The sequence below is a fragment of the Streptacidiphilus sp. MAP12-16 genome (assembly GCF_041262165.1).
GTDB lineage: Bacteria > Actinomycetota > Actinomycetes > Streptomycetales > Streptomycetaceae > Streptacidiphilus.
In genome coordinates this window covers 1-57671 of the sequence record NZ_JBGCBY010000002.1, presented here as the reverse complement: position 1 = coordinate 57671, position 57671 = coordinate 1, and the positions used below count along the sequence as shown (strand labels likewise).

At 68.0% G+C, this 57671-nt stretch carries 46 protein-coding genes and 4 pseudogenes (1 of these 50 running past the window's edge); 24 read left to right on the top strand and 26 right to left on the bottom strand.

Annotation, left to right across the window (positions count from 1 at the left end; all coding sequences use genetic code 11):
* Together ABIA33_RS02325 and ABIA33_RS02320 are read right to left on the bottom strand one after the other, a co-directional pair.
* Positions 1 to 657 carry the 5' portion of a patatin-like phospholipase family protein gene (locus ABIA33_RS02325; protein ID WP_370076332.1) on the bottom strand. 186 nt of this gene lie to the left of the window's left edge, so the window shows 657 of its 843 coding nt (coding positions 1-657); its start codon is at positions 655 to 657; the stop codon falls past the left edge of the window.
* A 243-nt stretch (positions 658 to 900) separates the two neighbouring features.
* A complete protein-coding gene (locus tag ABIA33_RS02320) occupies positions 901 to 1653 on the bottom strand; it encodes an SDR family NAD(P)-dependent oxidoreductase (RefSeq protein ID WP_370076330.1) in 753 nt (250 codons plus the stop codon).
* Positions 1654 to 1798: 145 nt separating this feature from the next.
* On the opposite strand from ABIA33_RS02320, the gene ABIA33_RS02315 reads away from it, so the two are divergent.
* Positions 1799 to 2389, top strand: coding sequence for a TetR/AcrR family transcriptional regulator (locus tag ABIA33_RS02315; RefSeq protein ID WP_370076328.1), 591 nt, complete (start codon positions 1799 to 1801; stop codon positions 2387 to 2389).
* A gap of 504 nt (positions 2390 to 2893) precedes the next feature.
* Positions 2894 to 3169, top strand: coding sequence for a hypothetical protein (locus tag ABIA33_RS02310; RefSeq protein ID WP_370076326.1), 276 nt, complete (start codon positions 2894 to 2896; stop codon positions 3167 to 3169).
* 367 nt (positions 3170 to 3536) lie between these two features.
* Here ABIA33_RS02310 and ABIA33_RS02305 read toward each other — a convergent pair whose 3' ends face one another.
* The 6 genes from ABIA33_RS02305 to ABIA33_RS02280 form a co-directional block, all read right to left on the bottom strand.
* Positions 3537 to 3659 (bottom strand): hypothetical protein, encoded by a 123-nt coding sequence (locus ABIA33_RS02305; protein ID WP_370076324.1) that lies wholly within the window; start codon positions 3657 to 3659, stop codon positions 3537 to 3539.
* Positions 3660 to 3761: 102 nt separating this feature from the next.
* Positions 3762 to 4649, bottom strand: coding sequence for a DUF2690 domain-containing protein (locus ABIA33_RS02300; RefSeq protein WP_370076322.1), 888 nt, complete (start codon positions 4647 to 4649; stop codon positions 3762 to 3764).
* Positions 4646 to 5410 carry a peptidoglycan-binding protein gene (locus ABIA33_RS02295; RefSeq protein ID WP_370076320.1) on the bottom strand — a complete coding sequence of 255 codons (765 nt, stop codon included), beginning with the start codon at positions 5408 to 5410 and terminating at the stop codon, positions 4646 to 4648. The genes ABIA33_RS02300 and ABIA33_RS02295 overlap by 4 nt, the downstream gene beginning before the upstream one ends.
* Positions 5411 to 5658: 248 nt before the next feature.
* Positions 5659 to 7470, bottom strand: coding sequence for a CocE/NonD family hydrolase (locus tag ABIA33_RS02290; RefSeq protein WP_370076318.1), 1812 nt, complete (start codon positions 7468 to 7470; stop codon positions 5659 to 5661).
* Between the two features lie 36 nt (positions 7471 to 7506).
* On the bottom strand, positions 7507 to 10329 hold the full coding sequence (locus tag ABIA33_RS02285; RefSeq protein ID WP_370076316.1) for a hypothetical protein: 2823 nt from the start codon (positions 10327 to 10329) through the stop codon (positions 7507 to 7509).
* Between the two features lie 417 nt (positions 10330 to 10746).
* The gene (locus ABIA33_RS02280) at positions 10747 to 11775 is read right to left on the bottom strand and encodes a LacI family DNA-binding transcriptional regulator (RefSeq protein ID WP_370076314.1); all 1029 of its coding nucleotides are present in this window, start codon (positions 11773 to 11775) and stop codon (positions 10747 to 10749) included.
* A gap of 166 nt (positions 11776 to 11941) precedes the next feature.
* Here ABIA33_RS02280 and ABIA33_RS02275 point away from each other — a divergent pair, with 166 nt between their 5' ends.
* From ABIA33_RS02275 to ABIA33_RS02250, 6 genes are all read left to right on the top strand, one after another.
* Complete coding sequence (locus ABIA33_RS02275) at positions 11942 to 13219, top strand: ABC transporter substrate-binding protein (protein WP_370076312.1); 1278 nt, start codon at positions 11942 to 11944, stop codon at positions 13217 to 13219.
* A gap of 76 nt (positions 13220 to 13295) precedes the next feature.
* A complete protein-coding gene (locus ABIA33_RS02270) occupies positions 13296 to 14186 on the top strand; it encodes a carbohydrate ABC transporter permease (protein WP_370076310.1) in 891 nt (296 codons plus the stop codon).
* Positions 14183 to 15088: a carbohydrate ABC transporter permease gene (locus ABIA33_RS02265; protein WP_370076308.1), complete on the top strand. Its 906-nt coding sequence runs from the start codon at positions 14183 to 14185 to the stop codon at positions 15086 to 15088. Before ABIA33_RS02270 ends, ABIA33_RS02265 begins: the two co-directional genes overlap by 4 nt.
* The gene (locus ABIA33_RS02260; protein ID WP_370076306.1) at positions 15085 to 17751 is read left to right on the top strand and encodes a hypothetical protein; all 2667 of its coding nucleotides are present in this window, start codon (positions 15085 to 15087) and stop codon (positions 17749 to 17751) included. Before ABIA33_RS02265 ends, ABIA33_RS02260 begins: the two co-directional genes overlap by 4 nt.
* Before the next feature lie 133 nt (positions 17752 to 17884).
* A complete protein-coding gene (locus ABIA33_RS02255; protein WP_370076304.1) occupies positions 17885 to 19588 on the top strand; it encodes a class I mannose-6-phosphate isomerase in 1704 nt (567 codons plus the stop codon).
* Complete coding sequence (locus tag ABIA33_RS02250; protein WP_370076302.1) at positions 19585 to 20517, top strand: ROK family protein; 933 nt, start codon at positions 19585 to 19587, stop codon at positions 20515 to 20517. Before ABIA33_RS02255 ends, ABIA33_RS02250 begins: the two co-directional genes overlap by 4 nt.
* Before the next feature lie 461 nt (positions 20518 to 20978).
* Here ABIA33_RS02250 and ABIA33_RS02245 read toward each other — a convergent pair.
* Together ABIA33_RS02245 and ABIA33_RS02240 are read right to left on the bottom strand one after the other, a co-directional pair.
* Positions 20979 to 21371, bottom strand: a pseudogene (locus ABIA33_RS02245) (transposase); the annotation flags it as partial.
* Positions 21372 to 21705: 334 nt separating this feature from the next.
* Positions 21706 to 22692: a sigma-70 family RNA polymerase sigma factor gene (locus ABIA33_RS02240; RefSeq protein ID WP_370076300.1), complete on the bottom strand. Its 987-nt coding sequence runs from the start codon at positions 22690 to 22692 to the stop codon at positions 21706 to 21708.
* A gap of 145 nt (positions 22693 to 22837) precedes the next feature.
* On the opposite strand from ABIA33_RS02240, the gene ABIA33_RS02235 reads away from it, so the two are divergent.
* Positions 22838 to 24337 carry an MFS transporter gene (locus tag ABIA33_RS02235; RefSeq protein WP_370076298.1) on the top strand — a complete coding sequence of 500 codons (1500 nt, stop codon included), beginning with the start codon at positions 22838 to 22840 and terminating at the stop codon, positions 24335 to 24337.
* Between the two features lie 463 nt (positions 24338 to 24800).
* On the opposite strand, the gene ABIA33_RS02230 is transcribed toward ABIA33_RS02235, so the two are convergent.
* Positions 24801 to 25247, bottom strand: a complete 447-nt coding sequence (locus ABIA33_RS02230; protein ID WP_370076296.1) for an anthrone oxygenase family protein — start codon at positions 25245 to 25247, stop codon at positions 24801 to 24803.
* A gap of 91 nt (positions 25248 to 25338) precedes the next feature.
* Between ABIA33_RS02230 and ABIA33_RS02225 the strand changes: the two genes are divergently transcribed.
* Positions 25339 to 25917 carry a TetR/AcrR family transcriptional regulator gene (locus ABIA33_RS02225; protein ID WP_370076294.1) on the top strand — a complete coding sequence of 193 codons (579 nt, stop codon included), beginning with the start codon at positions 25339 to 25341 and terminating at the stop codon, positions 25915 to 25917.
* Positions 25918 to 26303: 386 nt separating this feature from the next.
* On the opposite strand, the gene ABIA33_RS02220 is transcribed toward ABIA33_RS02225, so the two are convergent.
* Positions 26304 to 27329: a GNAT family N-acetyltransferase gene (locus ABIA33_RS02220; protein WP_370076292.1), complete on the bottom strand. Its 1026-nt coding sequence runs from the start codon at positions 27327 to 27329 to the stop codon at positions 26304 to 26306.
* A 1443-nt stretch (positions 27330 to 28772) separates the two neighbouring features.
* Here ABIA33_RS02220 and ABIA33_RS02215 point away from each other — a divergent pair.
* Positions 28773 to 30014 carry a hypothetical protein gene (locus ABIA33_RS02215; protein ID WP_370076290.1) on the top strand — a complete coding sequence of 414 codons (1242 nt, stop codon included), beginning with the start codon at positions 28773 to 28775 and terminating at the stop codon, positions 30012 to 30014.
* Between the two features lie 305 nt (positions 30015 to 30319).
* Here the strand turns inward: ABIA33_RS02215 and ABIA33_RS02210 are convergent, their stop codons facing one another.
* On the bottom strand, positions 30320 to 32248 hold the full coding sequence (locus tag ABIA33_RS02210; RefSeq protein ID WP_370076288.1) for an FHA domain-containing protein: 1929 nt from the start codon (positions 32246 to 32248) through the stop codon (positions 30320 to 30322).
* Positions 32249 to 32520: 272 nt separating this feature from the next.
* On the opposite strand from ABIA33_RS02210, the gene ABIA33_RS02205 reads away from it, so the two are divergent.
* The 5 genes from ABIA33_RS02205 (at position 32521) to ABIA33_RS02185 (ending at position 38056) form a co-directional block, all read left to right on the top strand.
* Positions 32521 to 32775 (top strand): transposase, encoded by a 255-nt coding sequence (locus ABIA33_RS02205; RefSeq protein ID WP_370076286.1) that lies wholly within the window; start codon positions 32521 to 32523, stop codon positions 32773 to 32775.
* Positions 32776 to 33194: 419 nt separating this feature from the next.
* On the top strand, positions 33195 to 34079 hold the full coding sequence (locus ABIA33_RS02200) for an aminoglycoside phosphotransferase family protein (RefSeq protein WP_370076911.1): 885 nt from the start codon (positions 33195 to 33197) through the stop codon (positions 34077 to 34079).
* Positions 34080 to 34494: 415 nt separating this feature from the next.
* Positions 34495 to 35445: a hypothetical protein gene (locus ABIA33_RS02195; RefSeq protein ID WP_370076284.1), complete on the top strand. Its 951-nt coding sequence runs from the start codon at positions 34495 to 34497 to the stop codon at positions 35443 to 35445.
* A gap of 481 nt (positions 35446 to 35926) precedes the next feature.
* Positions 35927 to 36667, top strand: coding sequence for an alpha/beta hydrolase (locus tag ABIA33_RS02190; RefSeq protein ID WP_370076282.1), 741 nt, complete (start codon positions 35927 to 35929; stop codon positions 36665 to 36667).
* A gap of 303 nt (positions 36668 to 36970) precedes the next feature.
* Complete coding sequence (locus ABIA33_RS02185; RefSeq protein ID WP_370076280.1) at positions 36971 to 38056, top strand: integrase core domain-containing protein; 1086 nt, start codon at positions 36971 to 36973, stop codon at positions 38054 to 38056.
* A gap of 29 nt (positions 38057 to 38085) precedes the next feature.
* On the opposite strand, the pseudogene ABIA33_RS02180 reads toward ABIA33_RS02185, so the two are convergent.
* A pseudogene (locus ABIA33_RS02180) lies at positions 38086 to 38271 on the bottom strand (transposase); the annotation flags it as partial.
* Positions 38268 to 38516 carry a hypothetical protein gene (locus tag ABIA33_RS02175; protein WP_370076278.1) on the bottom strand — a complete coding sequence of 83 codons (249 nt, stop codon included), beginning with the start codon at positions 38514 to 38516 and terminating at the stop codon, positions 38268 to 38270. The pseudogene ABIA33_RS02180 and the gene ABIA33_RS02175, both read right to left, overlap by 4 nt.
* A 20-nt stretch (positions 38517 to 38536) precedes the next feature.
* Between ABIA33_RS02175 and ABIA33_RS02170 the strand changes: the two genes are divergently transcribed.
* Positions 38537 to 38944 (top strand): hypothetical protein, encoded by a 408-nt coding sequence (locus tag ABIA33_RS02170; RefSeq protein ID WP_370076276.1) that lies wholly within the window; start codon positions 38537 to 38539, stop codon positions 38942 to 38944.
* A gap of 110 nt (positions 38945 to 39054) precedes the next feature.
* Here ABIA33_RS02170 and ABIA33_RS02165 read toward each other — a convergent pair whose 3' ends face one another.
* Positions 39055 to 39348, bottom strand: coding sequence for a DUF1330 domain-containing protein (locus ABIA33_RS02165; protein ID WP_336203725.1), 294 nt, complete (start codon positions 39346 to 39348; stop codon positions 39055 to 39057).
* Positions 39349 to 39536: 188 nt separating this feature from the next.
* On the opposite strand from ABIA33_RS02165, the gene ABIA33_RS02160 reads away from it, so the two are divergent.
* Both ABIA33_RS02160 and ABIA33_RS02155 read left to right on the top strand, forming a co-directional pair.
* Positions 39537 to 40439, top strand: coding sequence for a LysR family transcriptional regulator (locus tag ABIA33_RS02160; protein WP_370076273.1), 903 nt, complete (start codon positions 39537 to 39539; stop codon positions 40437 to 40439).
* Positions 40440 to 40945: 506 nt separating this feature from the next.
* Complete coding sequence (locus ABIA33_RS02155) at positions 40946 to 41242, top strand: hypothetical protein (RefSeq protein ID WP_370076272.1); 297 nt, start codon at positions 40946 to 40948, stop codon at positions 41240 to 41242.
* On the opposite strand, the gene ABIA33_RS02150 is transcribed toward ABIA33_RS02155, so the two are convergent.
* Together ABIA33_RS02150 and ABIA33_RS02145 are read right to left on the bottom strand one after the other, a co-directional pair.
* On the bottom strand, positions 41176 to 42204 hold the full coding sequence (locus ABIA33_RS02150; protein ID WP_370076909.1) for an integrase core domain-containing protein: 1029 nt from the start codon (positions 42202 to 42204) through the stop codon (positions 41176 to 41178). The two genes, ABIA33_RS02155 and ABIA33_RS02150, sit on opposite strands and share 67 nt — an antisense overlap.
* Before the next feature lie 426 nt (positions 42205 to 42630).
* Positions 42631 to 42867: a hypothetical protein gene (locus ABIA33_RS02145; protein ID WP_370076270.1), complete on the bottom strand. Its 237-nt coding sequence runs from the start codon at positions 42865 to 42867 to the stop codon at positions 42631 to 42633.
* A 371-nt stretch (positions 42868 to 43238) separates the two neighbouring features.
* On the opposite strand from ABIA33_RS02145, the gene ABIA33_RS02140 reads away from it, so the two are divergent.
* The gene (locus ABIA33_RS02140) at positions 43239 to 43388 is read left to right on the top strand and encodes a hypothetical protein (protein WP_370076268.1); all 150 of its coding nucleotides are present in this window, start codon (positions 43239 to 43241) and stop codon (positions 43386 to 43388) included.
* Between the two features lie 7 nt (positions 43389 to 43395).
* Here the strand turns inward: ABIA33_RS02140 and ABIA33_RS02135 are convergent, their stop codons facing one another.
* The 5 genes from ABIA33_RS02135 to ABIA33_RS02115 all read right to left on the bottom strand — a co-directional run bounded on the left by ABIA33_RS02135 (position 43396) and on the right by ABIA33_RS02115 (position 48353).
* Positions 43396 to 44361, bottom strand: coding sequence for a sigma factor-like helix-turn-helix DNA-binding protein (locus ABIA33_RS02135; RefSeq protein WP_370076266.1), 966 nt, complete (start codon positions 44359 to 44361; stop codon positions 43396 to 43398).
* Positions 44362 to 44396: 35 nt separating this feature from the next.
* Positions 44397 to 45542 (bottom strand): hypothetical protein, encoded by a 1146-nt coding sequence (locus ABIA33_RS02130; RefSeq protein WP_370076264.1) that lies wholly within the window; start codon positions 45540 to 45542, stop codon positions 44397 to 44399.
* 173 nt (positions 45543 to 45715) lie between these two features.
* Complete coding sequence (locus ABIA33_RS02125) at positions 45716 to 46282, bottom strand: hypothetical protein (protein WP_370076262.1); 567 nt, start codon at positions 46280 to 46282, stop codon at positions 45716 to 45718.
* Positions 46283 to 46749: 467 nt separating this feature from the next.
* Positions 46750 to 47130 (bottom strand): hypothetical protein, encoded by a 381-nt coding sequence (locus tag ABIA33_RS02120; RefSeq protein WP_370076260.1) that lies wholly within the window; start codon positions 47128 to 47130, stop codon positions 46750 to 46752.
* 158 nt (positions 47131 to 47288) lie between these two features.
* Positions 47289 to 48353: an integrase core domain-containing protein gene (locus ABIA33_RS02115; protein ID WP_370076907.1), complete on the bottom strand. Its 1065-nt coding sequence runs from the start codon at positions 48351 to 48353 to the stop codon at positions 47289 to 47291.
* 444 nt (positions 48354 to 48797) lie between these two features.
* Here ABIA33_RS02115 and ABIA33_RS02110 point away from each other — a divergent pair.
* Positions 48798 to 49944, top strand: a pseudogene (locus ABIA33_RS02110) (integrase core domain-containing protein).
* 81 nt (positions 49945 to 50025) lie between these two features.
* On the opposite strand, the gene ABIA33_RS02105 reads toward ABIA33_RS02110, so the two are convergent.
* Both ABIA33_RS02105 and ABIA33_RS02100 read right to left on the bottom strand, forming a co-directional pair.
* The gene (locus ABIA33_RS02105; RefSeq protein ID WP_370076258.1) at positions 50026 to 51573 is read right to left on the bottom strand and encodes a serine/threonine-protein kinase; all 1548 of its coding nucleotides are present in this window, start codon (positions 51571 to 51573) and stop codon (positions 50026 to 50028) included.
* A 507-nt stretch (positions 51574 to 52080) separates the two neighbouring features.
* Positions 52081 to 52317, bottom strand: a complete 237-nt coding sequence (locus ABIA33_RS02100; RefSeq protein ID WP_370076256.1) for a hypothetical protein — start codon at positions 52315 to 52317, stop codon at positions 52081 to 52083.
* 826 nt (positions 52318 to 53143) lie between these two features.
* On the opposite strand from ABIA33_RS02100, the gene ABIA33_RS02095 reads away from it, so the two are divergent.
* A complete protein-coding gene (locus tag ABIA33_RS02095) occupies positions 53144 to 53944 on the top strand; it encodes a hypothetical protein (RefSeq protein WP_370076254.1) in 801 nt (266 codons plus the stop codon).
* Positions 53945 to 54472: 528 nt separating this feature from the next.
* Here the strand turns inward: ABIA33_RS02095 and ABIA33_RS02090 are convergent.
* Positions 54473 to 55536, bottom strand: a pseudogene (locus ABIA33_RS02090) (integrase core domain-containing protein).
* A 447-nt stretch (positions 55537 to 55983) separates the two neighbouring features.
* On the opposite strand from ABIA33_RS02090, the gene ABIA33_RS02085 reads away from it, so the two are divergent.
* Both ABIA33_RS02085 and ABIA33_RS02080 read left to right on the top strand, forming a co-directional pair.
* A complete protein-coding gene (locus tag ABIA33_RS02085; RefSeq protein WP_370076252.1) occupies positions 55984 to 56490 on the top strand; it encodes a hypothetical protein in 507 nt (168 codons plus the stop codon).
* Positions 56491 to 56740: 250 nt separating this feature from the next.
* Positions 56741 to 57466 carry a GntR family transcriptional regulator gene (locus ABIA33_RS02080; RefSeq protein WP_370076250.1) on the top strand — a complete coding sequence of 242 codons (726 nt, stop codon included), beginning with the start codon at positions 56741 to 56743 and terminating at the stop codon, positions 57464 to 57466.
* The last annotated feature ends 205 nt before the right edge of the window (positions 57467 to 57671 follow it).

Below are 57671 nucleotides of genomic sequence, written 5' to 3'. Positions count from 1 at the left end.
TTCCAGTGGCCCCCGAGGGAACAGGTGCGCCAGTGGTTCGAGAAGGACCAGCACGTCGGCGCCGGTGGCGACATCGGCGTTGGTTCCGGACCCGATGCCGCCGTCCATGTACCGCCGCCCGTTGACGGTGATCGGCGGGGAGACGCCCGGCAAGGCGCAGCTGGACGCCACCGCGGTTCGCAGTGGTGCGTCACCGGCGCGGTCCCAGACCTTCAGCTCGCCGGTCTCGACGTCGACTGCGGTGATGAGTAGTTGGCGATCCGGCCATTCCTGTGCGGTGATCAGCATGCTGATCCCAGCGATGTGCGCCTGCTCGGTGATGGTCTGGGCGGCGATAGCGACCTGGCCGACCTGGCGCCGGGCGTCCGCCGGTTCCAGGCTGGCGTCGGCGAGGATGGCAAACACCTCGGCCAGCCGACCGCGGTCCGCCTGGGGCGCTGAGTCGCCCCGGTTGCCGGGGGGCGCAGGGGTGTCGGAGTCGAAATCCTGGCCGGTGGCGAGCATCGTGCCGACGATCGACCCTGCCGAGGTACCTACGATCACGTCGGCCTCGGCAAGGTCTACCCCTGCACGACGCAGCCCGCTGACAAGCCCGGTCATCCACGCGGTGCCGACGACTCCTCCGCCGCCCGTCACCAGTGCCCGCGTTGTGTTCACTTTGCTCACTCCTTCGCATTCGAATGTTCTGTGCGGTGGGCGTCTCGACCGCGGGGCAGTCTGAGGCCTTTGGCGGGAGATCTCGTCCGTGGGTCCACCCCGGACCGCGGTGTCGGACTAATTCAGGTGCGCGGCTGCAGGTACTCGAAGGCGGAGCCGTCCCGGTGGCGGGCCAGGATCCGCGTGCCAGGTCCGCGGTGCCGCCCGCCACGGGCGGCGCGGGCGGCAGCTCCTGGCTACTGGTCAGACCTGGACCTGTCCGCCGTCGACGAAGTGCTCGGCGCCGGTGATGAAGGAGCTCTCCGGCCCAGCCAGGAAAGCGGCCAGTGCGGCGACCTCTTCGGGGCGGCCCATGCGCTGCAGTGGCAGTTGTGCGGACATCACGCCGTGGAGCTCTTCACTGCTCTTGCCGAGCCTGACGGCCACGCGGTCAATCGCGGGGGTGGCGATGGGGCCGGGCGTGATGACGTTGACGCGCACGCCGCGCGGCGCCAGCTCCGCGGCCCAGGTCCGTCCCAGGCTGCGCACGGCGGCCTTGGACGCGGCGTAGACGCCCATTCTGGCGGCGCCCTGGTGGATGGTGGAGGACGCCAGCAGGATCACCGACGCGGTGTCGGTCAGCAAGGGCAGGGACTTCTGCACAGTCAGCAGGCTGCCCTTGGTGTTGACACCGAAGACGTAGTCGAACTGCTCCTCGGTGACGTCCGAGAGAAGCGATCCGTCGCCCAGTCCGGCATTGGCAACCACGGCGTCCAGGCGCCGTCCGTCGCCGCGGATGACGTCCATGACGCGGTCGAGGTCGGCGGCCTGCGAGACGTCGCACGGCACCGCGACCGCGTTGGGGCCGATGTCCTTGGCCGCGGCTTCGAGTTCATCCTTGCGCCGGCCGGTCAGGTAGACGCGGGCACCGTCATCGGCGAAACGCTGGGCGATCGCCCGGCCGATACCGCTGGAGGCACCGGTGACCAGGGCTGTCTTACCGTTCATGGGGCTCATGGCACCCGTCCTTCTGAGATGACTGTGTCGCTCGCGCTGCTCATGGCCGCATCGGCGACGGGACAGACGGCCGATTTTCTTGACTGCCTCGTCCACAACGTAACCTATTCTGGACGAGACGGTCAAGAATCGGTATCGTAAGACCATGGGACGATCCCGAAGCTTTGATGAAGGCCAGGTCCTGGCCGCCGCCAAGGACCAGTTCTGGTCGACCGGTTACGCGGCAGCAAGGGTGGACGACATCGCGGCGGCCACCGGTCTGGGCAAGGGCAGCCTCTACGGCGCCTTCGGCGACAAGCACCAGTTGTTCCTGCGCATCTTCGACGACTATTGCGCCGGGCTGATCGAAGCTGTGCGCCGGGAGCTCGACGGCCCCGATGCAGGCGCGTACGACCGGCTGCGCGCGCATGTCCTGAAGGTGGCGAACGCCACCGCCTCGGACGTCTGCCTCCGTGGCTGCCTGCTCGCCAAGGGCACCGCCGAGCTGTCGGGGCAGGATGAGGCGGTCGCGGCAACGGCCCGCCGGACATTCGCAGCCATCGAGGAACTGATCTCCTCCTGCATCGCCGGAGCACAGCGGGCCGGCGACATCAAACAAGACGCCGACCCCGCCCGCCTTGCCGGACTCCTGCTGGCCGTGCTGCGCGGGATCGAAGCCCTCGGCAAGGGCGGAAGCAGCCCCGACTCACTGCGCGCGATCGCCGAAACAGCCCTGGCCCTCCTGCCCAGGCCCTAGAACAGCCACAGCCCGAGCCGGAAAACGGCCCTGCGGGTGAGCCGGGGTAATCGCCGAGGAACCGGCGAATACGGCGATCAAGGCTGCGCCTGCCGAGAATGTCATCCGTGCAGGTCAACACCCATTGCCAGGGCGCTATGACAGCACGGCATGATGGTCATCTGTGCCGCTCCACTTCGCCTGTCCGACCGCCACGAATGCCTTCGCCGCACTGCCGCTGCGACCGGGCTAGGCTCTTGCCTCTTGCTTGTCGGCGTTGTCGGCGTGGTCGACGATGTCGGAGATGGCATCGGCGGCCGCGAGCTTCAGCTCGTCGAGACGGCTTCGCCCGTCCAAAACCTCTAGCGGTAGGGCGTTTGTGATGCGAGGCCCTACTCGCCGTTGCCGAGGCCCTCGATGAGTGCAGACTGCGGAACCGGTTCGAACAGGGTGGGTGGCACGGGGGGCGTGGCGAGGAGGGCGCCGATCCTCGGGATCTGGTCCGCCACGCTCGCGCTGTGCTGTGTGAACGCCTCGATCGACCTCACGCCAGCCGTCGCGTTACTCGTTCTCGCCCTGGCCGGATGCTCCAGCAGCGGCGTCAAGTCCAACGGCAACCTGCCCGCGCCCGCCAGCACCGCCGCCTGCGATGCAGCCCTCGTCCAGCAACTCCGTACCGGCATGGAGTCCCCCGGCGCCACAAGCAGCAAGCCAGCAGCCTGCGTCGGGGTCGCCGACGCCGAGCTCCAGACCCTCGCCAACCAAGCCATGGCCCAGGTCTTTGCCACACCCAGCCCCTGAGTGGTCAAACCCCCGACACCGGCACGAACGTCCGGGAGGAGCCGGTCAGCGACGCCAACAACTCCAGCCACCCGCTTCTCGGCTACTACCACTACAGCGTCACCGTCTCCATCCCGGTCTGACGTCCGTCTGGCGGGCTGCTGCCCGTCTACTCAGACCAGACCGTCCCCGACCCGGAGAAGAGGGGCCGCGGCTGCCTGCCGCGGCCCCTCGGTGCAGGGCAGCTGACAGTCGTCAGCGTTCGAAGTCCCGCGCGACGTCGTTGCCGTGGATCCAGTACGGGTCGGTGGGCTGCTCCTGCGTGGTGGCCGGTGTGCGGCTGGTCGCATGGGTGCCGGGACCTGTGTGTCCTGCTTTTCGCGGCTGGTCAGAACGCGTCGGTCCAGCTGCTGTCCACGAAGTTGGGCGCGGTGCCCGTTCCGCAGACCTCGTAGGTGACCGCGAAGCGGTGTCGGAGTACGCGTAGGCGCGTGACGGGTTCATTGGGCAACCGCTGGACAGGCGGAGCCGGGCGGTGGCGGGATGGGATGGGATGGGGAAGTTCCAGGTCGCAGGGAGGGCGCCGTGGGCACAGCTTGCTACGGCCTCCTGATCACGGGGACGGGGACGGCAGTGAGTAGCAGGTGGCGGACCGGGGTGAGGGTGTGGTCAGGCACACCTTCAGGGATGTGCCGCTGCCGGTGAGGGCAACCAGCGGGGTGTAGGCGAACGCGTCGAGCCTGTGCGGGTCGTTCATGGTGACGTCCTGCGTCGGCGCGCCCGGCTCGGACAGCGTGAGCCTGTCACCGAGCTGCGTGTTCCAGGTCCGTGCCCAGGCCGCCCGGCACAGCGGGTTGTACCGCACCTCCATTCCGGCGCCGCTCGGGGTCGACTGGTGCAGTAGCGTCTCCGGTTCCACGCCGCAGAGCGTGGGCCCTGGGTCAAGGCCGTTGCAGGCGTCGCCGACGCAGCCGACGTGGAATCCGGATGCGCTGGACGCGCCGGACTGCGCGGGTGACGCACGGTCACCTGCGTTCTGGTCACGGGCTGCCGCGCCCCCGAGCGTGGCGGCAAGCAGCAGCGCAGCTGTGACAGCCCCGGTCCGGAGGCGTCCGAAGCCGCTGGGCTGTCCGGTGCCACCGGCAGGCTCCGCCGCCTGTGTGGGCGGATCGGGGACGGCCGCAGGGGCAGGTTCAGGCGCTGGAGCCGGTGCCGGAGCCGGGGCGGATGCCACGGCTCCGCGGCCACTCCATGCCCCCTCGGCAAGTTCCCACAGCGCACGGATCCGTGGCTCGGGCTCGCCTGCGAGGTGGCACAGCGCGCGTACGGCGAGCCAGGGCGGCAGTGCCGCCCCGCTCAGATAGCGCTGCCAGGAGGACCTGCTGTAGGCGGACTCCTCGGCCAGCGCCGCGATGGTGAGTCCGGAGCGCCCGCGAAGGAGCCGCAGTTCGGCCGCCAGGCGCGCGCACTGCCTCTGACTCTGGCTCTGGCTCCGGGTCATCCGCGCAGGGCAGCCCAGGTGTGCGGTCCCACCTGGCCGTCGATGTTCAGGTGGAACTTCTTCTGGGCCTGGATCACGGCGGATTCGGTCAGCGGCCCGAAATTCCCGTCGATCCCGCCGGGCGTGATCCCCACGCGCTGCAGCAGGCACTGGAGTTCGGCCACATCCGGTCCGGAAATGTCAACCACTAGCTGCTGTGTGTTGGTTGTGCTGTTGCCCGCGTACCACATCCCCGCCTTGCGGCTGTAGGTGCAGGTGAACACCGCCGGCTTGTGCACGGCTGCGGGCGTGCGCGCCGGTGCGCAGGCCACCGCGCCCTGACTGGGCTGGACGACCAGCAGCGTGATCACGGCGCCCAGGGCGGCGGCACCGCCGAGCGTCATGATCAGCGGCCACCCGGTGCGGGGCCGGGGCCGAGCGGAGCCGGCTCCAGACTCGGCTTCGGGCTGGGGTCCGGCGTCGGCGTCAGGCACGCACACCACTGCGGTCGTCCCCGCCTCCGGCGTGCCTACCGGCGCAGCGTCCGCAGTCTCGGCACTCGGGACGTCCTCCTGCTGGGACTGCCAGGCGTCTGCCGCCATCTCGAAGCGGGCCAAGAGTCGCACCGGCTCCCCGCCCGCGATCTTCGCGAGAGCCTCCACAGCGGCGCGAGGCGGCAACAACCGGCCGTTCAGATAGCGTTCCCATGAGGATGAGCTGTACCCAGTGTCGCCGGCGAGTTCCTGCAGGGTCCGCCCGCTGGCGTCCTTGAGCTCACGCAACTGAATGACAAATCGCGCAACTGCCGGATCAAGTCCGGCAGGCAGAGGCCGCCACCGTGCCATTTCGCCCCCAACCGAGCCACTTCAGGAGAACTCCCCTGGCTCTCCGGCAGTGATCCTAGGGGGCGCCAAATGTTCTAGCCGGACCTTTTGCCAAATTCTCGCCTAGGCCATGCCTGCGATGAGGCCGAGGTGCTGCCAAGGCTCGTCGGCGGCTGGTCAGGGCGTACGGGACCGCCTGAGAATCCTCACACATCTTCCCCGGGCTGCCCACTTCGTACGTGCCCTTCGGCGCTCGAAGGGCTGGGCCGACCGGGGACGGTCAGTTGCTGGACCACGGGAAGGACGAGCCGCGAGGGCCGGGCTGCGTCCTGGTACACGCTTCGGCGAGCAGCGGATGTCTGAACCCCCGGGGCCCCCGGGGCCGCCCGACCGTCGGGGCCCATGGGGCGGTCAGCAGGATTGCGATCCCAACGGGGGAAGCAGCTGGAGGTGATCTGGAGACGGATACGGTGTCCGGGCAGGAACACGTGTGCTGTGGACCACAGGTCGACCGTCAGTCCTTGTGCCCGGAGCCCTGTCCGCTCCGGATGTGCCTGTTCAGTCCTCAGGATGCCGTCGGTGATGTTCCATGACACCCCGTCGGTGTCGACGTCGCACAGTCGGGCCACCCAGTCAGCGGCAGGTGTGGACGAGTCCGCGACCAGGTGGACGCTGACTCTGCCGATGACCTCCAGCGGTGCATCGAGGGGTTCGCTGGTGTAGACGAGTACGTCATCGCGCTTCTCGATCTGCTGCTGGTCGAGGGGACCAGCAGGGAAACCGGGCGCCATGAGGATGGAGCCTCCGCAGGTGGGCACCGGGTCGTCCGGGTCGTGGTGCCACAGGTCCGGTGACGAGTGCGGTTCGGGCGGCTCGGGTGACAGCCGGCTGTCGGCGTGCAGATACCAGGGGGAGTCGATGGACTCCGGGGGCCAGGCCTGGAAGCGGCGCCACTGGTTGGCTCCCATGACGAAGAGCAGCACCGGCGGCTCGGGGGCAGGTGGAACGGGTGCAGGTGGATCGGGTGCCAAGGGCACGGGGGCGGCCCGCTGCTGCTTGAGGTAGCGGTCGAACCAGTCCAGTTCTCGCTCAAGCAGTGACCCTGCGTTCTCGATGCCTGCAGCGTCGGCGGTCGCGCCGAAATCACTCTCGCCGATGCGTCCGGTCTGGTTCTCGTGTGACCACGGTCCGACAATCAGAGCCGCCGGCGCCCCGGCGCGGTGTGACCTGACGTAGTTGTCGAGACTGCCTTGCAGGAAGCAGTCGAACCAGCCTGCGACGGTCAGCGTGGGAATGCCGGGATGGGCTGCGTGCTCGCCCGTCGTCAGTTGTGTCGGGGGGCCGGATGTCGGGGTCGGCAGGTCGAGTCGGCGCAGAGTGGGGGACGCGGGTGCGGGAAGCTCCCAGTACGTGTGCGTGGCCAGTTCGTTCAGGGCCGTGTTGAGCGCGGCAAGTTGTCGGCGTAGTTCCACGGGATCGCCAAAGTTCCGGCGCTCGAGCACGTTGACCCCCAGGGTCAGCGTCCAGTGGGTCACCAGTCCCAGCTCGACGGCGCCACCTCGAGAGAGCAACCCGTCATCCGGGTCCGACCAGGTCAGTTCGGGGGCAGCGACGTAGAGGTGGGGAGGCTGCGCCGAGATGGCAGCCCATTGGGTGTATCCGAGGTAGCTGGGACCGTACATGCCGACGCGCCCGTTTGCGTCGGGCAGGTGGGCAGCCCATTCGACCGCGTCGTGCCCGTCCGTGCTCTCGTGCGCGAGTGGTTGCCAGTGCCCTTGCGAGCGGAACCGCCCGCGGCAGTCCTGGATGACTACCAGGTAGCCGCGGCGGGCGGCGCCGAACGGATCGAGGCGGGCGAGCACGGCTGGGTCCTGCTTGCCGTAGGGGGTGCGGGCCAGCAGGACCGGCCACGGTCCGCTGCCGGTGGGCCGGTAGGCGTCGGCGCGCAGGACGGTGCCGTCGCGCATCGTGGCTTCGAGGTCGACGTGGAAGTCGATGTCTCGGTGCGGGTGATGCACGGCGGCGCCTTCCTGGTGTCGGTCGTCGGTGTGGGTTCAGCTGATGCTCAGGTCGTCGATGTAGCCGCGGTAGCCTCCGGTCGAGTTGGGGTTGTCGTAGCCGACCAGGATCCGGCTGATCTGCTTGTTGGCGTTGGTGGTGCCCAGGTTGACGGTGACGTGGTTCCAGGTGTCGAGGGTCAGGTGTCCGCACTGTTGGGCGGGGTGGATGCTCCTGCCGTTCTGGTCGACGGCGCCGGAGTCCCTGAGGGTGCTGCCGTCGCTGAAGACCATGTCGACAGCGACGCAGGAGCTGTTGTCGGACCCCGAGGACAGCCAGGTGCTGGTGGCGCTGCTCTGCGGGTAGATCCAGTAGCCCAGGGTCTTGCCGGTGCCGATCGCGAGCGGGCTGCCGCTGAGATCGTAGATCTTCATGTAGGCGTGCACGGCGCTGCCGCCCTGTCCGGACCCGGAGTACATCAGGGCGCTGCTGCCGGTGTGCGAAGTCTCTCCTGTGCGTACGGACGCTTCCGGGCCGGTCAGGCTGCAGCACAGTCCGGTCACCGACGCCACTGCGCCGCCGGTCGTGTCGACCGTGTCGGCCATCGGTGCTGGGTCGGTGGACTCGAAGCCGGAGTTGAAGCTGCTCGTGGTGGTGCTGGTGCCGGTCTGCAGGGACTGTGCCAGTTGGGCCTGGATGGTCGAGAGCGGGGTTCCCGCGGGGGCGAGGTAGAGGGTGTCGCCGACGGAGGTGGCGAGGGTGATCTTCGAGCCGGAGACGGTGCCGGTGTCGGTGCCGTTGCGGTAGACCTCGGCACTGCCCGGCCAGGGGTTGGTGAAGGTGAAGGAGCCGCCGCTCTGGCTGAGGACCCGCGCGTACTGGACCGCGTTGCTGTACATACTGCTGGAGATCAGGAAGTTGCCGTAGGCCAGGAGGTCGCCGAACTTCGCGTTCGTGTTCGTCGGCCAGTCCGGGAAGAACTTGATGTCGTTCTGGAAGGACTGCAGGAGCATCTCGTCCAGGCCCGAGGTGGTGACGTTGATGTTCTCGACGCCGCCGCCGTTGTGGTGGATGGCCATGTTGGGAAAGCTCTGGCTGGTGGCCTCGTCGTGCAGGTTGGTCAGGATGGTGCTCGGGTTGTAGCCGGCGCGGGCGGCGGCGGCGTAGAAGGTGGCTGGTGCGTTCCCTCCATGCCAGGCGTTGGTGAGCGCTCCGATGGTGTTCTGTGCGGTGGCCAGCAACGTCGGGGTGCTGTCCAGCCCGATGAGGCTGCCGGGGTAGACGGCCTGGGCGTCGATGTCGTTGCCGTCGTTGTAGAAGTCGCTGCCGACTTCGGTCTCGCGCAGGATGGTCTGGCCGTTCAGCGTCATGGTCGGCAGGGCGCTGAGGTGCGAGACGATGTTCTGCCAGGTCGCGCGGGTGCTGGTGTCCTGGTTGAGCTTGGTGCTCATGTCGATCAAGCCTTGGAAGAGCAGGTGGACCAGGCCCAGTGACAGGCCGGGGTTGGTCTGCGGGTAGGTCTGGTCCTCGTGCGGGGCGTCGTTGGTGATGACGTACCGATTGTTTGCGGAGTCCCAGGTCAGGTAGTTCTGCCAGAAGAGACCCACCTGCTTCAGCCAGGGATATACCTTGGTCGCGTAAGTGGTGTCACCGGTGTACTCGAAGCGCATCACCATATTGCTGGCCAGGTCGGCGGCGTCCGACTTCTGGTTGTGCAGGGCGGTGTCCGCGCTGGTGCCCTGCGGGGACAGCCCTACGGGGTAGAGGACGCCGGTGTAGCCGTTCGCTGTCGCCAGGGCCTGGCCGGCGGACTGATAGTCGAGGACCGGCTGGTCGTAGGCGTCCAGCTGGGCGATGTGATTGGTCGACAGGGCCGCGTAGAACGGGGCCTCGTAGTTGTAGTTGGTGTGGTAGTCGCCGTTCCAGTTCATCGCCCCGGTGATCCAGTTGCCCCAGAGGCCCGGGGCGGATTTGCCGGAACGCGAGATGCAGGCGAGCTGGTACAGCGAGCCGTACCAGCTCTTCTCCACGGCCTTGTCCGGGATCTCGACGAACGACTGCGACCAGTAGTTCTCCCACCAGGTGCGGTGGGAGGAGTTGTGGTTGCCGACATCGGTCTGCGTGAGGTTCTGGACCAGGGCGTCGGCACCGGACTGCCACGACGGGCTGTCGACGCTGGAGATGATCCCGGTGACCAGGGTGGCTGTACCGCCGGGCTGCAGGGTCATGCTGAGGGTGCTGCCGGATATCGACTGGGGCTGGCCGATGATCCGCGCGGCCATCCTGGCCTTCGGGTCACTGCCGGTCCCGGTGTCGGCGAAAACGTCCGCGTCGAGGTCGTTGCCCGTGGTGGTGACCGCGGGGGTGCCGCCGGAGCCGTTCTGCAGCGTGACGCCGATGCTCTGCGCGCTGCCGCCGGCGAGTTTGAACGAGGTGACGGTCAGGCCCCAGTTCGCGTCCACCCAGCTGGCCGTGGTCAGGGTCTGGCCTCCCAGCGTGTAGGTGCCGTCGACCTCGGCGTGGGCGATGTCCTGCACCACGTGGTACGACGAGCCGTTGAGCCCGGCGGCCTTGATGACGATCCGGCCCAGGGGCTTGATGGCATGGCTGGACGAGGAGAAGAAGTCGTTCTTCCCGACGTACATCGTCTGGTTGTCGATGGATCCGCCCACCGCGACGCCGATGTCGCCGTTACCCAGTAGCGGAGCATCGACGGTCTCGCCGCCGGTCAGCTGTGTGGGCGGGCTCGTCCACACTCCCGTGTACTGCTGTGCGATCCGCCATGCCTGGTTCCCAGTGACCGAGTCGGCCAGGGCGGGATGGGCGAGCGTGGTCGTGACCATGGTGCACGCCAGACCCATGACCGCAGCGATGCTCACGGCCTTTCTGGGCTGTAGGCGCAACTTCCCGAGGCGTACCTCGATCTTCATTGGTCGGGCCTCTCATCCAGCGATCGGTGGGGAGGTGAAAGTCGATTCCGGCCGTACTGAACCCCGCGAACGGCGCAGGCGTGCACTGTCGGCAAAGGAGCAGGGACCAGGCCGGCGGGGCGCGTCGGTGATCAGTCCCGTTGATCACCGACATCGCCCTGCGGTACCGCGCGAGACGAACGGGCGGCCCGGAGCTTGCACCGTCACCGTGACCGGCCGGATCCGAGATGAAAGCACGAGGCCCCGCCGGTCGCGTGGTCAGATTCAGCCGGACCGACCATATCGAAATAACGTTATCGCGAAAGATTGCGCGCAGCTCGGCGCTGTGTCAAGGGTTCTGACACGGAGCGGCAACCTTCCCGAAACTCAGGCCGAGATCTCCCCGGAGCCGCGGATCGTCAGCGTCAGGGGGACGATGACGCTCTGCACCGGGCGGGTCGGGTCGGCGATGCGCGCAAGCAGCAGTTCCACGGCGGTCTGGCCGATCTTTGCGGTCTGCTGGGCGACGACAGTGAGGGCCGGCTGGAGCAGGTCGGCATGCGGGACCTCGTCGAAGCCGACGATGGCCAGACGCGAGGCCGCCTTGGGCCCCAGGACCCGCAGCACGGTGAGCGTGGTGTCCATACTGCCCGTGACCAGCGCCGTCGCCGGATCCGGACCGTGCAGCGCGGTGTCCAGGGCCGCGGCCACGCGCTCGGGGGTGATCTCCCCGGGGTGGACCAGGCCGTCCGCCGACTGTCCGTGGGCCCCCAGCGCGGCACGGAAGGCCGATGCGCGCTCCCGGCCCGAGTAGACCTGCTCGCGGTCTCCCACGTAGGCGATGCGGCGGTGCCCGTACTGGGTCAGATGATGGAACGCAGTGCCGATGCCCGAGGCGTTGTCGGACATGACGCAGTCCACCGAGATGCCGCTCATCGGCCGGTCCATTGCCACCATGGGCATGCCGGCGTCGAGTTCCGGCTGCAGGTAGCTGTGGTTGTCGCCGAACGGCTCGACGATGATGCCGTCCAGCCGTTGCCGGCACATGGACACGAGGATGTCCCGCTCCCTGGCCTCCTCGAAGTTCGTGGACGCCGCCAGCAGGGTCAGCCCTGCCAGGCGGGCGGTCTGCTCGATGGCAGCCAGCTCCGGGTTGACCTCGGCAATGCGCCGGACCGCGGCACCTATCGCTCCGGTGATGCCCGAGCGCAGCTGGCGAGCCCGCTCGTCCGGCTGGTAGTTCAGGGCCGTGATCGCCGCCTGGACCTTGGCGGCGTACTCGGGGCCCACGGTCGGATCGTTGTTGACCACGCGCGAGACGGTCCGCAGCGCCACCCCGGCCTCCCTGGCCACATCGACCATGGTTGGCCGCTTCGGGCGTCCCCCGGTGCCGTTGCCATCCCGTGCTCCGCGCATCCAGTCACTCCTTGTATTCACCGTGCACCGTTATCAGATCGACTCTTGACACATTCCCGCAACGCGCGCGTACCCTCGCAATAACGTTATCTCGTAGGTGCTCCGGCGTCGATCCTTCCCGCGATCCGCCCCACCCACGGGTCACATCACCCTTCAGGAGACTTCCATGCGGCACAAGATTCTCACGTCGGCCTGTCTGGCCGCAGGGCTCGCGCTGGTGAGCGGATGTTCCGCAGCCACTCCGTCCGGCGGCACCCAGGGCGGCTCCTCGCTGACCTATCTGACCTTCGAGACTCCAAGCCTGACCGCGTCGTTCTGGGACAGCTCCATCGCCAACGCCGAGAAGAAGGTCCCCGGGCTGACGGTGAAGAAGCTGGTTGCTCCCAGCACGGACCGCGACGCCTACGCCAAGCAGCTGCAGGCCTCCGGACAGTTCCCCGACCTACTCCAGTCGATCACCCCGTCGACCTTCGCCACGGCCGGGCTGCTCAAGCCCTACGACCAGAGCTGGGTCAACGCGAACTTCCTGCTGCCGCTGGGCAACGCCTACAAGGGAAAGGTCTACATCCCGCCGACCAACTCCCAGATCATCCCCGAGGTGTTCTACAACAAGAAGCTGTTCGCCAAGGCAGGCCTCACCACAGCGCCCAAGACCTGGGGGGAGTTCATGGCCGACTGCACCAAGCTCAAGGCCGCCGGCATCACCCCGATCGAGCTGGGCGGCGGCGACCCCTTCTCCGCGTCGATGCCGCTGGTCGGCATCCTGTCCGCCGATGTCCTGGGCAAGGACCCCAACTGGCTGCAGGAGCGCTACGCCGGCAAGGTCCACTTCACCGACCCGGACGTCGAGACGGCTGTCGCCAAGTACCGGACGATGGTCAAGAACGGCTACTTCGAGGATGGCTCGCTCGGGGTCAAGTACGCCGACTCCATCACGAACTTCACCGCCGGCAAGACCGCGATGTACATGATGGGCAGTTGGTTCCTCGGCTCGGTGCCCAAGGCCACCGCCGACGACTTCGGCGCCTTCCTCACCCCCACCGACGACGGCTCGCTCGTCGTGCCCTTCGCGGTCGGCGGCTCCATGGCCGTCAGCGCCAAGACACCTGACCCCGCCAAGGCGACCGCCTTCGCCGAAGCCTGGTCGCTGGACCCGAACAACTACAAGGCCCTGATCGAGGGAGACGGCGCCTTCCCGATGCTCAAGGGCAAGACGCTGGCCGACTACAACGTCAACGTCACCCAGGTCTTCACGGACTCGTACGCCTACGTCACCGACAAGAACACTAAGGTCTCGTCCATCGGCTGGGCGACCAACGACGACTCCATGCCCTCCGGCCTCAATGACGCCTTCTACGCCGCCAGCCAGGCGCTGTTCACCTCCGACGGCGTCCACGCCCAGATGGCCAAGCTCGACGCCGCCTGGGACGCGGCGACCAAGTAGGCCTCTGTACCGGCGCCGGGCTGACCAGGCACGGCGCCGGTTGCACCGCCACCCGACTCCTCCAAGGGAACACGCCATGACCACCCGAGTCCGGCCGCGCCGCGGCGACCCAGCCCTCGGCGCCATCGCCATCCTGGCGATGGGACTGTACGCCCTGTTCATCCTTGTCCCAGTGGTCATGAGCGCCTGGAAGAGCCTGACCAACGAGAACCCACTGCAGGACCACGCCCAGTTCGTCGGTGCCGCCAACTACACCGGGATGCTCCACGACAGCGCCCTGGCCGCGAGTCTGACCTTCACCCTGGTCCTGGCCGCGGTGGTCACCATCGCCGCCAACGCCCTGGGCATCGGATTCGCGATGCTGCTGAACAAGACATCGCTGAGCTTCCGGGTCATGCGCACCGTGGCCTTCCTGCCACAGGTGCTGTCCGGCGTCATCGTCGGATTCGTCTGGCGCTACATCCTGGCCCAGGACGGCATCCTCAACAACATCCTGCTCTCGCTGGGGATCATCTCCCACCCCGTCACCTGGCTCGGCAGCCCGCACCTGGCCATGTTCTCCGTCGGTCTGGTAGCCACCTGGGTGCTCACCGGGTTCACCACCGTCGTACACCTGGCCGCGCTGCAGTCCATCCCGGTCGAGTTGTACCAAGCCGCCATGGTGGACGGGGCAGGCCGCTGGCAACGGTTCCGGCAGATCACCCTCCCCATGGTGGCCCCGGGCACCACCATCAGCGTCACCATCTCGCTGATCACCATGCTCAAGCTCTACGACATCATCACCGTGCTCACCTCCGGCGGCCCGGCCGACTCGACCCAGTCCACCGCCCTGTACATCATCAAACTCGCCTTCACGGACGACCGGTTCGGCTACGCCTCTGCTGTGGCCATGCTGCTCCTGGCCGTCTCCGCGGTCATCTCGCTGTTCGTGACCGGCCTGCTACGCCGCCGGGAGGTGGACCTGTGATCGCATCGACCTCGCAGCGACTGACAACAAGCAACCCAGTCGCCGAACCCCCTGTGGTCGCGCCGCGCGCGAACCGCCGCGTGTGGGCGTCCAAGGGCTACCTGATCGTGGCCGGGCTGCTGACGCTGGCGTTCGTCAGCCCGATCTACCTCACGATCGTCAACGCCTTCAAGTCCCAGGACCAGATCGTCAAGAACCCCGTGGCGCCGCCCGCACCGCCGACCCTGCACAACCTCACCGACGCCCTGTCGCGACCGGACCGGATCATCCAGATCGGTCTGACCAACTCGGCGGTCACCGTCATCGCCTCGGTGCTGCTGATCATCCCGCTGGGCGCCGCCTTCAGTTTCTGGCTCAGCCGCCGCCCGGCCCGCTTCCGCCGGATGGTCCTGGCCTGCTTCTCCGCCGGGCTCATGATCCCGCCAGCGGTGCTCCTACTGCCCACCATTCGGATCCTGACGATCCTCCACCTGGATCACACCTATATCGGACTGGTCCTGTCCAACATCGGCGGCGGCTACCTGTCCTTCGCGGTCTTCGTCTACTCCGGCTTCCTGCGCTCCATTCCCGCCGAGATCATCGAAGCGGCCACCGTGGACGGAGCGGGAACGCTGCGGATCTGGTGGACGATCATCATGCCGCTGCTGCGGCCGGCCACCGCGACCGTCACCATCTTCCTTTCCCTGTGGATCTGGAACGACTTCATGAATCCGCAGTTCATCCTCGGTCCCCTGCACGGGCAGACCATCACCACGGGCCTGTACCTGTCGGTCGGTCAGTACTCCACCAACTACGCCCAGCTGTTCGGCGTGATGTTCCTGGCCGCGGTGATCCCCGTGGTCGGATACCTCACCCTGCAGAAGCAGTTCATCGCCGGCCTGACCTCGGGAGCCACCAAGTGACCGTCACGACCGATGCCGGCCTCAGCGACACCGACATCGCGCCCGGTGTCCCCGACCTGGACGACGTCGCGGGCCACTGGGTGGGCGCGGAAGAGATCGCCCATCTGCCCTCCCTGCGTAACCAGCAGGGACAAGGGCACGTCAACTCCGACCTGACGTCCGCATCATGGCTCGTCGCACCGCCCTTCACCTTCGGCTACCACACCGGTGAACTGCGTCTGGACGGTCGCACCCCCGCCGCCCAGCGGTTCCTGTGGAAGCCCTGGGGAGTGGTGCGCGAGCACCGGGGCGACGGGCTACTACTGCGCACCGACACGCGCATGGCCCTGTCCCGCGACCTGCTCCTGTGGCGGATCGCGGTCACCAACGAGTGCCCCGAGGCCAGGACCGTCGAGCTGTCCCAGGACCTGTACGCGATGGTCGCCCACACCGAGGTCGGCTACGGCTGGCTGTACGACGTGCCCTGGAACAACGGCAACCATCACGATTTCATGGCCCTGGAGCGCATCCGAGCCACCACCGGTGGCCGCGCGGCGCCCTACCTGCTCTCACCGGCACCGCGGCGGCTGCGCTTGGGCAAGCCCCGCATCCCGGGCATCCAACGTGACGAAGACAACGGCCCCATGCTTCTGGACGATGCGCTGCCGTCGCACTTCAGCCACGACAAGGAGCCCGAGCCCCGGGCCGGCGTGGCCGCGGCCGTACGGACGCTTCGGGTCGAGTCCGGAGACGGCGGCCTGGTCCTGGGCATCGAAGAGCCGACGTCGCTGACCCCCGAAGGCGAGGCGGCCTTCGACGCCTTCGCGCTCACTCCCGGCATGGCGATCAGCTTCGACCTGCGACTGGACGCGACCGGGCAGACCGGCACCGTCCTCACTCACGGCAACCACCCCGACTCCCTGCAGATCGGCGTCCAGGACGGACGGCTGTGGCTCGGCATCACCGGCGAGCGCGAGCTCAGCTCCGCGGACCTGCCCGCTGGGATATGGCACCGGGTCAACACCCACGTGGAGGCCGATCAGGCAGTACTCATGCTCGACGGGGAGGTGATCGCGCGGACCCGGCACTGGAGCGCGTCGCGCCGCTGGAACTCCCGCGTCACCGACGGCCTCGACAGCGTGCTCACCGTCGAGGACACCGACTCGCCGGCACGAGCGGCCTACGCCTTCTCCGGTCCTCCGCCCGTCCTCACCTCCACCGGCGCAGGCGGCATTGCAACCTGGACCTGCCGGATCGAGCCCGGGCAGAGCCTGACCATCGAAGTCGCCTGCGCCTACGGGAGCGATGCAGACGAGGTCCGCGCTGAGGCCCGCACGGCGGTGGAAGACTTCGAGGCCACCTTGCGCGCCGGGGAGGACGGCTGGCGGCAGCACTGGACCAACATGTTCACCCCGGGCAACCCCGACTTCTCCGGGCACCTGCCGACCTTCACCACCCACGACGCCGGCCTGGCGAAGACGTACTACATGGGCGCCCTGCAGTTGCTCTACATGCGCAACATGCGCATCCGGCCCGGCGAGCCGGTCTTCCTCACCGGCGGGCCACGCCTGGGCCCGACCACCACGTACTTCTGGGACCACTGCGAGTGGAGCCGGATGTACGCCCTGCTGGAACCGGCCGGGCTGCGGTCCTGGCTGCTGCGCGTCCTGGCCGGACCCTACAAGGAATCGTTCGGTATCGACGCCCGCAGCGGCGGGCCGCTCGGCAACGCCTACAGCGCCAACGACTACGCCCTGTTCCGACTGATCGAGCACTACGTGTGCATCACCGGCGACACGGCCTTCCTCGACACGACCGCCGGCGGAACAACGGTCCTCGAACACCTGGAACGCCTCGGCTTCGGCTGGCGCGACAAGCGCACCCCTGCCACTGGAGGGGTCCTCGCCGACTTCGGCGAGGACCCCTGGCAACTGCTGGAATGCATCCCCGACTACACGGGCGTGGTCGCGTCCTTCAACGGCGCCTATGCCGGTTCCACCCACGCCCTGGCCGGCCTGTACCGGCAGCGCGGCCGCCACGAGGACGCCGATCGGACCGAGGGCGAGGCACGCGAACTGGCCAACGCGGTCCTGGACCTGTACGCCGGGGATGGCCGCTGGCACATACGCCGACCGGAGGCAACCGATACCATCGGCCACTGCCTGGACTTCGGTCTCGTCGCGGCGGCGCTGTACCGCGAGCTCGACCCGCGGGTGCGGCGCGAAATGGCCGACTTCGTCGAGAGCGACCTGCTGGTCGGCGGTTGGATGAGGGCCTTGAGCCCGAACGACCCGGCCGCCGCCACCTCCGACCGCCCCGACCACGGTGCGGGCGGAGCCTTCTGCGCCTGGCCCGGTGTCACCGCCCACGGCCTGGCCCGTCTCGGCTTCCGCGACCGGGCGGTCTCGTTGCTGCGCAACCTCTCGTCCGCCGCATCCGGCGGTCTGTGGGGCCAGGCCATGGAGATCGTCACCGGAGCGGACGGACAACTGCGCGCCCAGGTCGCGGAGCGGGGTGTCTCCAATCGGGAGACCATCGCCGGAGCGGCTGGGGCGGAGGCGGTGATATCGGCGCTCTTCGATGTGAACCCCTCGTTCGTCGGCGACCGGCCCCCAGGATCCCTGCCCGATGCTGTCACCGCGGACGGCATCGGAACGCTCAGCGGTCTGCGCCGCCCCGAGTGATCCCCGGCGGACCACCACGAGCGGTTGCCGCTGACACCTGACCGCACGCACACAGGGGGCGCCGGACCCGCAGCGCCCGGAAACGGCGCCCCCGCACACCCTGCAACTCACGAAATGAAAGGCCGGCATCCCGATGTCGCCAGTTCGCGGCTACGAAGCCGAACCCTGCCACGCAATCACCGGAGTGGTCGGATCCGGATACCAGCAGGCCGTCGCCGGCCTCAGTCCAGGGCAGGTCCTCGCAGTCGACGGACCGGTTGCGGTCGACTGGGAGACCGTCGCCGCCGGGATCTGCGATGCCCTGGCTGCCCGCGAAATCGCAGCGAAGCAGCTGGATATGCGCGACCACTTCGCCCCGTGGGAGGACATCCTCGCGCTCACCTCATCCGCTGTGCTGGCCGATGACCCCGACTTCGCCCCGCTGTCGCTGGCGGGGATGGCCGACTTCTTCGGGGCAGTCCCAGAGCCCGTCGCCGCCGGTTCCGCTGTCACCCTCGTTTTCGGCCCAGGCGCGTCGCTCGTGGCCCACGACGTCCTGTGGTACTCGGATCTGCCCAAGCGGTACGCCGAAGCGGCGATCACGGCGGGCACGGGCCGCAATCTGGGGCAGCCCGCCGGCACCGGGGCCGGGACGACACGCGGCCTGTTCTACATCGACTGGCCGGTGCTCGACCGTCACCGCGACGCCATCGCCGACGAGATCAACCTGTGGCTCGACACCCAGGACCCCGACAGACCGACCTGGCTGGACGGGCCGGCACTCCGCGAGGCACTGACCGATCTCGCCGGACAGCCGTTCCGGACCCGCCCCACCTTCAACACCACCTCATGGGGCGGGCACTGGGCCCAGCAGGAACTGGGGATGAGCCCGGAGGCTCCCAACACCGCACTCGGGTACGAACTCATCGCTCCGGAGAGCGGGATCCTGGTGGGCAGCCAGGACGGCCCCCGCGTCGAGGTGCCGCTCCAGGTCCTGGTGGCCGTCCACCCCGAGGACGTCCTGGGCGAACTGGTGCACGCAGCCTTCGGCACGTCCTTCCCGATCCGCTTCGACTACCTCGACACGGTCGGCGGCGGCAACCTCTCCGTGCACTGCCACCCGCAGTCCGACTACATGCAGCGGGTGTTCGGCTGGCCCTACACCCAGCATGAGACCTACTACATGATGGTCGGCGGCCCCGACCGCCAGGTGTTCCTTGGCCTGCAGCAGGACGCGGACCTCGACGCCTTCCGGCGCGAAGCCGACCGGGCGGTCCACGAAAGCGTCCCGTTCGATATCGAACGCTACGTCCAGACCTTCCCCGCCGACCAGCACCAGCTCTTCCTCATCCCTGGCGGCACCCCGCACGGCAGCGGCGAGGGTAACGTCGTCCTGGAGATCAGCGCCACGCCCTACCTCTACAGCCTGCGCTTCTACGACTGGCTGCGCAAAGACCGCGCAGGCAAGCAGCGGCCGGTCCACGTCGGCCACGCCTTCCAGAACCTGGACCCCGCCCGGTCGGGAGACGCTGTCGCGCGCGATCTCGTCCAGAGCCCGCAGACGCTGCGATCTGGCGACGGCTGGCACGAGGACGTCATCGGCCGGCTCCCGGAGATGTTCTTCGAGGTCCGGCGCCTCGAACTGGCCGCAGGGACCGCTGTGGACGACACAACGGAGGGACGGTTCCACATCCTCAACGTCGTCGAAGGCGACGGCATCCTATTGGAGGCCCACAGTGGGCATCGCTACGAACTGGCCTACGCCGAGACGCTGACCGTGCCTGCCTCAGTGGGCACCTACCGGGTTCAGCCCCTTGGATCCCGGCCGGTCCACTACGTCAAGGCGTTCGTCCGGTGACATCCGTCGAAGCGACCACGGCGTCGGTCATGGATATCGGCGGTACCCACGTGACGGCCGCACTCGTGGACCTGACAACAACAGGCGTCCGCAGCCTTGGCCCCTCATTCCGCGACCCGCTCGACAGCACCGCCAGCTCGGACGAGTTCGTGGCCGCGCTGGTGCGCTGCGCGGGACGCCTTCCCGGAGCGGCCGGAAGCCATTGGACCATCGCCCTGCCCGGTCCGTTCGACTACGAGCACGGCGTCGGACGCTACGAGGGAGTGGGCAAGTTCGACGCCCTGCGCGACTTCGACCTGCGCGCCGCGTTGACCGCCCGTCTACCCGGCCGCCCCACGTTCGACTTCTGCAACGACGCAGACGCCTTCACTCTCGGCGAATGGCACGCTGGCGCCGCGCGTGGACACCGCACAGTCGCCGGGCTCACCCTCGGCACCGGCGTCGGCTCCTGCTTTCTGCGCGAGGGCACCATCACACGGCAAGGCCCCGGGATCCCGCCCGAAGGCCGCGTCGACCTGATGCAGTACGTCGGCCGACCGCTTGAGGAAACAGTGTCCCGTCGCGCACTGCGGCGGGCATACGCCCAGGCCACAGGACAGTCCGGAGAGCCCGACGTCCACGAGATCGCGGAACGGGCCCGCCACGGGGACAGCATCGCGGTCGACGTCTTCACGCAGACGTTCCACGCGCTGGGACTGGCGCTTGGCCCGCTGTTGGCCGCATTCGGGCCGGACGTCCTGGTCATCGGCGGATCCATCGCCACGTCATGGGACCTGGTCAGCGCGCCACTGCGCGCCGGGATCGCCCGCGCCGCACCAGAGGGCGGCCAGATCGCCGTCGTCCCGGCCCAACTGGCCTGGAAGGCACCCCTCCTGGGCGCGGCATACCTCGCCTCGGCCCCTGTCCCGGCCGCCCCCGGACACACATGACACAAACGCCGGCAGCGGTACGGGACAAAGACGCATTGGGAACCTGCCGGCCCGGAGGGATCGGGCGGCGCATGCGCCCCTATCCCTACCCGAAGCCGTGAGTCACCGCACCCGAAGCCGTGAGTCACCGCGAGTAGCTGTGAGCCCACGAGACCGGCCTTCCACCAAGCCGGATGTCCTGGGTTCGCCGACAGAGCCGGCCCGGCGCATCGCCATGCGATCGCACGGCATCGAAAGCCCGGGCAGGCCGTATCCGATCGGCGCACATGGCCCGCCCGGTCCATCCGATGCAGAGCGAGCTGGGTAGGTCGGGAGCGGCTCTGACACGGCGCGACGGAGCACACTCCGTCGCGCCACACCTGAGCGTCGAGACCGACGGTCAGGAGGAGCGACCACCTCGGTCAGCGTCCGAACGCTTGCACTCTCCCCCACCCGGGCCACCAGAACCAGGAGCAAGGCGTCGCCGGAACTGAGTCGCGGTGCCCCTTCTCCAGGGCGGTGAGGATGTCCTCGCTCAGGTGCATGCCGGCGGCGTCGTGGTGGGCTCGCCCGGTGGTGGAGTCGATGCTGACCAGGGGCAGGTCCACCTTGCCCCGCTTCGCGGCTTCCGTGATCAGGCCCTCCAGCAGGGCCTCGAAGACGCCTGCGTGACGCCACTGCCGGAAGCGGTTGTGCACGGTTGACCAGGCGCCGAACTCCTGCGGCATCTCCCGCCACTGCGCGCCCGTCTTGAAGCGCCAGACCACGCCCTCGAACTGCTGCCGCAGCCGCTCGGGGTGCGGGCCGTACTCGCCGATCGGAAGGTACGGCTCGATGAACTCCCACTCCGCATCCGACAGTTGCACGCGCGTCATGCAAGACGATCTACCGGATCACGCCTCGCCCCGTGGGCAAAACCGCAGATTGCTCACGACACGAGACGCGCCCCCGCAGCGTGTGGGCGCTGCAGCACTCCTCACCGGCGGCGCCTTCCTCCGCCTACGCGAGGCGTGAAACGGGCGAACGCCCCGCGCAGCGCCACCGCTGGTATTCGCTGTGGGCCCCATTCGAGAAATCGGATGGGCCCAACGTCGCCCGCGCGCCTCCCACGAAGACGTCGACAGGCTCGAACTGCGCGGTGCGGTCGTCGGCGGGCGTCCCCTCACTGCGCGTGGGCGCGGCGGCTGAGTACCCGCACGTCGGGGATGGTCAGCCTCGCGGCAGCGTGCGGGGGAACCCGAAGCGGGCGAGGACCCCCAGGTCTCCGAAGCGGGTAAGCGCGTGGATCTGGTTGCCCCGCAGCGTGAGCACGATGAGACTGCTGGCTCGCCAGATCGGCGCGCTGGGGTCGGGGAGGTAGAGGACGAGGGCGGGCTGGCTGTTGGCTCGGGTGGGGAGGAATTTGAGATCCTGGCCCAAGTGGTCCAGGAGGAATCCGGCGATCGGCTGGGGTCCCCGGTGCTCGGCGGGTTCGGGTGGCATGGTGAGCCTGGCGTCGTCGGTCAGGACGGCCACCAGTTCGTCCAGGTCGAAGCGCTCGAACGCGCTGACGAACCGGTCGACGATGGCGGCCTCGGCCGGGGACTTGGGAACCGGCACGTCGTGCGGGTCCCGGTCGGGGCGGAGGCCGGCCCGGGCCCGGATGAGCGCGCTGTTTACGGCGACTTGAGTGGTGCCGAGGATGTCGGCGGACTCGGCTGCCGGGAGGCCGAGCACGTCCCGGAGTACGAGGACCGCCCGCTGCTGAGGTGGCAGGTGCTGCAGGCCCGCCACGAACGACAGGGCGATCGACTCCCGTGCGTCGTACCGGGCTTCGGGGCCGGGGATCGTCAGGTCGTCCAGATCATCCGGGTAGGGCTCGAGCCACCAGGGCTCGTCGGATCGTACCGGCCCGGTCCGCCCCGCGCCCTGATCGGGCGGGCCGGCCGGCTGCGGGCGGCGGGATTCGCCGCGCAGGTAGTTGAGGCAGCGGTTCGTGGCGATCCGGTACAGCCACGCCCGCAGCGACTGGCCGTCGAACCGGCCGATCGAACGCCATGCGGCCAACAGAGCCTCCTGAAGCACGTCCTCGGCGTCCTGGACCGATCCGAGAATCCGGTAGCAGTGCGCCTGCAGCTCGCGGCGGTGGGGATCGATGAGCTCGCGGAAGGCCTCACCGTCGCCGGCCTGGGCACGGGCGAGGGTCGCCTCGGTCACTGGGGCACCTGTCCTTTCACATGGCCACCTGGATAACGCCTCCTGATAGTGCAACACCGGCGACGGCATGGATTCATCGGCGAGTCGCCGGGACGGCCGGTGCTTCAACTGGTGAGGACCTGACCAGTAAAGACCGGAGGCACACGTGACCTCGATAGACCCCAGGAACGCCATCGGCGGCGGCGAGGCCGCGCCACCCGGCGAAGCGCACCGGTGGCGGGCGTTTGCGCTGCTTGCCGTGGCCTACTTCATGACGGCGGTCGATCTGCTGATCGTCAACGTCGCGCTGCCGACGATCGGCGTCAAGCTGCATTTCGCCGAGTCGGACCTGCAGTGGGTGGTGACCGCGTACGCGCTCACTTTCGGCGGATTCTTGCTGCTCGGCGGCCGGGCCGCCGACCTGCTCGGCCGCAGGCGCATGTTCATCGCCGGGCTGGCGCTGTTCACCGCGGCCTCGCTCGCCTGCGCGCTGGCCACCAGCGGCACGTTCCTGATCATCATGCGCGGCATCCAGGGCCTGGGCGCCGCCCTGGTGCTGCCCGCTGCGCTGTCGATCGTGCTGAACATGTTCCCCGAGGGCGCCGAGCGCAACAAGGCGCTCGGGCTCTGGGGCGCCATCGGCGCCAGCGGGGCGACCGTCGGCGTGCTGGCCGGCGGTGCCCTCACCCGGTACGCGGGCTGGCCGTACATCTTCTACCTGAACGTCGCCGTAGGCGGGGCCGCGCTGCTGCTGGCCAGGCGGGTGGTACCGGAAAGCAGACTGCAGGGCGCACGCCGCCGCTACGACCCGCTCGGCGCCATCACCGTGACCGGCGCCCTGGTCATGGTGGTCTACGCGATCTCGCAGGCGCCGACTGTCGGGTGGACAGCCGCCAGGACCCTGGCCCTGCTCGCGTCGGCGGCGGCCCTGCTGGCCGCGTTCGTCGTCATCGAGGCCAGAGCGGAGGCACCACTGCTGCCGCTACGGCTGTTCCGACTGAAGACCCTCGCCGGGTCCAACGCGGTCGGCTTCCTGCTCGGGGCCAGCTTCTACGGCTACATCTTCATCGGCACCCTGTACATGCAGCAGGTCCTCGGATACTCCGCGATGAAGACCGGCCTCGCCTGGCTGGCCGTCGGCCTGACCGGGGTGGTGCTCGCCGGGCCGGCGCAGATGCTCGTCACCCGCGCGTCAGCCAAGCTGGTGATGGCGGCCGGGATGACCCTGACCGGGGCCGGGATCCTGTGGGCGACCCAGGTACCCGCCCACGGGAGCTTCTGGGCGAACCTGGCCGGCCCCTTCTTCCTGACCGGCACCGTCACCTGGGTGTTCATCCCGGTATCGATCGGAGCCCTGGTCGGCGTCACGGAGCACGATGCGGGGGTCGCCTCCGGGCTCATCGACTCATCCCAGCAGCTCGGCGGCGCGATCGGGATAGCCGTCGCGTCAACCGTAGCGGCCGCCCGCTCCCGTGTCCTGCACGGCCAGGGCCACACCATCCCAGACGCGCTCACCGGCGGATTCCACTGGGCATTCTGGGTCTGCGGGCTCGTCGGCCTGACCGCCGTCCCCGTCGCGCTCCTCCTGGTCCGGCGCACCGAAATCGTCCAGGCCGCCACGGCCGCCGTACAACGGAGGGCCCCGGCACCCGCCCCCGTCGACTGATCGCGTCGGCGCCGATTGGCAGCCTGTCTTATGGGTGGGGCCGACGGCACACCTTCCAGACCGCCGCGACGAGGGTCCTTCTGCCCTCGATCCGGGCCGCGAGGCCGTCGTCGTCATGCCCAAACCGCGTCTCCAGCACCACGGTTCGGGCATGCCGCGCGACCGTTACCCAGCGCGCTTGACCTCACGCGTACTGAATGTGTACGCCCTCGAAACGGTGCACCGCAGGACCCAAGAGAGCAGGCCGCCCTGGTTCGAGGCGCCCACACGCTGCGGGGGCGCGTCTCGTGTCGTGACCAATCTGCGGTTTTGCCCATGGGGCGAGGCGTGATCCGGTAGATCGTCTTGCATGACGCGCGTACAACTGTCGGATGCGGAGTGGGAGTTCATCGAGCCGCGTCCGTCACGCCGTGGCTGGCCTGCTGCGGTTGCGGCTGACGACCGGGTGGGCGAGTCCGTGGGCTCAGGTGAGGGCGGCGACCAGCAGGGCGAAGGCGGCGATGAGGACGGCGACCCGGACGTAGTGGAAGCGGTCCCAGCGGTTCGACTGCTCCTTCCAGTCCTCGGGCCGGTTCTCGGGGGTCCACGTCTTGCTCCGGTTGTTGATCGGGACGAGCAGCAGGATCGACATGATCACGCTGGTGATCAGCAGCGCGCCGGCGGTGACGAGGAGGCCGGTGCCGTGGTGGTGCCATCCGGCGATGGCCCAGACCGCGACGAGGACGAGCGAGGTGATGTACCAGAACGGCATCACGGCGCCGAGCATCCGGCCCCCGTGGGCGCGGCCGAGTTGGCCACTGTCCTCGGGGAGTGCGTTGAGGATCGGGTTGATGACGAAGGCGACGGCGAACTCCACCCCCACCATCACGCCGACGACCACGGTGGTGAACACCTCGAGTGCGTTGAGCATGATGACCCCTCCTTGCATCTAGTGTTGCTAGCTGATGAGGCAACGCTAGTACTGCTGCCGCTTGCTTGTCTAGCGATGCTAGGATCGAGTCATGTCGGTACAGGAACGCAAGGAGCGCGAACGGGCGGGCCGCGAGCGCCTCATCGTGGCGACAGCCCGCGAACTCGCCGAGCAGCAGGGCTGGGACGCGGTCACCACCCGCCGGCTCGCCGAGCGCATCGAGTACAGCCAGCCCGTCCTCTACAGCCACTTCCGCGGCAAACGCGAGATCATCGGCGCCGTCGCCCTGGAGGGTGCCGCCGAGATGGCCGCGGCGGTGCGGGCCGCGACCTCCGCCGCGGACGGCCCCCGCACCCGGGTCACCGTCCTCGCCCGCGCCTACCTCGACTTCGCCGCACGCAACCCGGCGGTCTACGACGCCATGTTCCAGCTCGACGGCGGCCTGGCCTTCGCGGACGAGGACACCCCGGAGCCACTGAAGGACGGCTTCGCCGCGCTGCTGGAAAGCCTCGGCGAGGTCGCCGGGGACGGCGTCCACCCGGGACTGTTCACCGAGGTGTTCTGGGCGGCCCTACATGGACTGGCCACCCTGACCCGGGCGCGACGGCTCCCACCGGAGGACACCGAGCGCAGGGTGGAACTGCTGGTGGACCGACTCGCCATGATCTGACACACCGCCAGAGCGCGCACGCAGCGGGGTCCCCGGACCCCGCTGCCTGCCTCCGGCATAGCTTCCGGTCACTCGCGCCCACCCGGCGCAGACCGCCGGGCCCCCGCATGGCCCTACAGGTGCTGCTCCCAACCAATTCAGCGCCGCTCGTGTGCATTTCGCAGCACGCTGCCCCTAACGGTGCCGCGGGGTGCCGCGACATGAGAACGCGGTGCCACCGCGCGCATCGACCCGGCCCCGCGCCTATCGGGACCAGCCGGCGGGAGGTTCCTGACCGCCCAGGCCAAGGGCATCATCGCCGCGGACTTCTTCCACCTCGACACCGTGCTCGGCACACGCCTCTACGCCACGGCCTGATCCGCAGAGGCGCCTTTCGCCTTCGCTACTCAGTTCCCGAGCCGCGCCACCAAATCGTCGGTCGCGGTCTCCCAGTAGGCCAAGCTCCGAGCATCGACATACCCGACCGAGTGGTTGACGCCGACCATGTAGACGTTGTCTGACGCAGTCGTCGTCGACACCCGCGCCAGATCGGGCCGATCCGCCACCAGCCGACGCATCATCTCCGCCTTGATCGCGCGCCCGAGGCCGTGACCGCGATGCTCCTTCCGCACAGCGGTGTCCATCTGCCGAGCATGGTCGGGTTCGCCGGGACGGATGACGAGTTCTGTGACGCCGGCGACCTCCCCGCTGTCCTCGTGGACGGCGACGACGATCCGATAGTCCTGCCCGGCCGCGGCGAACGCGGCTTCTTCATCGCGGACTCTTTGCGGCGTCCAGTCTGTCTCCTCCCAGGCCAGGTCTTGGGACGGGGCGTCAGCGATGGCCTTGCGGGCCTCGGCATACGAGACGATGAGTTCCTCGGGTGCGGCATCCGTCCAGCCGTACAGGCGGTACCCGTCCGGTGCGGTTACGTCCCACAACGCCGGATCGACGGATTCGACCTCCAACGTCTGCAACAGCCCCCGAATGGTGCAGACGAGCCCCATCGCCTCAGCGAACGGCTCGCCGTCGGACCCGCCTGTGACGTTCGCCGCCAGAATGCGCGGCCTTCCCGACGCCTGCAACGACGGCAGCAGAGCCCGGAGGAACGCGGTGCCGATCCCTCGGCGACGAAGGTCGAGACCGACCTCGAGGAAGACCATCGCCAAGTCCGTGTTCTCGCGGTCCGGCAGTATCACCGTCGCGAATCCGAGGAGGCCGTCGGCGTCGCGAGCCGTCCAGAAGGTCCGGGGACCGATAGCTGCACCGTCATCCGAGGTCATCAACTCGATGGTCGCCGCCAGGGAGAGCGGCGGGGTCCCAGGCCGGTCAACGGCGTGCATGCGGGCCCGCAACTCGGTGATGGCTTCATAGTCTGCGTCGGACGCGGTACTCGGATCGAAAGGTGCGAATTCCACGTCGGCATGCCTCACCACTGGACGACAAAGGTCGTCGGCCAGGATGTCGATGCTGAACGCACGCGTCCAGCGATTTTCGGGCGTCCGAAGCCGTCACCCGCCACAGGCGCATGCGGCTGCAAGTGGGGGCCATGAGGGACGCGGCGAGCGCACAGTGTTCAGCAGCCCGTTGCGGCACTTGACCATGTCCAGGTGCTCAACGAAGCACACGCACAACGGTGTAGGCGTCAAGTATCGCATCCATCCTGGTCAGACTGCCTCCCCCCCATCTCAGCGAACGATGAGACGCAAGGCTCCGCCCGCTGATACTTCGACTCGTCGACGAGAATCCGGGATGGGGATACCGGCGCGTGCACGGCGAACTGGCAGCCCTCGGCATCAAGGTCGCCGCCTCTTCCACCCCGTCACGCAACGGCCTCGCGTGGGGCATCGGAGTCTGCGACCCGAACTCCGCCAGCAGTCCGGCGTCTTCCTCGACCTGCCGAAGTGCCTGCCCGGCAGCGACCCCAACCACCCCTGAACCTCGGGCTCGACCTCGATCACATACAGGGCATCCATGCCGCCAACAATTTATGTCGCACACAGCATGGGCAACGCCCGCAACGGATCCCCTCACCCCGACGATGCCCGACCAACCCACGGAATCGAGCGTGCCCAACCGGCCCTCCCACACTGTTGAACTCGTTCAACAAGCCCCTGCCGCAGTCAGCGTCGTGGGGCCCTCGAATCGCTTCTCATCTGCCGGGGGGGTTCTCGGCACGGACAGGGACCGTGCCGAGGCAGTCATGGGCCTGGCCTGTGCGATTGTGATCGGGGCGAAGAGCCTCTCGGAAGCCGGGCAACTGCAGGTCCACCAGGTGCGACCGGACCTACGACGGTCACGTCCCAGCGCTGCCGAGAGAAGACCGGCATAGGGATGGGCACCACCAGCCGCACCCACCCTTCGTCGTCGAAGCGGCCAGCTTCGGACGGCTCTCCCATGCTCCGACCGAACTGCGTCTTGCGACACCGAGCCCCGGGATGGCCTTACGGCGCCATTACGGTGCGAATTCCCGGCTCCGGTACGGCACTTCATGCGTTCGTGCGCTGCTATGTTCTCACCACATCAAGATCACTTCCGATACAAAGGAGCGCACACATGCTCAACGGTCTTCCTGAAATCTCGGTCATGCGCATCGCCGCCCTGGCGGCGGTCAGTGCGGGGTTGATAGTCGGCACGGCTGTGGCGACTGCTCCGGCCAGTACGACGACGCCCGAAGCCCGAGGCTGCGTCGTGGCGGTCCCGGTGGCGGCTGCGCACGTCCACGCCGCTGACCTTTTCCGGCCGGCCGGGTGCTTGTGACCTGCCAGCCAGGGGTGGTGTGACGAACGAAATCGCCCGACGCGGGCCGTGCTGCCTCGATGAGAATCGCACGGCCCGCGTTCGGTCACCGGCCCCGGTTCCTAAGGAGACAGGGCATGCAGACCACCCTGACCGAGCAGCGCCTGATCGGCCTGGCCCGAACGCTGACCCGCGTGCGAGCGGACAGCCCGTTTTATCGGCAGTTGATCCCCAATGTGGACATCGGGCCAGACAACGCCCCCGGACTGCTGCGACAACTGCCCTGGCTCGACCCGGCTGGCTGGGCCTCGCTCCGCGAGCAGCTTCGCACCTCGACGTTCGACGGAATCGCCACCGGGTTCACGAACGGCACCTCCGGTGTCCCCAAGGCGTTCTACTCCACCGAGGCGGAGCGTGCGGCCCTGAGGTCCAGCCGAGTCAGCGACGGGCGCCGACGGCTGCAGTTGGTCGGTTTCAACCATGGGGCCGTGGTGGGACTGGACCTCGCCGGGGAAGGGGATTTCGTCCCGCTGTTGTCGATGCGCTACTTCGATCTGGCGGCCGACCTCATCGCGAACGGCGCAGCCGACCGGAGCCGCATTCGCGTCCTGGCGGGCACGGCGCGCCAGATCAAAGACCTGACGCTGCACATGCAGCAACGCTTCGGCGACATCGCCGGATTCGGGGTCGAAACGCTGGAGGTCGGGCGTGAATTCCTCTCCCGCGGTTGGGAATCCCGGCTGCGGGAGTGGTGGGGCGCGGAGATCGACGTGGTCTACGGCTTCTCCGAGCTGCGTATGTGCAACGCGCTCAAGTGCCGGGTCTGCGCGTACCATCATTTTCCCCCTTCCTGCGTGGCGGAAGTCGTCGATCCGGCCGATCCCGACCGTTACGTTCCGCTTGGCGGACGCGGCAGCCTGCTGGTGACCGCGCTGCACCCCTACGTCGAGTTCGAGCCCCGAATCCGATACCGGCCCGGCGACCTCGTCGAACTCGCCGCGCAACCCTGCCCGAAGTGGGGAGAGCCGGGGTTCCTCCCATTGGGACGGGAGGCGCATTGCCTGGCGGTCGGCGAGCGCGGGGTGTTCATCACTCCCGCCGACTGTGTGTCCGCCCTCGCCGACCTGCCGCAGGTCGCGGTCAGTCCCCGCCATCTGTACCCCGATGCCGACCAACGGCACTACGAGGCGGGAAGCCCTCGCTTCAAGCTCGTCGACGACGCTGCGGGCCCGGCCGTCCACGTGGAGCTCCGTTTCGACCCGCAGGTCTGGCCGCAGGAGGCTCGAGCCGTCGCCGACACGGCCCGAGAGTCCCTTCCGGCAGAGATCCAGGTGATCCTTCACGGTCCTGGACAGCTCGAAGACGTGACTCTCGTCTAGAAGATCACTGAAGATCTCGACTGGTCAGGGTGGGTTTCCGGGGGTGATGTGCCCTGCGGTCAGGGGGTGGCGGGGGCGAGTGTCCAGGTGTTGCCGGTGGGGGTGAGTCCGAGGGTGCGTCGATGGTGAAACCGCCGGGCACGGCCCGGCGCGTCGACGGGCGTTTGAGGCGGCCGGTCTCCGGTTCGAAGGCGACGTGAGCCTTGAAGCCCTCCTGGTGGCGCGCGACGCGCGCCGACCGGGCACTCTCACTTGCCCAGCCTGGCTCCGGGTCTCGCCATTCAGCCATGAGCTGGGAGTCCGCGTCAGTTGGCGGTCACATTTGGCGTTAGGTCGGCGCTGCGCGGGTCGACGGGCTTCATCGCGACGACAGACGACTCCTGCCGATAGAAGATGTCTATGTCGACCTCCTCACCACCGACGATCAAGGTGTCCCAGGGTTCACTCTCTTGCAAGGTCCGCAGCGTCCCGCTCTCGAGGGTTTCCAGGTGCGCTCGCAACGTCGCCTCGTCGGGCAGTCCGGACATGCGGGGGGCCAGACGCGTGCCGATTTCCCGCAGTTGGCCCAAGAGCGCGTCGATGTCGGACGCCCGCGTCCCCTCGGCCCCTCCGGCCGCCGCTACGGCCTCGATGCTGCTGGCGATCCGGTCCTTGATCGCGTAGGTGACGCCCTGGTCGTCGGTGATGACCATGGCGTTCCAGGCCCGGCTTTTGTGCCGGTACTGGAGCACCGACATCGCCGCCTCGTGGCGGAGGAAGTCCGCGTCACGGAAATGCTTGCCGCGCCAGGCGCCGCTGAGTGAGCGGGCAAGGGAGATCGCCGACGCCAGGCCGCTGTTGAGGCCTCGTCCGGGCCAGAAGTGGATCGCATTTGCGGCGTCGCCCAGCAGGAAGCCGTATGTCCCGGGAGTGTTGGCGGTCCGTGCGTACAAGAGTGCGGTGAAGCGGGGGCGCTGCACCATGTCGAGGCGGAAAGCAGTGACCGCCGACAGGTCGGATTCGGGGACTCCGAAGAACTTCAGTCCCTCGCGAACCCGTTTCCAGAGTGCGGATCCCTTGATCAGCGCAGGGAGGAAGAGGGTGCTGTGGGTCGAGCAGAGGAAGTCTCCGTCATCGTCGCGGGTCATTACGCACGGGCGCGAGGCGATGCACTCCTCGAAGACCTTGCGGACAGGGTCGATTCCAACGACTTCCGTGGCCTCGGCGTCCGTCAGCCGCATGTTGAGGAAGCCTTCGCCGCGTAGTGAGTTGAGCAGGAAGCGGTTCTGAGCCACGGTGAGCATCACGCTCATCGGGTCTGACAGGCCGGACTTCACCTTGAGGCCCAGGATGACGTCCTGGACGTGCTCACCATTGAGGGAGTAGATGGTGGAGTCAGCGGCCCCGAATCTGTTGCTGAAGTGCTCGCGGGTGCGGGAGCGACCGCCCTCGCAGATCGCCAGGATGTGTTGGTCGGGGAGTGTGCGCTGCATTTCGGCGATGTCGAAGCGGACCGGTAGGAGGCGTATTCGGTCCTGCTTCTCGTTGGCTATCTCCAGCAGCTTGTCCTCGATGTCGGCGATGCGGATGTTTCGCGGGGGACAGCCGTTGATCGAGTCCGGGCCGGCCGGCCACATTTCGGAGAAGGCATGGGGGGTGAAGAGCCGCGCCTGAACGTCCTCTGGGAGATTCAGGTACTGACGGCTCTGCACCGTCACCACCTGCTGGCGCCGCACGTTGCCCTGGGATTCGTCCTTCCAGACGACCTTGGTGCCGTCCCGGGTCCACCGCCCGTCGTACACCGTGATCGCCACCCGAGGCCCCATCATGCTCTCCAGCAGTAGCGCGAAGGCCAGGCCGACCGGTCCGCCGCCCGAGACGGTCACCCGCAGCGTGTCGGGGTCTGTGCTCCGAGGGAGGGCTGACGACTCCTTGAAAGTGAGGTCCAACAGCGTCTCCATGGCGTCGGTGAGTTCGAAGACGAAGGTCTCCTCGCCGATCTGAATCAGGTCGTTTGGCATCAGGACATGGCGGGTGACCTCGTCCTCGTTGACCAAGGTGCCGTTGCTGCTGTTTCGGTCGTATAGGACGTAGTTGCCGTCTTCTCGCACGATTTCTGCGTGCAGCCGGGAGGCGATGGGACTGACGATGACGACGTCGCTATCGCTCTTGCGCCCGAACGTGATCGGCGTGCCGCCGAGCAGAATGCGTTGCCCGGCGAACGGTCCTCTGCGCCCAACGATGACGGGTGGCACGGGCGCTCCCTCTGTGCGTTCCGGCGTCCACACGGTTTCGTCTCAGCCGCCGGATCAATTTCCCTTGACGGCGGAAGCATAGCTGCCGACCCAGGGCCCATGGCCTCGGCGGATGGTGTCCCTTGTTGCGGTGTAGCTGAACACGGTTAGGGAGTGCGCCGGGGCGCGTGCCCCTATGGCTTCCGCTCCCTGCCCGCAGGACGGGCCACCATGCAACTCTCCGTAGTGAACGGCCAGTTCAACGCAGGAGGTGCCGGGTGACCCTGTCTCGCATGACCTACTCCGGCTGTTGGAGTCTACGTTCGGCGGACAGGCTCGAACTCGTCCGATCGGTGGCCGAGCGGATGCTCCAGGAGCCGATCGAGGCGGAGGCCACGGCCCGGATCGGCGCGGAGTGGAACGAGCACACCGAGACGCGCACCGCGCATCGCAACGGGCACCGGGACAAGACGCTCAGCACGCAGGCGGCAACCTTGACCAGGGCATCCCCAAGCCGCGGTCGGGGAACTTCCACCCCGTGCTGCTGAAGCGGTGGCGCCGCATCGACCAGCCTCCGCGACCCTCGCCACCGGATAGGACGGCAGCCGGCCACTGGGCACCGGGACGACCACCGCAGATGCTACGGAGGGCTCCGTGCATCCCCAGCGAGACCGGCTGGATCGTCCGCATGGTTCCCTGCGTGCGGCCGGTCTGATGATTCGTCACTCCCCGGCCCGCCCTGGGTGCCGGGACCTGCTGTCAGTGGCCACCGGATCTTCCCGGCTGGCGGCCAGCACAGTGCGGGCTGGTGGCCGTGACGGCTCCAGCCGGATGGCCAACAGGTGACAGAGCGGGTTCAGCTTCAGTCGCCTCGGGGAACAGTGCGCGTATCGAAAGGGTCAGCTGAAAAGGCGTTTGACGCCCGTTGGCGGCCGATGGTCGCATGATGACCATGAGCGCAGTGCACATGCATGCCGGTATGCACCCGATTGACGACGGCCTCGTACGACGGTTGATCGCTGAGCAGTTCCCCCGGTGGGCGGGGCTGCCGGTGGAGCGGTGGCCTTCGGGCGGCACGGTCAATGCCATGTACCGGCTGGGCAACGACATGGTCGTGCGGCTGCCACTGGTGCGCGGCGGCGCCAAGGACGTGTCGCGGGAGCAGGCGTGGCTGCCCCGTCTCGCCCCCTTCCTGCCTACGCGCATCCCCGAGGTCCTCGGTGCCGGGAAGCCGGCCCAGGGATATCCGTGGCCGTGGTCGGTGTACCGGTGGTTGGCGGGCGAGCATCCCGAAGAAGGGGCCCTGGGCTCGCCTGTGCTGCTGGCCGAGGATCTGGCCGCGTTCGTGGCGTCGATGCGTGGGATCACGCTGTCGGCTGGGCCGATGGCGCATCGGGGCGAGCCGGTGGCATCGCTCGATGCGGAGACCCGAGCGGCGATCGAGGAATTGCGCGGGATTCCACAGGAAGACGTCGACTGCGCTGCTGTGACCGCTGTGTGGGAGGAGACGCTGCGGACCCCGGGCTGGGACGGGCGACCGGTGTGGCTGCACGCCGATCTGATGCCGGGCAACTTGCTGGTCGACGGCGAGAGGCTGGTCTCGGTGATCGACTTCGGGTGCGCGGGGATGGGAGATCCAGCTTGCGATCTGTTCCCGGCGTGGAATCTGCTGTCAACCGATGGAAGGGACGTCTTCCGTGAGGCGCTGGCCGTGGACGATGCGACGTGGATCCGCGGCCGGGGCCGGACCCTCTCACAGGCGCTCATCGCACTCCCGTACTACCGCAGGACAAACCCCGCCATGGCACACAACGCCCGCTATGTGATCCAGGCGGTACTCGACGAAAGCTGAGGCACGCCACCGTGCACTGAGGCAGTGCAGCCCACAGCCACTCGATCCTCGAACACCGGGACCCAGTCACGCTGCACAACGCGATCCCCTGAACTGCCTGTTGGCCACCGGCCTGGATCTTCCCAGGGCCACCAACTGCGCGCCTGGCAGATGCACTACTAGCCCGAAACGCCGCCCGGTGCTGTCAGCGCTCCTCCGCGGCCGGGGATGGATGCAAACACCGTGTGGCCAACCAGGTCGAGCTGTTCTTCAATGGGGTCGATCTGCCGCGGTGTGGGGCTGCAGAGATCGCTTCCCAGTTGGTCGGTGATCGGTTCCCGTGTTCCCGGGTGTTGAAGGAGGCTACGATCGCCGTCGTTCTGTTGGGGGAGATGGACGGGTGGGGCGCGTGTCAGTGCTTGCTGCGGTCGGCTCCATGTTCACTGGCGAGGGCCGTCGCCAGATCCGGGTCTATGGCCTGGATCGGCCGCGCGCGCTGTGGTTGTTGCTCTGGCTGACTGCTGGAGTGACAGTCGCTCCCCTGTTTTTCATGGTGGCCTGGTGCGCCATGCGGTGGGTGGGATTGTCGGGCGTCGCGCTGATGGCCGTGGGATGGGGGGCTGGAGTCGTGGGCGGCGTCCTGTGCTTCGCCCCAAGGGCTGCGGCCGACGTTCCGGTACGGCTGGTGAAGCTGACCCGGGGCGGCGGGCGACTATCCGCGGGGATGGTGGTCGGACTCGGTGCTCTACCGTGGTTTCTGCCCGAGGCGGTGCGCCTGCCCGGTTCGGTCGGTTTTCCGCTGCTGTGCCTGGAGTGGCTGATCAGCGCCGTGGTGTTCGCGGTCGTCGCCGCGCTGGTGTTGCCAGGGCCAGCGGTGCGAGGTACGGCGGTCGCCGTGCTGCTGGTGGTGGTCCTTGCCTGGATGCCGCTGCGGCAGTGGGTGATCACTTCAGCGGACGCGGCGGCGCTGGACAGTTTCGGTGGGCCCCCGCGCGAGCTGGTCCGGGTCATTGACTGGCCCGGAGCGCAGCCGTACTCCCACGGCTACGCGCACGCGACGATGACCATCGAGTACGACTTCCCCTCCCTTCTTCCCATTCCCGGTGGCGGCGACTACGGGACGCTGACGGTACGGCAAGCGGAATCGCCAAATCCATGTGTGGCCTTGCTCGCTACCGTCGCGGACGGCGGCCCTGCTCCGGCCTGCCGGTCCTTGGGGGCCGGGCTGTGGTCTACGAGTGACTGCGCGCTGGCGCTGCAGACGGGGGGTGTCCTGGTTCAACTCGTCGAGTCGGACTGCGTTCCCGGTGAGGAGACGACTCTGGAATCGATCATCCGCACCCAGCGGCCCGCCGCCGATCTGGAGTTGCTCAGCATCGGCCGTTGAGGCGCTTGGCCGACGGTCACAGCCTGCCGACGGCGGCAGGCACGAGCAAGTCAACTACCACGAGATCCCGCCCGAACATACAGGAGTGTTCAGGCGGATCTGGTCTGACCTGGCTTTGTTCACGAGAACCGACAGCACCTGTACACGAGATTGGGAGGCGTAGGCGCCGCGTCGTGTTCGAGGCCCCCTCTTTGAGAGTCTCGCAAGCGCGCCCCGCCGTCGCAGGGCCTCACCTCGGGCACCCTCGGCCCAAGCAGCTCTGCGTAGTGATCCGGCTCCTTGGCATCCGGCCACGGAGCCCGCGCAAGAACTCGTTTGACGGACCACGGCGACCACTATTAGCCTTCCAGAGGCCGTGCGAGAGAACAAGGAGGTGGTACCCGTGAACGCAGTTTCGACATGGGTGCTCCCCTCCGGGGTCACGGTCGGGCGATAGGTCGTCCGGGAGCGCCATTCAAGAGCACTCCCGAAAGGCACGACCATGCGATTCACTTCTGAGCAGCGCCTCGACGACGGCGTCCTCGAGCGCAAATTCACCCTCGGCGAGATCCCCGGCATCCTGTGGACGCCCGGATCCGCCTCCGCGACCGCACCCACCCCGCTGATCCTGCTCGGCCACCCCCCGCTCGGACTGAACAAGATGTACCCCCGACTGGTGGCACGGGCGCGGAACGCCGCGGCGGACGGCTTCGCCGCGGCGACCATCGAGCTCCCCGGCAGCGGTGACCGGCCCCGTTGGCCCGCCGCCGAGCAGGCCCGCGCCGACCTGCGCCGGGCGATGCAAGCCGGCGAGCCGGCCAGCGACGAGATCATCGACGCCCTGATCCTCCCGCTCGTCGACAAGGCGGTCCCGGAATGGCAGGCCGCCATTGACGCCCTCCTGTCGTTGCCCGAGATCGGCGGCCCGGTCGGCTACTCGGGGGGAGTGATCTCCATCGGCGTTCGCCTTGCGGTGGTCGAGCCGCGCATCGCGGCCGCCGGGCTCTTCGCCGGGAGCTTCGTGCCTCGCGCCATGTTCGAGGAGGCCCGCCAGGTCACCATTCCGCTACACGTCCTGCTGCAGTGGGACGACGAAGGCAACGACCGGCAGGCGGCCCTGGACCTGTTCGACGCCTTCGGCTCCAAGGAGAAGTCCCTGCACGCCAATATGGGCGGGCACACCGGCGTCCCGCAGTTCGCAGGGGAGGACGCGGCCGGGTTCTTCGCTCGGCACCTGAAGTGAGGCCGGGACGCCAGGCCATCAGTCGGCGGTAAGCCATGTTGGCCGGGATGCTGCTCGTCGAGGGCAGCTCCCGGCTCTCCTCTGCCGTTCATGCCGCGGGACCCTGCCAACCCGGTAGGGTCCCGCACTGCCCGAAGCCACGAACTGTTCGAATTCTGCAGTGCTTCGGGTGCTGCCCAACCTCGTGTACAAGTGCTGCCGGTTCTCGTGAACAAAGCCACTGACCCAAGAAGCCTGAGGGGCTCAAGAAGTCATCGCTGCAGGTGGGGTACTTGCCGGTCGTTGGTCTGCGACGCTGTCGTGATGATCGTGTCGCTGTTGTATCGCGCTGTTCGGGGACTACTGTCGCTGCCGGAGCTGCTGCTCCGACGGGAAGCCTCGGTGCAGGCCGAGGTGCTGGTTCTGCGGCACGAGAACGCGGTGCTGCGCAGACAGTTGACCTCGCCCGTACGCTACGAGCCAGCGGACCGGTTCTGCTTCTCCGCCCTGTCCTCCCTGATACCCCGGCACCGCTGGGCACGCGTCTTCCCCGTCACCCCGGGCACCGTACTGGCCCGGCACCGCAGGCTGATCGCACGCAAGTGGGACTACAGCGCGCGCCGTAAATGTGTCGGGCGCCCGCCCTCGTCGGCGGCGCTGAAGAAGCTGGTCCTGCGCCTGGCGGCCCAGAATCCCAGGTGGGGGCATCGGCGCATCCAGGGTGAACTGGCCCGGCTGGGGCACCCGGTGGCATCAGGCACGGTGTGGAACGTTCTGCACGCGGCGGGGATCGACATGGCGCCGAGACGCCACGGACCAAGCTGGACACAGTTCCTGACCGCCCAGGCCGAGGGCATCGTGGCGGCGGACTTCTTCCACCTCGACACTGCTCTTGGCCAACGCCTCTACGCCATGGCCTTCCTCGAGCACGGCAACCGCCGACTGCACCTCGCCCCCGCAACCGCGCACCCCACCGGGCAGTGGGCGGTCCAGCAGGCCCGCGAGTTCACCACCACGCTGGCCCAACGCGGCGACCGGATCAGATTCCCGCTCCGCGACCGGGACACGAAGTACACCGCCTCCTTCGACGCCGTCTTCACCGCCGATGACGCCGATGTCCTCCTCAGCGCCCCACGGGCGCCAAAAATGAACGCCCACTGCGAACGCGTGATCGGTACCGTACGCCGCGAAGCCCTCGACCACGTCCTGATCACGAACACGTCCCACGCCACGAAAGTCCTCGCCGAGTTCGGCGACCACTACAACCGGCACAGACCGCACCGATCCCGAGGACAACTGCCACCCGACGCCCCGCAGCAGACACCACCCGCCATCAACATCCAGAACCGCCGACTGCTGCGCACCCGCGTACTCGGAGGAGCGATCAACGAGTACCGCTATGCCGCTTGACCTGCAGCGATGAATAGATGAGCCCCCACAGGCAGGTCGTGGGGGAGGTAGTCCCACTGGCATCCGGTGCGGGATTGGTAGAGCAGGGCGTTGACGATCTCCCGCATCTCGTAGCTGCCCTGGTGGCCGCTGACTGAGGGGCGCCGGGCCTTCCACGCGGTGATTACGGGTTCGCTCAGGGGCCTGGTCCTGTTCGACAACCCGGACGCGTTCATGCGCCTTCAGACGCAGCACAGCCCTGTGCGAGCCGGCCGTCCACGCAACCGCTCTCAACCAGTTCGCATGCCAGCTCGGCTGCGGAAACGCGGTTCGGACCGATTCCCATGCGTGCGCGGCCCGGGAACACGCCGACCGGCTCGTCCTTCGAGCCGGCCACCTCCCCACGCCCATCGGCAACCGGCTGCGGAGGACCGCCGACCGGCTCCGCGCCCTTGCCGATGCGCACGACGTCGATGCCCAACTCAGCCAGGAGGCTCTCGCATGACGCAGCAGCACCACGATGAGCGCTCACGCATCCGGGAGGCGATCGACCGGCTGCTGGCCGGCCAGCCCGCACGCTCAAACGGCAGCCTGACCGTCGCCGCGCTCGCCATCGAGGCAGACGTCCACCGGATGGCGCTCATGAACCGCCACGCGGACCTGAAGGAGGAGTTCTACGCCCAGGTCCGGGCCGAGACGCACCAGACACCCGAAGTGGAGCAACGGCTGCACAAAGAGGTGGTGAGGCTCAAGGAAGCCCTCGCCGGGTCGAGAGCGGCCGAAGCCGAGTCCCGGCGCCGAGCTGAGCAAATCGCCCTCGCCGCTGCCGTCCTCATCCTCCAGAATCCGGCAGGCAAAGATCAAAGCTTCCTTGGGAACGTCGTTCCGATCCGTCCTGACGCCCGCTGACGGCCCCGCCCCGGTCCGCTCATTCGCTGGCTTCGTTCGTCAGGACCTCGACGCCGTCACCGCAGGACTCAACCTTGAATGGGATGCTCAGCGATGGCTGGGCCCGCCGGTCAGTCGATGCCTTCGATGATGCGGAAGTCGCGCTCGACGCCGTCGGGGAGGGCCACCAGCGCCTTCTGGTATGCCTCGCTCTCGTATGCTGCGACGGCCTGTTCAAAGCTGTCGAACTCGATCAGAACGACGCGTTGCGTGATTCCGGCCTCGTGGGCGACGACTCGACCGCCACGGGACAGGAGGCGCCCGCCCCCAGCCTGGACAGCCGGACGGGCCAGCTTGTCGTAGGCAGTCAGCCTCTCAGGGTCGGAAATGGCGGGGTAGACACTGACCCAGTAGCCCTTAGCCATGGAAACCTCCTGTGTTCGGCCGGACACGTCCGACTTCGAATTGACACTCAGATCGATCGATCCCGGCGACGGGTACCGCGGTCAGTTGAATCGTCATATGCGCAGGTTAGGGCTTGATGTGCGGTCGAGGGAAAGACTGGTACGGGATAGGCTCAGAACGGATCGTTATCAATCGGCAGGGAGGGCACGTGGCGCCGGATACGGTGAGCCTGCGGTACTTCCTGGTGCTGGCGCAGGAGTTGAACTTCACCCGCGCGGCCGCACGGATCGGTATCGCACAGCCCGCACTCAGCGCCCGGATGCGCCGATTGGAGGCGGAACTCGGTACGGCCCTGCTGGTCCGCAACACGCGTAGCGTCGTATTGACCACGGCCGGTGCGGCTTTGGCGGAGTCCGCGCCGCCCGCGCTGGCGGCGCTGGACCGGGCATGGGACACCGCCCGGAGCGCGGCGGCCGGTGAACTGGGCACGCTGCGCATCGGATACAGCCTCAGCGCCGGGGCCGAGACGGCACCGGCCCTGGTGGACAGGCTGATTCGCGGCAACAGCGGACTCAAGGTCGGCGCGGTCCCGATGGCGACACCGGAGATCTCCCCCGCGGTCGCCGACGGCCGCATCGATGCCGGGATCACCCGCGGTGAACAGCCGGGCCGTGGCGTGCGCCGGTTCCTGCTGCGGCGTCAGCGCGTCGGGGTCCAGCTGGCGCAGTACCATCCGCTGGCCGAACACCCGGAGATCGAGATCGCCGACGCGGCCGCGTATCCGCTGCGTCTCCCGGACCGTGCGGCCAACCCCGTGATCCACGATCAGCTGTCCGCGCTGTTCCGAGACACCCGACCGCACCCCCGATTCCACACGCCCGCAGTCTCTTTCGACATGTCTCAGCGCGACCTGCGCGACGGGGCCACCCTCGCCCCGGCCGGAGAAGCCGCGGTCACGGCACAACCGGCCGGTCTCACCTGGCGACCACTGCGAGGCGCGCCCAGCCTGACGATCCACCTGGTCCTCCCACGCGAGCAGTCGCCACTACACCGCCGCATCCGTGCCGTCGCCAAAACCCTGGCGCACGAGCTGCACTGGCTGCCGGACTGACGTGCAAGAGGTCAAGCGAGACGGACGCCTGCGGTGGCGAGGCCGCAGACCCTGCGCCCGGCGGACTTCGCGGTGATGACGACGACGGCGGTCTCGCTGAAGGTCCGACACGACCTCGATATAGTACGCTGGCGGATCAGCATCCGATGATGGCCCGCGCTGCTTCAAAACCCCTTCACTGCGGCTGGCCTGGGCTGATGCTGTCGCCGGCATGAGCATCGGGCATGATCGTGACTCGTGCTCGTCCGATTGGTCTACCTGCTCGCCACTCGCATCTTCGCCTGGCTCGGCCTACTGTGCCGATCCTCCGCCGCCAAGAACGCAGAAATACTGATCCTCCGGCACGAGATCTCGGTCCTGCGGCGGCATGTAAAGGTCCCGAAGCTGTCCTGGCCCGACCGCGCCCTGCTCTCCGCCCTGGCCCGGCTGCTGCCCCGATTCCTGCGCGGGCACCGGATCGTCCCCCCGCGCACCCTGCTCGCCTGGCACCAGCGGCTGATCAAGGAGTGGACACCATCGGCCTTCAGCGGCTGTACGCCCTGTTCGTCATGGAGATCCGCACCCGCACCGTCCACATCCTCGGCGTCACCGCCCACCCCACCGCCGCCTGGACCACCCAGCAAGCCAGGCAACTCCTGTGGCAACTCGGCGACCGCACAGCCGACTTCACCCACCTCATCCGCGACCGCGACACCAAATTCACCGCCTGTGGGTGCCGATTTCTCATCCAGCCTGGTCAGGCAGCGTATTGGTACTCGTGGAGCACTCCCCCGAGCCGGTCCTTCCGTCGGATGCTCAGGTGATCCAATCGGGTGGCCTCGACGATGGGCTCGGGCAGCAGTCGCAGCGGGGCGGCACTGCGCAGTGTCCGGTGGGGCCGGTGACCGTTGTAGAAATACTCGAACTCGCGGAGCGCATACAGCAGGTGGGCTTGATTCCAGATCAAGGTCCGGTCCAGGAGCTCGCGCTTACAGGTTCCCACCCAGCGCTCCATGATCGCGTTCATCCGCGGTGTCCGGATGCCGCTGAGGACGATCCGAACCCCGGCGTCGACCAGGACTACGTCGAATGCGGCGGTGAACGTCGAGTCACGGTCGCGGATCATGAACGAGGCTCTGCTGCCGGCATCCTGTAAGTCCATGACGAGATTGCGAGCGAGCTGGCTGGTCCAGTCGGCCGTGGGCGCGGTGGTGGCACCGAGGATCCGGATACGCCGGCTGGCGTGCTCAATCACCGCGAAGACGTACAACCGGGTACCCGTCAGGGTACGGGTCTCCAGGAAGTCGCAGGCCAGCAGGGCATCGGCCTGGGAGCACAGGAAGGCCGCCCAGGTGGTGCGGTCTCGCTGCGGCGCGGGGTCGATGCCGTGCTCCCTCAAGATCTCCCACACCGTGGATGCCGCGGTCCTGACGCCCAGGGCGGCGAGTTCCCCGTGGATTCTGCGGTAGCCCCACGAGCTGTTCTCCCGCGCCAGCCGCAGGACCATGGCCCGGATCGAGCGCAGGGTCCGCGGCCGCCAGGGCCCCTTGCGCGCACACGTCGCGGCATGCCGACGCTTGAGCAGGTCGCGATGCCAGCGCAACAGCGTGTCCGGGCGCACCAGCAGCTGGAGCTGCCGCAGCTTCGCCATCGGCAGATGGTGCAGGAGCGCAGCCAGCATCGTGCGGTCGCCCGGAGTCAACACCGCCCCGCCGACCTGGCGTTGCAGGACGGCGAGCTGATGCCGCAGCGCAAGAACCTCGACGTCCTTGTCCCGGTCACTCATCGGCAGCAGCCGTATGAGGGCGAGGGTGTTCGACATCGCAAGGTAGACCAGTCGCAACACAGGGCAATCATGTCGCCCACGGGCCACGATCCGGCGATCGGACCGGCTCCGGACCGTGCCAAACCGGCGGGCAGGGTCGAACGGCCATCAGGCCGCTGGCCTGGCCGGATGGATAATCGGCACCCACAACCCGCATCCTCGGCGGCAACATCAACGAATACCGATACGCCGCATGACGTGCAGCGATGACATTCCGAGCCCCACAGGATGACCGAAGCCGACGGTGAGTTCTTTCGGGCAGTCGCCCTGGGTTGGCCGTTGCCAGTACGTGCGTCCGAGACCAGACCCCACCTGCGCGCCGTGTCGTGACTCCTACTCGGTCCACGCAGGCCATGCACATGCAGCCCCGGGCTTGGTCGGCTCGGGTCACGACCACAACGCTGCGCCGCCGGTCCCGCGTGCCGGCGCATACTGCCCCACGACGTCGCGTACTTGCTCCACAGGTTCTCCGAGCACTTGAGCAATCTCCTCCGGGCTCGCGCCGGACTCGGCCGCCGCGAGCATCAATTGCGCTGCGGCCTGGCGCCGGTCCACGTTCCAGTGGTGCAGCCGGGCCAGCGCGTCCACTACGGCCCCGGGCCGCCCATTGGTCAGTGTTGGCATGCCCTCATCTTCTCCTCTGCACAGCCCTTTGCGGGAGATGGAAGGGCGTGTTGAGGAAAGAAGCGCCAGTAGTTGCGCCGTGAACGACCGCCAGGCGGCCGCTCGTTACGCTCCAGACGTGCGCGCGAGGCGGCCACCCGAAGCGACACGGGCAGCCCGGGCACGGTTTGTATTGGTTTGCACTAGCCGGGCCCTGGAAGGGTGATTTGGCCGACTCCATGAACACGGGTCAGACCTGTGGAACCTCAGCGATTTCCGCCTTCTGGGGGGAGGTCCGTGTACCTCGTATGCCGTACCATCCGGAGCGTATTTATGCGTTTCCCGAACCCCCGTACGGTCGGCGGTTGACCCCCGCCCCGAGAGGAGCCGAGATGTCCGCACGCTTTCGAATCGTGCTCGTGTCCCTGGTAGTTGCCACGGCTGCCTTGAGCGGCTGGACCACGTTGGACATCGTGTGGAACGGCGCCACGGCGCACCACGCCGTCGCCGACATAATCTGGAACAGCGGCCCGCACCTCTGAAGACCGGTTACCAGTCCGCGGGAAGGCCATGGGGGAACTTCCCGCGGAGAACCCAGCCCAGCTCAGCCGGCGCATGGACGCCGAGGGCCTTGCGAGCCTCGGCGAGCAGGCGGTTGACCGTACGAACCGCAACACCCATCCGGGCAGCGATGTTCTCGACCGACATTCCGCCCACCAGCAGCCGCACCGCATAACGCTGCTCGGCCGTGAGCTCCAACTCCTCCGGCTGCTCCTCGAACGGCGCCGCCCGCTGCCAATGCGCCTCAAATAGACGGTTCATGAACGAGACGACCGATGGTTCACGGTTGAACACGGCGATGTCGTTGTTCCCGTCCTTCGGGTACATCACCAGGTCGTCGAAGATGAAAAGCCGGTCCCACGGCAGAACCGGCACCGTGCGCACCTCGACGCCGGCGGCGGTCACCGTACGCACGTAGTGCCCCGTGGGCGCGTGGTGGCGTTGCCGGTCCTCGTAGAGGATCTGACGCTGAACCCCGCGTCGGCGCATCTCCAACTCCTGCGCGATCGAGCCCTTGAGCAGCTCGGGTGGCCGCGGCGCACCGGGCTGCATCGTCCGCAGCAGTTTCAGCGGCTCACTCAGCCGCAGCTGCAGTGCCTGGCCGATCGCTTCCTTGTCCTCCACGTAGCGCGCCAGGGAGGTCTCGTCGTGCCAGGCGCGGGCGCTTCGGTAGGCGGTCGTAAGCGGCTGCCAGCGATCGCGCAGCGCGGCAGCGCGGGCCAGCTCCTGGGTGGCCCGGCGTTCTTGCTGGGCGGCTGCTGTCTCCGGATCGACCGGCACCAGCACGGGCCGGTCCATCGCAGGTTTGAGCAGGCCGAGGTCTTGCAGGAGTTGCCGGTCTTGCTGGCGTTGGTCGAGGACCGGGTGCGGAGGCGACTCCGGGGAGAGATCGCCGTCCGCACCCGGAGACAAGGGGAGCTCTCCCTCTTCCACCGCCTGCAGGTACTGCTCCACCGCACTGGCCGGCAGGTTCCCGAACACGTTGTCGCTCACGCCGCGGCTCCCTGCAGCTGGGCGCGGTACCGCGCCAGGCGATTGCTCAGGGCCTGGCGCGACAGGCCGCACTCAGCGGCCAGGGCCGTCAGCGGCTCCCCGTGGACACGGTTGCGGACATCCACGGCCTGCAGGTCCACCGCGACCCGGGTGCACTGCTCGGACATCGAGCGGCGCTGCACCCCGTGGGCGTCCAGGATTCGCCCGACGGTACTGCGGTGGAACGGGTAGCGTTCCGCGAGCCGCCGCACGCTCCACCCGGCCTTGTACGCGGCACACAGCTCGTTGACCAGGTTGGCCTGCCTTGCCCAGAAGCAGCGATGCCGCGGCCCGCACACCTCGGTGGAGCAACCCTGCGACTCCTCCGGCCCCATGGTCGCCAGTCCCATGTTGCCCCGCTCCGTGTCCACTACCTCGAGCCAGATGCGCTCCAGCAACTCCACCTCGCCCGGCTCGCAGGCAACCGCTGACTGCAGCGGCATCGAACGTCGTACAACCGAGTGGGCGTCCAAGATCAGACTGATCGACTCCTTCGAGCGAGCGTGGTGCTCACCCAGCCGCCGCGTGGTCCAGCCCCGGTCGTAGGAGTCCAGCATCCCCTCGACCACAGCAGCTTCGCCCGCCCAATGGCAGGTGTGATAGCTGCACAGCCCGTGGACGGCCTCTGGCGGAACGAGCCGGGCACCCTCGCGTCCCGCCGCACCGTGCGCGGCCAAGATCCGCCTGATCTGCCGAAGTGACCTCTGGTGCCCCGCGCTGAGCTGGGCAAGGGTTTCCCCGCGGGCGCGGCCGCCCAGGACAGCCCGCACCAGGTCGGGCTTGTCGGCCCACTCGCAGTCGTGAGTGCCGCAACCTGCATACGGCGCCTGGTGGGCCCTGATGATGCGGGACACCATGTAGGCGGTCACGCCCTGCTGCTGGGCCAGGATCTCGATGCCGGCGCCGGCCGCGTGCCCGGCAAAGATCTGTTCCAGCTGACCGGCGTGCTCACTCCACTCGCACACGTGCCACGAGTCTGTGCACCGGGTCGGCTGGTGGGCCAGGAGAACCCTGGCCAGGACGTTCGGCTCCTGTGCCTGCACCGCATCAAGCAGCGCAGTCCTGCGGCCGGTGGCGCGGGCGGCTACGAGCTGGTCGACCACGTGCGCGACCTCGCTCCACGCGCACGTGTGCGCTGCCTTCGTACACCCCACGCCGGGCCTCCCGTGCCTGCGGGCGCCGCACGCCCGTCCGATCTTCGACCCCATGAGTACACCAGAGACACCCGTGGGGTCAGCAGCCTGGATCCAGACGCCGGCCCGGCCAACGCCAGCACTCAGGCGGACTCGGCGGATTCCGGGTAGATGACCGAGGTGTCCGCCCAGTCCAGCGCGGTGACCACGGCATGCCGCAGGGCCTGCGCGTTCCAGCCCGCATCGAAGTGGATCGGCAGTACGGGGGAGACCTCTTCGAGGGTCGAGATCATCGGACTGTGCGCCACGGTCTCGTCCACGAGCAGGACCACGGGCTTGCGCAACGCGGTGGCCCAGCCCAGCTCCATGCCCACACCCGCCGAGAGCGGCGAGCCAATGTACGCGAAGGCGAGGTCGGCGGACTGCATGCCGCGGAAGGCGGAGGGCACCCGGTAACCGGTGCCCAGTCCACGGGTGGTCCAGCAGTCGTCGTGGTGCTGGCTGTAGACGGTCACACCGGCGTCCAGCAGGGCCTCCCGAAGTGCGGTGACCCGTCCGCGCAGGGCCAGGGTGAACACGCCGTCCGCAGGGCCGGTGAGCCGCAGGGACGGTGCAGCGAGGAACACTCGTAGGCTGCGCCGGGCATCCGCGGCGAGCTCGGCGTCGGCAGCGGAGTCCAGGCTCAGCCCGACGTCGTGCAGCTCGTTCATGATGGGCTCCATCGAGATAGTTGACCTCTGAACATCAAGTCCCTTACCGTTCCATGGACTTGAGAGTCAGGCAGCCGGCGCCGGCAGCCCTTCGGGGGGATGCCTCGATCCTTGCGCTCGACCGCACACGTGTCCACGCTCATCAGTGGCCTAATCGTGCCTGGCCCAATTGGTCACCGCGGGACATGTCACCCGCAACAACATCCCGCCTCTCCAGCAACGCCCGCCGCACGGCTACCCTGCACGGCTGGCGTCCGGCACCGACGGAGGCCGTAGGGCGCGCGACGAGTTGACCCTCCGGCGCGCGATTCGTCCGGCTAGACGCCGACCACGGACGAGCGAGACGATGCACCCCGTGGCTGCTGCCGCGGCGGCACCCGCTGGAAGGCGAACCGGCGAACCGCATGGAAGAGACGAGGCTCTGACGTCCCCACCAGGGCCTTCGTGATGAACACGGCCGTTCTGGGTCAGGCGCGGTGCAGAGTGCCCGGGTCGATCTCGATCGGGAACGGCAGTCGGATGCGGGTGATCACACCGGTTGTTGCGGTGACGACCTCGCGGTACCGCGCCCCGTACAGCTCGGAGACGACCAGGCTCGGCGCCGGATCGAACTCCAGGCGCCAGTACGACGGGATGTGCGCCTCCGCGTACAGGCCGGGCTTGATGCTTCGGTCCATCCGCTTATTGCCGGGCGCGTAGTCCCGGACCCGGCCGTAGGAGACGTGGTCCATGCCGTGCTCATCCACCAGCCGGTCGAAGACCCGCTTGGCGGTGTGTCGCTTCTTGCGCGGGGCGTCCAGGTCCGCGCGCAGGATCGCGTCGATCAGATACTTGTAGGGGTCCAACACCGACGCGCGCTGCGGCCCCGGCTTGCGGGGCGCCGGCCACGGCGAGGTCAGCGCCTCACGGACCAGTCGACGATGGACGCCGTGGCGGCGGGAGAGCTCGTGGATCGACAGCTTCTCCGTACGCGACTCTGTGGGTGCCGATTTGTCATCCGTCCTGGTCAGGCAGCGTGTTGGTACTCGTGGAGTACTCCCCCGAGCCGGTCCTTCCGTCGGATGCTCAGGTGATCGAGTCGGGTGGGTTCAGCGATTGGGTCGGGCAGCAGTCGCAGCGGGGCAGAGCTGCGGAGTGTGCGGTGGGGCCGGTGCCCGTTATAGAACTGCTCGAACTCGCGGAGTGCGTACAGGAGGTGGGCCTGGTTCCAGATCAAGGTCCGGTCCAGGAGTTCGCGCTTGCAGGTTCCCACCCAGCGCTCCATGATCGCGTTCATCCGGGGTGTCTGGATGCCGCTGAGGACGATCCGGAGCCCAGCGTCGACCAGGACTGCGTCGAACGCGGCGGTGAACGTCGAGTCACGGTCGCGGATCATGAACGCGGCCCTGCTGCCGGCATCCTGGAGGTCCATGACGAGGTTGCGGGCGAGCTGGGTGGTCCAGTCGGCCGTGGGCGCGGTGGTGGCACCAAGGATCCGGATGCGCCGGTTGGCGTGCTCGATCACCGCGAAGACGTACAGCCGGGTCCCGGTCAGGGTGCGGGCCTCCATAAAGTCGCAGGCCAGCATGGCATCGGCCTGGGAGCGCAGGAATCCGGCCCAGGTGGTGCGGTCCCGCTGGGGCGCGGGGTCGATGCCGTGCTCGTGGAGGATCTCCCATATCGTGGATGCGGCGGTCCTGATGCCCAGGGCGGCGAGTTCGCGGTGGATTCTGCGGTAGCCCCACGAGCTGTTCTCCCGCGCCAGCCGCAGGACCATGGCCCGGATCGAGCGCAGGGTCCGCGGCCGCCCCGGCCGCTTGCGCGCACACGTCGCGGCATGCCGACGCTTGAGCAGGTCGCGATGCCAGCGCAGCAGCGTGTCCGGGCGCACCAGCAGCTGGAGCTGCCGCAGCTTCGCCACCGGCAGGTGGTGCAGGAGCGCAGCCAGCAGCGTGCGGTCGCCCGCAGTGAACACGGGCCTGCCGACCTGGCGTTGCAGGACGGCGAGCTGGTGGCGCAGCGCAAGAATCTCGACGTCCTTGTCACGGTCGCTCATCGGCAGCAGCCGTATGAGGGCGAAGGTGTTCGTCATCGCAAGGTAGACCAGTCGCAACACAGGGCAATCATGTCGCCCACGGGCCACGATCCGGCGATCGGACCGGCTCCGGACCGTGCCAAACCGGCGGGCAGGGTCGAACGGCCATCAGGCCGCTGGCCTGGCCGGATGGATAATCGGCACCCACAGAGTTGATGGCGATCTGGGCACTCGCCGTACGTGGGGACGGCCGTCCGGTCACGATCTGGATCACCTCTGATCTGATCATGAAGAACGGCCGTGGGAGCTATCTTGCTGTACGAGTTGACCGGTGGCGAAATCCATCTCCTGGGCCTGTTGTTCCCGCAGCTGACGGTGTGGGTGTCAAATACCCTATCCACCGAGGCCAGGGTGTCTCCCGACCCTCGGAGCCCACTGCCAGACGCGTTGGTCTTGGTCGATGGCTGGAGATCGTCAAGCACAGGCGGCACGATGTTTCTCATGCTGCTGCGGCTGCCCTACCTCACCCTGTCGAGCGTGTTCACCCTGATACGCCTGTGGCCGATGAGCGAGAAGGACAAGGACGCAGAGATCCTGGTCCTGCGTCACCAACTCGCCGTCCTGCAAAGACAAGCGGGCAAGCCCACGTTGACCTGGCCCGACCGCGCCGTCCTGGCCGCATTGCTGCACCAACTGCCGCGGTGGAAGCTACACCGACTCCACCTGCTGGTCTCCCCCGACACTGTGCTGCGCTGGCATCGTGACCTGCTCCGCCGACGCCACGCCCAGGAGTCACGCCCCAAACGCCCCGGCCGGCCGCGTACCGTCCGCTCCATCCGGGCCCTGGCGCTGAGACTCGTGGACGAGAATCCGGGGTGGGGGTATCGGCGCGTCCACGGCGAACTGGCCGCCCTGGGCATCAAGGTCGCCGCCTCCACCGTGTGGAACATCCTCCACGAGCACGGCATCGACCCCGCCCCGGACCGCGACCACACCACCTGGGCCGCCTTCCTCCGCTCCCAGGCACAGGCGAACGTGGCCCTGGACTTCTTCGAGACCCGCACCCTGACCGGGACCCGCCTCACCGTCCTCGCCTCGATCGAACACGCCTCACGGCGCATCCGGATCCTCGGCGCCAATACCCACCCCACCGCACAGTGGGTGACCCAAGTCGGGCGCAATCTCGCTATGGACCTCCAGGACTCCGGCACGCGCGTGAAGTACCTGATCCGGGACCACGACGCCCGCTACCCCGCCGCCCTCGAGACCCTGCTCGCCGACGAAGGCATCGAGACCGTGAAGACCGGGGTCTGCATGCCACGCATGAACTCAATCATGGAGAGATGGGTCCGCTCCTGCCAGGCCAAGCTCCTGGACCGCACCTTGATCTGGAACCAGGCACATCTCCTGCAGCTACTCCGCGAATACGAGCAGTTCTTCAACGACCACCGGCCACACCGCTCCCTCCACTCCGCCGCACCCCCTACGCCCACTCCCCCAACCGATCACCGAACCGGCCCAGTTGGACCAGCTGAGCATCCGGCGAATAGATCGACTCGGCGGCACGCTGCACGAGTACCAACACGTAGCCCGACCAGCATGGACGGGGTTAATGACACCTACAAGGGCTTGTTGGGGCGTGTGTTGAGGCCGATGTTCGGTGCAGAACGCGATCGTCACGCAGTCCGTCCTGTGCCCGTTCGCGCACCTTGCTACTTCATGATCCAGATCAACTGTTGTTCCCCCTACGGCAGTTGCCATCCACGCCGCTCGCCGCATGGCGGCAAATGAATGTGATGTCAGAGGCAAGGTGGCTCAGATAGCGGCCCACGCACTCGGCCGCTGTGGTGCGGCCCGCGGCGGCGCACGATGCCAGTGCCTGCTCACCATCTGCGAAGGGACCGGGCGCGTACATCACCCAGTACCCGGGGCGGAGCGACGCGAAATCATCGCTGTTCAACACCTCAGCGCCGGGGACCTGACGGCGGATGGCGGCCAGCTCACTGTCGCGCGCCCCGGAACCTGACGAGATCGGCACCGAAGCGAGCTGGGCGATCCAGGTGTCTGCACTGTTCTCCCCCTGCGGCCGGAGCACGGTGCTGGGCCGCATACTTGAGATTGCCGAGGAGACCGTGGCTGCTGCACTGGAGGCAGCGGAAGATGGCTGGGAAGAACCAGTTGGTGCAGATGGAGAAGCTGCGGCCAACTGCTTGCCGGCGGGGGTGCCCCCTGATTGAAGTCCCAGCACGACGATGACCGACGCTGCGGCGGTTGCGGCGATCACAGCGACTATGCAGCCTGTGCCAAAGCGGCGTCCTGTCCTGGTCACGGACGTGGCTCCAGGTTCCGCGGTGGCGGTTCGCCTCTCTGCGGGCGCCCGGGATCGGTCGACAACGGCGGTCGGGGCGCGATGGAGCCATTCCGGGTCCGGCTCGTGTGCTGCGTTTCTCAGGGGTGGATCAGAGCGGGTTGCGCCCTGGGCCCGAGCGGTCTGCACCGCCAGTAGCATCCGGTCAAGCGAGACAGGGTCCGGTCTGGCCTCGGGGTCCTTGGTGAGCAGAGCCTGCAGTACCGGGCCCAGCTCTCCTGCCAGCTGCGGTGCCGGCACAGTGTCTGCCACGACGGCAGCGAATGTTGCGAGTGGTGTGGAGCGTCGTAAGGGGCTGCGGCCCTCGACTGAGACGTAGAGCAACATGCCGAGTGACCACAGGTCGGCGGCTGCGCCGCCGGGTTCGCCCGTGGCGCGTTCGGGGGCCATGAATTCGGGGGATCCGATGATGCTACCGGTGAGCGTCAGGCCGGAGAGGTCCTGCATCGCCGCGATGCCGAAGTCGGTCAGGACTGCCGATCCGTCCGGGCGGAGGAGGACGTTGGCGGGTTTGACGTCGCGGTGCTGGATGCCGGCTGCGTGGGCGGCGTTCAGGGCCGCCAGCAGGTCGCGTCCGATACGGGCGACCTGGGCAGGTGGCAGGGGTCCTTGTTCCAGGGCGGCTTGGAGCGACTGTCCGGCGATGAGTTCCATGACCAGCCAGGGGAACGGCTCGGCGTCGAGGACCTCGTGGATGGTCACGACGTTGGGGTGCTGGAGCCGAGCCAGCGCTCTGGCCTCGCGCAACACCCGTTCATGGACGCGCGTCGCCTCGCCTGGGTCGCTGAGACCCAGGAGCCGGACCTCCTTGAGGGCGACGTCCCGTTGCAGCACAGCGTCATGGGCTCGCCAGACCGTGCCCATCCCGCCGTGACCCAGTCGCTCCCGAAGAGTAAAGCGACCGTCCACGGTCCGCTCGGCCCCGTCTTCTTTCGGCTGATTTCCGTGCACGTGTCTCCCCCGCTCGTGGCGGGCCACGAAGTGCGGCTACGGCGGCCCGGGCTCAGGATTTCAGAGGCACGGCGCGGCGGCACAGACTTCGAGGCTACTGTGGGTAGGGAAAGTGCACCGATTGCGTCACGGGAATCGTGCTTCCTTGCGCGGCGGCGAGACGGAGATCAGGGGCCTTTCGACGGGTCGCTACTGCGCTTGGGCACGCGAGCTGCTCCGACGCTTCCGCGCGGAGAACCGCACCGGGAAGCGCACCACCCGGCTACTGCACCACACGGTCGCGTGGGGCCCCTGCGGCGGCCACGGCCACCGTGTCCGCCTCGGCAGGCGACTCCACACCCGGGCCCGGAAGCTCCACCACGACGGGACGCGCTGACGCCCGTCTTACGCTGCATCTGACTACGCTCGATCTGAAGCCCTCGCCGTCTCCCCCGTCGGCGAGGGCTTCACCATGCCCGGACCGCCCTACTCCCACACGTCGGGTCCTCCGCCGCGCCAGCTCACCTGTCCCGGGTCGTACGCGTCTCCATCCTCCAGGCCTGCGCGGCGGCAGAACTCGGACACGTCCGCCAGGCTGTACGCCTTACCGACCTGCGTGCCTAGGATCTCCACGCGCCGGAACGGCGGGATAGCGTCGACTACCGGGTGCACGACGACGGGCACGTGATGCTGGCGAGCCGCGTCGGGCGTGGAGTCGGTCATGCGTTCAGGGTCCCCGCTACGTGGCGGCTCGGGCACCCCGAAGCCGCAACCGTGTCCGTCCGGGGAACGGTTCCCGGGCCAGTTGTGGTCAGGACGGTCACAACTGGCGGCGAGCATCACCTCAACCGTGGGGGCTCCTGCCCACGGTTTGTGCAGACCTGGACCGCCAACGGCGAGGGGTACACGACAGCGTGTATCAGGTCCGCCCAGGGGTGGGAGCTGCTGCCCATCCTTCCGGCCGGCGCAGGGGTACTGACTGGTCAGTGCCCGCGGGCTTGCGTGGCACACCGGTCCCCCGCCTGCCTAACGGGGTCCCGATGCGTCGGACTGGGATGAGCCCGGCTCGCGCGATCAACCGTCGGCACGGGATCAGCGCTGTGGCCATTCTCTTCGCCGCGGGCACGCCCCGCGACCGCTGGAGGCACTCACCACTACTGCCAGCCGTCCCGCCCATCGCCTCCACGACTCGGGCGGGACGGCCCGTCTGGGGGGGGCGATCTCAGGTCGGCGACTAACGGCTGCCGGGCGGTTGTAGCCGAGACGGTCAAAACTGGCCGCCAGCCGTTGCTCGGACGGCAACAACCGTGGGCGGCTGCCCCAGGGTTGAGAGGTTCTTCTCGGACCTCGCGAAGAGTCCTCAAGCCCACACGTCGGCTCCGCCGCCCTGCCTTCGAGCGCGCAATCGGGGGCGCGCAGGGGATAGCGCAGCGCATGGAGTACTCGCGTGGCTATGGGGGTGTTTGTGCCCATATGCTCGCCAGTACAGAGCGTGGCTACCCGATTACCCAGGCAATAGGCCTGCCGCCGCGCTCGGAATGGACTTCACATGCGCAGCTTGTGCATAGCGGCCGCCGCCCTGACCGGCGCCGCGGCAATCGCCCTGGCCGTCCCCTCCGCCTCTGCATCCGAGCCGGGGGCCTCCCAAAGCAACGCCCTACAGGCACCGATCAACGGCATTCCGGTGCCTACGGACGCCGATCCCGCGCATGCCACAGCTGCCCCGCCCTCCAGCCAGACTCACCGTCAAGACGAGGACCCCTCCCTGAGTATCACCAAGTCGCACGCCGGCCCCTTCCATCAGGGCCAGCACGGGGCGCAGTACACCATCACGGTCTCCAATCTTGGAGACGGCCCGGCCAAGGGCACGGCGACGGTGAAGGACACGCTGCCCGCGGGGCTGACCGCCACCGCGATCAGCGGCGTGGGGTGGAGCTGCGACCTGGCCACGGTGAGCTGTCACCGCCACGACTCCCTGGATGCCAAGACGCAGTTCCCGCCGATCTACCTGACGGTGGACGTGGCCGACAATGAACCGGAACTGGTCACCAACGCCGCGACGCTCACCGACCCCTGGGCGCTCAAGGAGGCGCTGACTGTTCTGGATCCGACCAGGGTCGTCTCCGAGGACGAGGGGGACTCCAGCGGGAGCCATGGCGGCAAAGGCGCGATCAACATCACGGTGGTCAGCAAGAACAACAGCAGCTCTCACAACGTCAACGTCGCCCATGGCGGCGGCGCGAAGATCACCCATGTGACAAAGATTCACACCACGAAGGTCAACAAGAGGGTGCACGTCACCCACGTCACAGTGGTGAACAAGCCGCACAAGCGGCACTCCCACCACTGACAGCTACCCGTTGCCCTGCACCCCAACCCGGCCGAGCCCGTGTACGCGGCCTCACAGCCGAATGGCGCGCCGCCGAACGGCTGGTGCCTGGAGACCGGGACTGGGAATGGCTGGACATGGTGGCCCGCACGTTCTGGCGGTAAGGCCCCCGCAGCAGATGCTCGTACGCCTGCGGGGGCCATGGGTGCCGGCGGTACCCGCGGGGCCAACCACCGGATCCGGCACTACTGTCGGCCGCCCTGCCGTGCCTCCACGACTGGCAGGGCGGCCCGCTTGTTGCGCTGTCCCCTCATCCCGAGTAGGTGCGCGGCCGGGTCGACCGGGGCATCGGTGGCGCCTGGTCGCAACCAGGGCACCGCAGCAGCACGTAGCCCGGGCCCGAGTCGCCGTCGATCTCCGCCACGACACGGCAGTGATCCGACCAGGTGCCGCACTCGCAGCGGCCCGGCTCGATACGCGACGGCTGCTCCACCTCGCCCATCCACCGCTTCACCGGGACTGTGGGTGCCGATTTCTCATCCGTCCTGGTCAGGCAGCGTGTTGGTACTCGTGGAGCACTCCCCCGAGCCGGTCCTTCCGTCGGATGCTCAGGTGATCGAGTCGGGTGGGTTCGGCGATTGGGTCGGGCAGCAGTCGCAGCGGGGCAGAGCTGCGGAGTGTGCGGTGGGGCCGGTGCCCGTTGTAGAAATGCTCAACTCGCGGAGTGCGTACAGGAGGTGGGCCTGGTTCCAGATCAAGGTCCGGTCCAAGAGTTCGCGCTTACAGGTTCCCACCCAGCGCTCCATGATCGCGTTCATCCGCGGTGTCCGGATGCCGCTGAGGACGATCCGGAGCCCTGCGTCGACCAGGACTGCGTCGAATGCGGCGGTGAACTTCGAGTCACGGTCGCGGATCATGAACGCAGCTCTGCTGCCGGCGTCCTGGAGGTCCATGACGAGATTGCGGGCGAGCTGTGTCGTCCAGTCGGCCGTGGGCGCGGCGGTGGCACCGAGAATGCGGATGCGCCGGTTGGCGTGCTCGATCACCGCGAAGACGTACAACCGGGTACCCGTCAGGGTGCGGGTCTCCAGGAAGTCGCAGGCCAGCAGGACATTGACCTGGGAGCGCAGGAAGGCTGCCCAGGTGGTGCGGTCCCGCTGCCGCGCGGGGTCGATGCCGTGCTCGTGGAGGATCTCCCAAACCGTGGATGCGGCGGTCCTGATGCCCAGGGCGGCGAGTTCGCCGTGGATTCTGCGGTAGCCCCACGAGCTGTTCTCCCGCGCCAGCCGCAGAACCAGGGCCCGGATCGATCTCAGGGTCCGCGGCCGCCCCGGCCGCTTGCGCGCACACGTCGCGGCATGCCGACGCTTGAGCAGGTCGCGATGCCAGCGCAACAGCGTGTCCGGGCGCACCAGCAGCTGGAGTTGACGCAGCTTCGCCATCGGCAGATGGTGCAGGAGCGCGGCCAGCATCGTGCGGTCGCCCGGAGTCAACACCGCCCTGCCGACCTGGCGCTGCAGGACGGCGAGCTGGTGCCGCAGCGCAAGGATCTCGACGTCCTTGTCGCGGTCACTCATCGGCAGCAGGCGTATGAGGGCGAAGGTGTTCGACATCGCAAGGTAGACCAGTCGCAACACAGGACCATCATCCCGCGCACGGGCCACGCGATCCGGCGATCCGACCGGCTCCGAACCCTGCCCACTCCAGCGCAGGCTAAATCGGCCAGCAGGCCGCTGACCACGGCGGCGCGTACGCAGGCGATCAGCTCATCTCGCCGACTGAGAACGCATCAGCCCTGCCCCTCGACCGCTGCCCTGCGGGCCGACTATAGGAAGATTGGCACAGTGCCCACATGAACCACGGCGACGTCCGTACGGAACACGAGTACCACAGGATGGCGTTGAAGCAATGAATGTGAGGGGATCGGAGAGTGATGAACAGTACTCGAGCGGAGGTCGACGGCGCGCGCGGGGTGTTCTCAGTGGACTCGACCGCCCCGGGCGCCGCACCGCGGGGACTCGACGCCTTCCGGCGCGGGTGGGAGACGCAGATCGGCGACGATGTATTCCAACTGCCGCCCCTTCAGCCCGGACACGGTTGGTGACTTCCGGGTCAAGGGCAACGTGACCAAGGTGCACGGCGCGGCGATCGCCAATCTTCACGCCGCGTCGGCAACCCGGACCGCGGACGCCCCGGGCGGCGATCAGGACCTGGTGGCAATGTACGTAGTGCAGCGCGGCGCATGGACTCTGGGCGGCCCGCCCGGTTGCGGCGAGCAGACCGTATCGGCAGGGCAGTTCCTCGTCCGGCACGTCGGGCGCCTGTCGGCCTTCGAGACGACGGCGCACCTCACGGCGAAGTTCTTCGTCCTGCCCCCCGGCGAACTCAAACCCCTGCTCGGGAACCGGGTCATCACCGGGCCGGCGGACTCGGCCGAGATACGCTTGCTGACGGCCCTCACGGGCATGATCCACATAACTGTGGCCGACCTCGGCCCGGCCGGCGGGGCAACTATTTCCGGACCAGGAACGCCGCCGACAAGTTCGGCCAGGTCGATCGGTACGTAGTCATCCGGCTCAAACGCTTGATGGTCAAGAGGCGGGGCCGAAACCTTCACGCCGGTCAGGCCAGGGCGTGGACTGAGGACTGGTTCAACGGGCACGGTCTCCACCGGCTCCGAGGCACCATCCGCTATCCGAAGGCAGCGTAACCATGCCAAGAAGATCATCGGTAAGCCGTGTGCGGGAGAACCACACGCATGGAGTGAAAGGGGACAGAGGAAACGGGCTCGCAAGAGAACCGCACCTCTAACTACCAATGGCTGATCCCCAAACCGATGCCGTTCCCCGCGCGGCCAGTTCGCCCTGGCTCGGCGTGAATGCGCCGAGACGATCGGTACTGGCCGACGAGGTCTACGAAATTCTGAAATCCAAGCTGATGGACAACGTGGTGGAGCCCGGTTCCCGTCTGTCGATCGACGGTTTGGCACGTGAGCTCAAAGTCTCACCCACCCCGATCCGCGAGGCGTTGGCGCGGTTGGAGTCCGACGGCCTGGTCGCCAAACGCGCCCATCACGGATACACCGCCGCGCCACTGATCGACGCCAGGACCCTCGACGAGCTGTTCCGCATGCGGCTTCTCCTCGAGCCGGCCTGTGCATCGTGGGCCGCCCGGGATGCGACTGCTCGTCAGATCACCGGCATCAAAGACCTGCTCGCGGAGATGCGCAAGCCGCTTTCCGGAGACGGTTACGAAAACTACAAGGCGTTCGCCGCGCAGGACGCGGCCTTCCACCTCGCGCTCGCCGAGGCCACCGGTGTCGGGCTGATGGTCGACGCGCTCGAACGTCTCCGTCCGCACGCCCAGCGCTACCGTCTGTATTACACCGTCGGAATTGCCGACGACACCGTGCCCGAGCACGAGAGGGTGCTCGACGCCGTAATGCGGCGCGACGAAGTCGGCGCCGCGCAGGCGATGAGCGCGCACCTCAGCGCGTCCCGCCACCGTCTTGCCATCGCCGTCGTCCGGTCCATCGAGGACTGACCCAACCGGTGCGCCGATCTGTTTCGGGTGAAGCTGCAGTCGGTGGCTGCAACGTTGGTGACCGGCCGATGCGTCGGATCATTTCGGGTGCCTGGATGGGGAGGGGGACCCTCGTGTTTCGCAGTTCCTGGTGGTCATGTTCCGGCGATTGCCCAGGCTGTAAGGACGGCCTGGATTTCTTCGGGTTCTGCCTGGTGGGGGCGTG

What these genes read in the sequence shown, in the direction of transcription:
- ABIA33_RS02300 (WP_370076322.1), bottom strand. Translation starts at nt 4,649, where the DNA reads ATGACCCGGAGCCAGAGCCAGAGTCAGAGGCAGTGCGCGCGCCTGGCG.
- ABIA33_RS02320 (WP_370076330.1), bottom strand. Translation starts at nt 1,653, where the DNA reads ATGAGCCCCATGAACGGTAAGACAGCCCTGGTCACCGGTGCCTCCAGC.
- ABIA33_RS02190 (WP_370076282.1), top strand. Translation starts at nt 35,927, where the DNA reads ATGCGATTCACTTCTGAGCAGCGCCTCGACGACGGCGTCCTCGAGCGC.
- ABIA33_RS02270 (WP_370076310.1), top strand. Translation starts at nt 13,296, where the DNA reads ATGACCACCCGAGTCCGGCCGCGCCGCGGCGACCCAGCCCTCGGCGCC.
- ABIA33_RS02115 (WP_370076907.1), bottom strand. Translation starts at nt 48,353, where the DNA reads ATGACGAACACCTTCGCCCTCATACGGCTGCTGCCGATGAGCGACCGT.
- ABIA33_RS02100 (WP_370076256.1), bottom strand. Translation starts at nt 52,317, where the DNA reads ATGACCGACTCCACGCCCGACGCGGCTCGCCAGCATCACGTGCCCGTC.
- ABIA33_RS02095 (WP_370076254.1), top strand. Translation starts at nt 53,144, where the DNA reads ATGCGCAGCTTGTGCATAGCGGCCGCCGCCCTGACCGGCGCCGCGGCA.
- ABIA33_RS02225 (WP_370076294.1), top strand. Translation starts at nt 25,339, where the DNA reads ATGTCGGTACAGGAACGCAAGGAGCGCGAACGGGCGGGCCGCGAGCGC.
- ABIA33_RS02170 (WP_370076276.1), top strand. Translation starts at nt 38,537, where the DNA reads ATGACGCAGCAGCACCACGATGAGCGCTCACGCATCCGGGAGGCGATC.
- ABIA33_RS02195 (WP_370076284.1), top strand. Translation starts at nt 34,495, where the DNA reads ATGTTCACTGGCGAGGGCCGTCGCCAGATCCGGGTCTATGGCCTGGAT.
- ABIA33_RS02085 (WP_370076252.1), top strand. Translation starts at nt 55,984, where the DNA reads ATGTATTCCAACTGCCGCCCCTTCAGCCCGGACACGGTTGGTGACTTC.
- ABIA33_RS02275 (WP_370076312.1), top strand. Translation starts at nt 11,942, where the DNA reads ATGCGGCACAAGATTCTCACGTCGGCCTGTCTGGCCGCAGGGCTCGCG.
- ABIA33_RS02215 (WP_370076290.1), top strand. Translation starts at nt 28,773, where the DNA reads ATGCAGACCACCCTGACCGAGCAGCGCCTGATCGGCCTGGCCCGAACG.
- ABIA33_RS02230 (WP_370076296.1), bottom strand. Translation starts at nt 25,247, where the DNA reads ATGCTCAACGCACTCGAGGTGTTCACCACCGTGGTCGTCGGCGTGATG.
- ABIA33_RS02150 (WP_370076909.1), bottom strand. Translation starts at nt 42,204, where the DNA reads ATGAGTGACCGGGACAAGGACGTCGAGGTTCTTGCGCTGCGGCATCAG.
- ABIA33_RS02200 (WP_370076911.1), top strand. Translation starts at nt 33,195, where the DNA reads ATGCATGCCGGTATGCACCCGATTGACGACGGCCTCGTACGACGGTTG.
- ABIA33_RS02165 (WP_336203725.1), bottom strand. Translation starts at nt 39,348, where the DNA reads ATGGCTAAGGGCTACTGGGTCAGTGTCTACCCCGCCATTTCCGACCCT.
- ABIA33_RS02255 (WP_370076304.1), top strand. Translation starts at nt 17,885, where the DNA reads ATGTCGCCAGTTCGCGGCTACGAAGCCGAACCCTGCCACGCAATCACC.
- ABIA33_RS02080 (WP_370076250.1), top strand. Translation starts at nt 56,741, where the DNA reads ATGGCTGATCCCCAAACCGATGCCGTTCCCCGCGCGGCCAGTTCGCCC.
- ABIA33_RS02315 (WP_370076328.1), top strand. Translation starts at nt 1,799, where the DNA reads ATGGGACGATCCCGAAGCTTTGATGAAGGCCAGGTCCTGGCCGCCGCC.
- ABIA33_RS02280 (WP_370076314.1), bottom strand. Translation starts at nt 11,775, where the DNA reads ATGCGCGGAGCACGGGATGGCAACGGCACCGGGGGACGCCCGAAGCGG.
- ABIA33_RS02205 (WP_370076286.1), top strand. Translation starts at nt 32,521, where the DNA reads ATGACCTACTCCGGCTGTTGGAGTCTACGTTCGGCGGACAGGCTCGAA.
- ABIA33_RS02125 (WP_370076262.1), bottom strand. Translation starts at nt 46,282, where the DNA reads ATGAACGAGCTGCACGACGTCGGGCTGAGCCTGGACTCCGCTGCCGAC.
- ABIA33_RS02140 (WP_370076268.1), top strand. Translation starts at nt 43,239, where the DNA reads ATGTCCGCACGCTTTCGAATCGTGCTCGTGTCCCTGGTAGTTGCCACG.
- ABIA33_RS02145 (WP_370076270.1), bottom strand. Translation starts at nt 42,867, where the DNA reads ATGCCAACACTGACCAATGGGCGGCCCGGGGCCGTAGTGGACGCGCTG.
- ABIA33_RS02185 (WP_370076280.1), top strand. Translation starts at nt 36,971, where the DNA reads ATGATCGTGTCGCTGTTGTATCGCGCTGTTCGGGGACTACTGTCGCTG.